Origin of the sequence: Mesobacillus thioparans (assembly GCF_965138835.1) — a bacterium.
GTDB lineage: Bacteria > Bacillota > Bacilli > Bacillales > Cytobacillaceae > Mesobacillus > Mesobacillus thioparans.
Map to the genome: position 1 here is coordinate 56,567 of NZ_CBCSFH010000012.1, position 57,671 is coordinate 114,237.

At 41.2% G+C, this 57,671-nt stretch carries 57 protein-coding genes and 1 tRNA gene (2 of these 58 running past the window's edge); 14 read left to right on the top strand and 44 right to left on the bottom strand.

Annotation, left to right across the window (positions count from 1 at the left end; translation table 11 throughout):
• The 5 genes from ACNAZ4_RS17890 to ACNAZ4_RS17910 form a co-directional block, all read right to left on the bottom strand.
• Positions 1-6,508 carry the 5' portion of a carboxypeptidase regulatory-like domain-containing protein gene (locus ACNAZ4_RS17890; RefSeq protein WP_415816606.1) on the bottom strand. 2,597 nt of this gene lie to the left of the window's left edge, so 6,508 of the gene's 9,105 nt are visible here — the first part of the coding sequence; the start codon lies at positions 6,506-6,508; its stop codon lies beyond the left edge, outside the window.
• 183 nt (positions 6,509-6,691) lie between these two features.
• Positions 6,692-7,546 carry a GNAT family N-acetyltransferase gene (locus ACNAZ4_RS17895; protein ID WP_415816608.1) on the bottom strand — a complete coding sequence of 285 codons (855 nt, stop codon included), beginning with the start codon at positions 7,544-7,546 and terminating at the stop codon, positions 6,692-6,694.
• A 59-nt stretch (positions 7,547-7,605) separates the two neighbouring features.
• The gene (locus ACNAZ4_RS17900) at positions 7,606-8,571 is read right to left on the bottom strand and encodes a DMT family transporter (protein ID WP_415816610.1); all 966 of its coding nucleotides are present in this window, start codon (positions 8,569-8,571) and stop codon (positions 7,606-7,608) included.
• A gap of 128 nt (positions 8,572-8,699) precedes the next feature.
• The gene (locus ACNAZ4_RS17905; RefSeq protein ID WP_415816612.1) at positions 8,700-9,113 is read right to left on the bottom strand and encodes an RDD family protein; all 414 of its coding nucleotides are present in this window, start codon (positions 9,111-9,113) and stop codon (positions 8,700-8,702) included.
• A gap of 286 nt (positions 9,114-9,399) precedes the next feature.
• Positions 9,400-10,422, bottom strand: coding sequence for an FUSC family protein (locus ACNAZ4_RS17910; RefSeq protein WP_415816614.1), 1,023 nt, complete (start codon positions 10,420-10,422; stop codon positions 9,400-9,402).
• A gap of 181 nt (positions 10,423-10,603) precedes the next feature.
• Here ACNAZ4_RS17910 and ACNAZ4_RS17915 point away from each other — a divergent pair, with 181 nt between their 5' ends.
• Positions 10,604-12,283, top strand: coding sequence for a glycosyl hydrolase family 28-related protein (locus tag ACNAZ4_RS17915; protein WP_415816616.1), 1,680 nt, complete (start codon positions 10,604-10,606; stop codon positions 12,281-12,283).
• Positions 12,284-12,332: 49 nt separating this feature from the next.
• Here the strand turns inward: ACNAZ4_RS17915 and ACNAZ4_RS17920 are convergent, their stop codons facing one another.
• The 3 genes from ACNAZ4_RS17920 to ACNAZ4_RS17930 all read right to left on the bottom strand — a co-directional run bounded on the left by ACNAZ4_RS17920 (position 12,333) and on the right by ACNAZ4_RS17930 (position 14,816).
• Entirely contained in the window at positions 12,333-13,082 is a 750-nt protein-coding gene (locus tag ACNAZ4_RS17920) for a Cof-type HAD-IIB family hydrolase (RefSeq protein ID WP_415816618.1), read from the bottom strand.
• A gap of 15 nt (positions 13,083-13,097) precedes the next feature.
• Positions 13,098-13,946, bottom strand: a complete 849-nt coding sequence (locus tag ACNAZ4_RS17925) for an STAS domain-containing protein (protein WP_415816620.1) — start codon at positions 13,944-13,946, stop codon at positions 13,098-13,100.
• 153 nt (positions 13,947-14,099) lie between these two features.
• Positions 14,100-14,816, bottom strand: coding sequence for a hypothetical protein (locus ACNAZ4_RS17930; RefSeq protein ID WP_415816622.1), 717 nt, complete (start codon positions 14,814-14,816; stop codon positions 14,100-14,102).
• Positions 14,817-14,911: 95 nt separating this feature from the next.
• Between ACNAZ4_RS17930 and ACNAZ4_RS17935 the strand changes: the two genes are divergently transcribed.
• Positions 14,912-15,118 carry a YwbE family protein gene (locus tag ACNAZ4_RS17935; protein WP_415816624.1) on the top strand — a complete coding sequence of 69 codons (207 nt, stop codon included), beginning with the start codon at positions 14,912-14,914 and terminating at the stop codon, positions 15,116-15,118.
• Positions 15,119-15,186: 68 nt separating this feature from the next.
• Here ACNAZ4_RS17935 and ACNAZ4_RS17940 read toward each other — a convergent pair whose 3' ends face one another.
• Positions 15,187-16,332 (bottom strand): cation:proton antiporter, encoded by a 1,146-nt coding sequence (locus ACNAZ4_RS17940; protein ID WP_415816626.1) that lies wholly within the window; start codon positions 16,330-16,332, stop codon positions 15,187-15,189.
• Between the two features lie 222 nt (positions 16,333-16,554).
• On the opposite strand from ACNAZ4_RS17940, the gene ACNAZ4_RS17945 reads away from it, so the two are divergent.
• On the top strand, positions 16,555-17,448 hold the full coding sequence (locus ACNAZ4_RS17945; RefSeq protein ID WP_415816628.1) for a YitT family protein: 894 nt from the start codon (positions 16,555-16,557) through the stop codon (positions 17,446-17,448).
• A gap of 83 nt (positions 17,449-17,531) precedes the next feature.
• On the opposite strand, the gene ACNAZ4_RS17950 is transcribed toward ACNAZ4_RS17945, so the two are convergent.
• Complete coding sequence (locus ACNAZ4_RS17950; RefSeq protein ID WP_415816630.1) at positions 17,532-17,789, bottom strand: DUF1292 domain-containing protein; 258 nt, start codon at positions 17,787-17,789, stop codon at positions 17,532-17,534.
• Positions 17,790-17,987: 198 nt separating this feature from the next.
• Between ACNAZ4_RS17950 and ACNAZ4_RS17955 the strand changes: the two genes are divergently transcribed.
• The 3 genes from ACNAZ4_RS17955 (at position 17,988) to ACNAZ4_RS17965 (ending at position 20,266) form a co-directional block, all read left to right on the top strand.
• Positions 17,988-18,800 carry a YitT family protein gene (locus ACNAZ4_RS17955; RefSeq protein WP_415816632.1) on the top strand — a complete coding sequence of 271 codons (813 nt, stop codon included), beginning with the start codon at positions 17,988-17,990 and terminating at the stop codon, positions 18,798-18,800.
• A gap of 130 nt (positions 18,801-18,930) precedes the next feature.
• Positions 18,931-19,004, top strand: a tRNA-Arg gene (locus tag ACNAZ4_RS17960).
• A gap of 617 nt (positions 19,005-19,621) precedes the next feature.
• Positions 19,622-20,266, top strand: coding sequence for a phosphatase PAP2 family protein (locus ACNAZ4_RS17965; RefSeq protein ID WP_415816634.1), 645 nt, complete (start codon positions 19,622-19,624; stop codon positions 20,264-20,266).
• 49 nt (positions 20,267-20,315) lie between these two features.
• On the opposite strand, the gene ACNAZ4_RS17970 is transcribed toward ACNAZ4_RS17965, so the two are convergent.
• The 9 genes from ACNAZ4_RS17970 to ACNAZ4_RS18010 all read right to left on the bottom strand — a co-directional run bounded on the left by ACNAZ4_RS17970 (position 20,316) and on the right by ACNAZ4_RS18010 (position 28,735).
• Complete coding sequence (locus ACNAZ4_RS17970; protein ID WP_415816636.1) at positions 20,316-20,768, bottom strand: YndM family protein; 453 nt, start codon at positions 20,766-20,768, stop codon at positions 20,316-20,318.
• 38 nt (positions 20,769-20,806) lie between these two features.
• Complete coding sequence (locus ACNAZ4_RS17975) at positions 20,807-22,165, bottom strand: amino acid permease (protein ID WP_415816638.1); 1,359 nt, start codon at positions 22,163-22,165, stop codon at positions 20,807-20,809.
• Between the two features lie 112 nt (positions 22,166-22,277).
• Complete coding sequence (locus ACNAZ4_RS17980) at positions 22,278-22,625, bottom strand: hypothetical protein (protein ID WP_415816640.1); 348 nt, start codon at positions 22,623-22,625, stop codon at positions 22,278-22,280.
• Positions 22,626-22,732: 107 nt separating this feature from the next.
• The gene (locus ACNAZ4_RS17985; RefSeq protein WP_415816643.1) at positions 22,733-24,076 is read right to left on the bottom strand and encodes an ABC transporter permease; all 1,344 of its coding nucleotides are present in this window, start codon (positions 24,074-24,076) and stop codon (positions 22,733-22,735) included.
• Complete coding sequence (locus tag ACNAZ4_RS17990) at positions 24,066-24,764, bottom strand: ABC transporter ATP-binding protein (protein ID WP_415816645.1); 699 nt, start codon at positions 24,762-24,764, stop codon at positions 24,066-24,068. Before ACNAZ4_RS17990 ends, ACNAZ4_RS17985 begins: the two co-directional genes overlap by 11 nt.
• Before the next feature lie 96 nt (positions 24,765-24,860).
• A complete protein-coding gene (locus tag ACNAZ4_RS17995) occupies positions 24,861-25,382 on the bottom strand; it encodes an RNA polymerase sigma factor (RefSeq protein ID WP_415816647.1) in 522 nt (173 codons plus the stop codon).
• 144 nt (positions 25,383-25,526) lie between these two features.
• Entirely contained in the window at positions 25,527-27,479 is a 1,953-nt protein-coding gene (locus tag ACNAZ4_RS18000) for a DUF6449 domain-containing protein (protein ID WP_415816649.1), read from the bottom strand.
• Positions 27,454-28,353 (bottom strand): ABC transporter ATP-binding protein, encoded by a 900-nt coding sequence (locus ACNAZ4_RS18005; protein WP_415816651.1) that lies wholly within the window; start codon positions 28,351-28,353, stop codon positions 27,454-27,456. The genes ACNAZ4_RS18000 and ACNAZ4_RS18005 overlap by 26 nt, the downstream gene beginning before the upstream one ends.
• The gene (locus ACNAZ4_RS18010) at positions 28,328-28,735 is read right to left on the bottom strand and encodes a GntR family transcriptional regulator (protein ID WP_415816653.1); all 408 of its coding nucleotides are present in this window, start codon (positions 28,733-28,735) and stop codon (positions 28,328-28,330) included. Before ACNAZ4_RS18010 ends, ACNAZ4_RS18005 begins: the two co-directional genes overlap by 26 nt.
• A gap of 488 nt (positions 28,736-29,223) precedes the next feature.
• On the opposite strand from ACNAZ4_RS18010, the gene ACNAZ4_RS18015 reads away from it, so the two are divergent.
• A complete protein-coding gene (locus ACNAZ4_RS18015) occupies positions 29,224-30,132 on the top strand; it encodes a VanW family protein (protein ID WP_415816655.1) in 909 nt (302 codons plus the stop codon).
• A 249-nt stretch (positions 30,133-30,381) separates the two neighbouring features.
• A complete protein-coding gene (locus ACNAZ4_RS18020; RefSeq protein ID WP_415816657.1) occupies positions 30,382-32,457 on the top strand; it encodes a peptidoglycan D,D-transpeptidase FtsI family protein in 2,076 nt (691 codons plus the stop codon).
• A gap of 312 nt (positions 32,458-32,769) precedes the next feature.
• Here ACNAZ4_RS18020 and ACNAZ4_RS18025 read toward each other — a convergent pair whose 3' ends face one another.
• Complete coding sequence (locus ACNAZ4_RS18025; protein WP_415816659.1) at positions 32,770-33,279, bottom strand: hypothetical protein; 510 nt, start codon at positions 33,277-33,279, stop codon at positions 32,770-32,772.
• Between the two features lie 158 nt (positions 33,280-33,437).
• Positions 33,438-33,899: a GNAT family N-acetyltransferase gene (locus ACNAZ4_RS18030; RefSeq protein ID WP_415816797.1), complete on the bottom strand. Its 462-nt coding sequence runs from the start codon at positions 33,897-33,899 to the stop codon at positions 33,438-33,440.
• A gap of 441 nt (positions 33,900-34,340) precedes the next feature.
• Here ACNAZ4_RS18030 and ACNAZ4_RS18035 point away from each other — a divergent pair, with 441 nt between their 5' ends.
• Positions 34,341-34,901 (top strand): GNAT family N-acetyltransferase, encoded by a 561-nt coding sequence (locus ACNAZ4_RS18035; RefSeq protein WP_415816661.1) that lies wholly within the window; start codon positions 34,341-34,343, stop codon positions 34,899-34,901.
• A gap of 153 nt (positions 34,902-35,054) precedes the next feature.
• On the opposite strand, the gene ACNAZ4_RS18040 is transcribed toward ACNAZ4_RS18035, so the two are convergent.
• From ACNAZ4_RS18040 to ACNAZ4_RS18060, 5 genes are all read right to left on the bottom strand, one after another.
• Entirely contained in the window at positions 35,055-35,552 is a 498-nt protein-coding gene (locus ACNAZ4_RS18040; protein WP_415816663.1) for a GNAT family N-acetyltransferase, read from the bottom strand.
• Positions 35,553-35,677: 125 nt separating this feature from the next.
• A complete protein-coding gene (locus tag ACNAZ4_RS18045) occupies positions 35,678-36,598 on the bottom strand; it encodes a DUF1002 domain-containing protein (protein WP_415816799.1) in 921 nt (306 codons plus the stop codon).
• A 181-nt stretch (positions 36,599-36,779) separates the two neighbouring features.
• The gene (locus tag ACNAZ4_RS18050) at positions 36,780-37,529 is read right to left on the bottom strand and encodes a hypothetical protein (RefSeq protein WP_415816665.1); all 750 of its coding nucleotides are present in this window, start codon (positions 37,527-37,529) and stop codon (positions 36,780-36,782) included.
• Position 37,530: 1 nt separating this feature from the next.
• Entirely contained in the window at positions 37,531-38,235 is a 705-nt protein-coding gene (locus ACNAZ4_RS18055) for a hypothetical protein (RefSeq protein ID WP_415816667.1), read from the bottom strand.
• Positions 38,236-38,264: 29 nt separating this feature from the next.
• On the bottom strand, positions 38,265-38,864 hold the full coding sequence (locus ACNAZ4_RS18060; RefSeq protein WP_415816669.1) for a YdcF family protein: 600 nt from the start codon (positions 38,862-38,864) through the stop codon (positions 38,265-38,267).
• A 243-nt stretch (positions 38,865-39,107) separates the two neighbouring features.
• Here ACNAZ4_RS18060 and ACNAZ4_RS18065 point away from each other — a divergent pair, with 243 nt between their 5' ends.
• Positions 39,108-39,629, top strand: coding sequence for a MerR family transcriptional regulator (locus ACNAZ4_RS18065; RefSeq protein ID WP_415816671.1), 522 nt, complete (start codon positions 39,108-39,110; stop codon positions 39,627-39,629).
• A gap of 83 nt (positions 39,630-39,712) precedes the next feature.
• Here the strand turns inward: ACNAZ4_RS18065 and ACNAZ4_RS18070 are convergent, their stop codons facing one another.
• From ACNAZ4_RS18070 to ACNAZ4_RS18105, 8 genes are all read right to left on the bottom strand, one after another.
• Positions 39,713-39,913: a cold-shock protein gene (locus tag ACNAZ4_RS18070; RefSeq protein ID WP_079509214.1), complete on the bottom strand. Its 201-nt coding sequence runs from the start codon at positions 39,911-39,913 to the stop codon at positions 39,713-39,715.
• A gap of 139 nt (positions 39,914-40,052) precedes the next feature.
• Positions 40,053-41,081 carry an ion channel gene (locus ACNAZ4_RS18075; RefSeq protein WP_415816673.1) on the bottom strand — a complete coding sequence of 343 codons (1,029 nt, stop codon included), beginning with the start codon at positions 41,079-41,081 and terminating at the stop codon, positions 40,053-40,055.
• A gap of 16 nt (positions 41,082-41,097) precedes the next feature.
• Positions 41,098-42,330, bottom strand: a complete 1,233-nt coding sequence (locus ACNAZ4_RS18080) for a glutathionylspermidine synthase family protein (protein ID WP_415816675.1) — start codon at positions 42,328-42,330, stop codon at positions 41,098-41,100.
• Positions 42,331-42,340: 10 nt separating this feature from the next.
• The gene (locus tag ACNAZ4_RS18085; protein ID WP_415816677.1) at positions 42,341-42,805 is read right to left on the bottom strand and encodes an RNA helicase; all 465 of its coding nucleotides are present in this window, start codon (positions 42,803-42,805) and stop codon (positions 42,341-42,343) included.
• Between the two features lie 15 nt (positions 42,806-42,820).
• Positions 42,821-43,219, bottom strand: coding sequence for a DUF350 domain-containing protein (locus ACNAZ4_RS18090; RefSeq protein ID WP_415816679.1), 399 nt, complete (start codon positions 43,217-43,219; stop codon positions 42,821-42,823).
• 15 nt (positions 43,220-43,234) lie between these two features.
• The gene (locus tag ACNAZ4_RS18095) at positions 43,235-43,678 is read right to left on the bottom strand and encodes an aminotransferase yhxA (protein ID WP_415816681.1); all 444 of its coding nucleotides are present in this window, start codon (positions 43,676-43,678) and stop codon (positions 43,235-43,237) included.
• Positions 43,679-43,756: 78 nt separating this feature from the next.
• Positions 43,757-43,891, bottom strand: a complete 135-nt coding sequence (locus ACNAZ4_RS18100; protein WP_415816683.1) for a hypothetical protein — start codon at positions 43,889-43,891, stop codon at positions 43,757-43,759.
• Entirely contained in the window at positions 43,878-44,003 is a 126-nt protein-coding gene (locus ACNAZ4_RS18105; protein ID WP_415816685.1) for a hypothetical protein, read from the bottom strand. The genes ACNAZ4_RS18100 and ACNAZ4_RS18105 overlap by 14 nt, the downstream gene beginning before the upstream one ends.
• Positions 44,004-44,089: 86 nt before the next feature.
• On the opposite strand from ACNAZ4_RS18105, the gene ACNAZ4_RS18110 reads away from it, so the two are divergent.
• Positions 44,090-45,064: a LacI family DNA-binding transcriptional regulator gene (locus ACNAZ4_RS18110; RefSeq protein WP_415816687.1), complete on the top strand. Its 975-nt coding sequence runs from the start codon at positions 44,090-44,092 to the stop codon at positions 45,062-45,064.
• 55 nt (positions 45,065-45,119) lie between these two features.
• Here ACNAZ4_RS18110 and ACNAZ4_RS18115 read toward each other — a convergent pair whose 3' ends face one another.
• The 6 genes from ACNAZ4_RS18115 to ACNAZ4_RS18140 form a co-directional block, all read right to left on the bottom strand.
• Complete coding sequence (locus ACNAZ4_RS18115; protein ID WP_415816689.1) at positions 45,120-45,689, bottom strand: MEDS domain-containing protein; 570 nt, start codon at positions 45,687-45,689, stop codon at positions 45,120-45,122.
• Between the two features lie 211 nt (positions 45,690-45,900).
• Complete coding sequence (locus ACNAZ4_RS18120; protein WP_415816691.1) at positions 45,901-46,899, bottom strand: NAD(P)H-dependent flavin oxidoreductase; 999 nt, start codon at positions 46,897-46,899, stop codon at positions 45,901-45,903.
• Between the two features lie 404 nt (positions 46,900-47,303).
• On the bottom strand, positions 47,304-47,864 hold the full coding sequence (locus ACNAZ4_RS18125) for a glycerol-3-phosphate acyltransferase (RefSeq protein WP_415816693.1): 561 nt from the start codon (positions 47,862-47,864) through the stop codon (positions 47,304-47,306).
• Positions 47,865-47,961: 97 nt separating this feature from the next.
• Positions 47,962-49,212 (bottom strand): MFS transporter, encoded by a 1,251-nt coding sequence (locus ACNAZ4_RS18130; RefSeq protein ID WP_415816695.1) that lies wholly within the window; start codon positions 49,210-49,212, stop codon positions 47,962-47,964.
• Positions 49,213-49,388: 176 nt separating this feature from the next.
• Positions 49,389-49,622, bottom strand: coding sequence for a hypothetical protein (locus ACNAZ4_RS18135; protein WP_415816697.1), 234 nt, complete (start codon positions 49,620-49,622; stop codon positions 49,389-49,391).
• Between the two features lie 197 nt (positions 49,623-49,819).
• The gene (locus tag ACNAZ4_RS18140) at positions 49,820-50,203 is read right to left on the bottom strand and encodes a VOC family protein (RefSeq protein ID WP_415816699.1); all 384 of its coding nucleotides are present in this window, start codon (positions 50,201-50,203) and stop codon (positions 49,820-49,822) included.
• 88 nt (positions 50,204-50,291) lie between these two features.
• On the opposite strand from ACNAZ4_RS18140, the gene ACNAZ4_RS18145 reads away from it, so the two are divergent.
• The gene (locus tag ACNAZ4_RS18145; protein ID WP_415816701.1) at positions 50,292-50,804 is read left to right on the top strand and encodes a CBO0543 family protein; all 513 of its coding nucleotides are present in this window, start codon (positions 50,292-50,294) and stop codon (positions 50,802-50,804) included.
• Positions 50,805-50,907: 103 nt separating this feature from the next.
• Positions 50,908-51,858, top strand: a complete 951-nt coding sequence (gene corA / locus ACNAZ4_RS18150; RefSeq protein ID WP_415816703.1) for a magnesium/cobalt transporter CorA — start codon at positions 50,908-50,910, stop codon at positions 51,856-51,858.
• Positions 51,859-51,915: 57 nt separating this feature from the next.
• Here the strand turns inward: corA and ACNAZ4_RS18155 are convergent, their stop codons facing one another.
• The 4 genes from ACNAZ4_RS18155 to ACNAZ4_RS18170 form a co-directional block, all read right to left on the bottom strand.
• On the bottom strand, positions 51,916-52,089 hold the full coding sequence (locus tag ACNAZ4_RS18155) for a hypothetical protein (RefSeq protein ID WP_415816705.1): 174 nt from the start codon (positions 52,087-52,089) through the stop codon (positions 51,916-51,918).
• Complete coding sequence (gene spoIIP, locus ACNAZ4_RS18160) at positions 52,082-53,203, bottom strand: stage II sporulation protein P (protein WP_415816707.1); 1,122 nt, start codon at positions 53,201-53,203, stop codon at positions 52,082-52,084. The genes ACNAZ4_RS18155 and spoIIP overlap by 8 nt, the downstream gene beginning before the upstream one ends.
• A gap of 172 nt (positions 53,204-53,375) precedes the next feature.
• Positions 53,376-54,314 (bottom strand): magnesium transporter CorA family protein, encoded by a 939-nt coding sequence (locus tag ACNAZ4_RS18165; protein WP_415816709.1) that lies wholly within the window; start codon positions 54,312-54,314, stop codon positions 53,376-53,378.
• A 488-nt stretch (positions 54,315-54,802) separates the two neighbouring features.
• Positions 54,803-55,525 (bottom strand): DUF421 domain-containing protein, encoded by a 723-nt coding sequence (locus tag ACNAZ4_RS18170; protein WP_415816711.1) that lies wholly within the window; start codon positions 55,523-55,525, stop codon positions 54,803-54,805.
• Between the two features lie 1,016 nt (positions 55,526-56,541).
• On the opposite strand from ACNAZ4_RS18170, the gene ACNAZ4_RS18175 reads away from it, so the two are divergent.
• Positions 56,542-57,671: the 5' portion of a transglycosylase domain-containing protein gene (locus ACNAZ4_RS18175; protein ID WP_415816713.1), read on the top strand. The gene runs 985 nt beyond the window's last position; only the first 1,130 of its 2,115 coding nucleotides appear in the window; it begins with the start codon at positions 56,542-56,544; its stop codon lies beyond the right edge, outside the window.

The following is a 57,671-nucleotide window of genomic DNA, read 5'->3' on the forward strand; positions in this document are numbered from 1 at the left end:
TTGCAGGGTCAAAGGAATCATTCGGTTTGAAAACATGGCTGATTGTCATATTGGCGAGCAGGATTTCGACTGAATCGATTGTTCTGCCCTTGTATGCGACCATGCTGCCCTTCTCCCCGGTTGCTGTATGCGAGAAATCCACGGCAGTTTTGCCTGTATAACCGTCAAACCCATAATAGTAACCTGACTTTGCCGGAATCCAGATGCTATCCCCGGCATTGAATCCAGCTGTCAATGGATGTTCTTCTTTTACTGTTCCTTGTGCTCCAGCTTTGTTATTATGTTCAAAAATTATTTTTGGATCTTGGTTGAATTCCTGCAAATATCGAATGGAACCTCGACCGCCCGCCTGCCCTGTCCAGATGACCGATTTTCGTTTCTCATCCAGGGCTTTTTGGAATGCAAGGAAAACCTCCTTCGAAGGGACCAGGCTTGGTGCATAATCCGAATTGGCGAAAACAATATCCACCTCATCCAATTTATCTATATCCTGATAATTGAGGTACACCACCTTGTAACCTCTCTCTTCAAGATATTGCTTATACGATGTTCCCGAAGCAGTCAGGTCTACGATCACCCCGATTGTTGGAGAAGGTCGTAATTTTACATTCAGGGAGACTTTTTGTTTGTCTGTTACCTTCAGGCTAACATCCTGTCGTACATATCCATCTTTTTCGATCCTTACATTGTAATCTCCCGGCTCAACATTTGGAATCGAATATTGTCCCTGCAAATTTGACACTACTTCTCTTGGTTTTCCCAGGATCGTTATCGTTGCACCCTCTAACGCATTTCCATCCCTGGAATCTTCGACTGTTCCGGAAATCACTCCAACATTCTCAGCCGGAGGAAGCATCATTTCCTTTGGTTCACTATCCTTTTCAGCTTTAGCCTTCAATGTTCTTGAAGCATATCCGTAAGCACTGATTTCAATCTCGTATTCACCTGGCAGGATAGCGATTGTGAAACCTCCATCCTCGTTGCTTGATTTAGTCTGGTAAGGCTGTCCCTTTACCTTGATATCCGCCTTCAATGGATTGCCTTGATCATCGACAACCTTGCCGCTGATTACAGGATACTCGACATTGGCAGCCCATATTACAGAGTCGATCAGTAGCTGTTTTCCTTCCACGGTGTAGTCTTTCGCTCCATGATAATAAGCAAAACCGTGACCGCTCATCATCAATTCTGCACTTCCGGCTGACCTTGGCTTATAAGCGATGCCAAGACCATGGGAGGCATCAGAACCTTCATGCTTGATTTCAGCCAGAGGATAACCGCTGTAGTCCTTGAAATATCCAATATAGCTGGCAGCCGGAGACAGGATTTCAACCAATTCTCCATCCTTTGCTCCATTGAAGATTGGATGCTCTTCGAGAACTTTATATTGAGCTGCTTCTGTCGTTTTCCTTATCGTTTTCAGTTCTTTTGGATCATTCCTGTAACTCACAAGCTGTTTGATTCCCCCACCCCAAACTGCATCACCAAAAATCAGGCTCGTCTGGGCTTTGTCAGCAGCAGCAAACATCTCGTCGGTTATGGCTGATGAATTCGGGTCATTGAAGAAAATAACATCAAACTCATTCATTTTTCCAATTAAGTCTGCAGGCTGCACATCCCTGACTTCTACCCCGATGTCTTTAAATACAGCCTTGAAGTTATCTCCTGATGAATAGTAGTCACCCACGACACCCACAGAAGGCATTGGATTCATTTGGAGATCCAGGTCTCCAGTATGACGTGCTACATCAATGCTTTGCTTATGGGTAATGTATCCTTCCTTGATGAAGGTGATGACAAAAACATCTTCATCTAATCCAGATACTCTATAACGTCCATTCCCTGATGTCTGAACTTCTGCTACAGTATCACCCGCCTGGTTTTTGACTGTAACCTGGACGCCGGAAAGCTCAATACCAGAAACCGAATCCTTGACACTGCCTTCAAGGCTGCCCTTCTCTGAATCTCCTAGAGAAATCTGCACCAATTGCGGGGAACCATTAGCAACTGTAATTGTCTCTGACTTGGAGCCCAAGCCCTTCGACCGCACCTCCAGCTTGAATGTTCCTTCATCATGGAAAATAGTAAAGTTCCCGTTTGAATCAGTTTCAGCTTTTACTCCTGTCTCCAATACCTCGATTGTTGCCTCAATTGACTCTCCTGTTGGACCGGTTATTTTTCCCGTGACCTTTCCATATTTCGCTTTATACAGGTAGTCAATGCTATTGAACAAAATCTGCTGCTGTCCTCGCAGCCAGGCTTTCGACGATTCCCATGGAACTGTAGAGTGACTTGACAACAATAAATGGGCACTGTCTTCAGAGACAGCATTATAAGCAATTCCCGCGCCAACAAAACCAAGATCGGTGCTGCCGATTTTCCCGATTGTCCTTCCGGAATACTGATTGAACCAGGCAAAATCTGCGTTTCTCTCCAACACATTGATTCTGTCACCCGCTTTGTAGCCTTTGAAGATTGGATGTTCAGCTTCAACCTGGATTCTTACTTCCCCCACATCATAATCATGGCCAAGCTCTTTAGGATTATTATAGTAATCTTTCAAATGATGAATGGATCCATAGTTTGAGCCCCACTGGTCGGTGAAAATGATGCTGACATGATTCGCTTCTGCCTTTTCGACCAATTCCTTGAACTGTGCCTCTGTTGGCTTGATTCCATCTGAACCATAGCCTCCGTTCAAGTAAATCACTTTATAACGTCCGATTTCCTCAATCACGTCCCATTCCCGCTCTTCAGCTGTATACCCATTAACGTTCAGCAAGGTCGTGATTTCGCTCTTGTAATCATTCAATACCGCAATATCAATTGGCTGCAACTCGAACGTAATATCCGTATTTTGACCGGCGTTTACCACGATTTCCTTGCTGCCAGATTTAAATCCATTCATAGAGATCGACGCCATGAACGTTCCTTCAAACACTTCTTCTTGTGAAAATACTCCTTTGCTGTCTGTTTTCCCCTTCACTGGCGACTCGTTTAATTCAACCGTTGCTCCCTCTACAGGTTTGTCGGTTCGTTGGTCTTTTACCTGGATGGAAAATGAGCCTTTAGCAGCATCTTTAAGTTCATAGCTCTTTGTTAAAACATAACCGGAAGATAACTTAACTTGTTCGGTTATTTGTTTTTTGCCGTAGGATGAGATCCGGACTGTATAATCTCCTGGAGTCTGTTCTAATAGAAATGCTCCATTTTGGTCTGTTTCAATAGCATTTCCTGTTTCGGTAACAGTGACAGTACCCTGAATGGCATTTCCACTGGTATCTTTCAATGTTCCTTTTACAGATGCTGGTGAAATGTAACTTTGAACACCATTCTGGTAAGGCACGAATACTTGTCCTGGAAGAACCGGTATCCCAGAAGTACTGTAAGCAGGAAGTCTGAAATCCTTCAATCTTTCTCCGGTATACACATCAAGGACAGACAGGTTTCCGCTTGTGCCTGCGAAGAATAGAAGCCCGTTAGCGGATACAGAACCAGTGTTCAGCGTCGTTCCGACAGCACGGTTATTCCAGATCTCCTCACCAGTTTTCGCGTCATAAGCTCGCAATGCTGGCTGTACGGCAGAACCGATCACAACCATATTTTCATAGACGATTGGAGAACCAGCCTGAGTATCTCCAATTCCGGCTGCTTTCCACTTTTCTTCCCCAGTTTTCGCATCCAGGGCATACAGCGTGCCACCTTCTGTATTGAAATTGGTACCTGCAACGTAAAGTGTTCCTTTATCGTATACCGGCTTGGATGCAATTCCTTCATTGACAAGAGTTTTACTCCATACTTCGCTTCCGTCCTCTACATTTAGCCCTCTTAATTTTTGATTATCATAGCTGCCGATAAATAGCATTCCACCGCCTGCGCTTGGGCCGAAATAGGCAGGGCCGCCAAGTTCGACGTTCCATTTCTTTTCACCTGTCTCAGCATTCAACGCGAACAGTTTTGCCTTTTCTCCAAGATCGGATGCAACAAACAGTGTCCCGTCAATATATAAAGGAGATTCATAGACTCCTTTTGCACCTGTGTTTGCTGTCCAAACAATGCTGCCTGACTTTAAATCGAGGGCATAAATCTTTCCATCCTGCCCGCCAGAAAGGTAGACTTTGTCTCCTTCTATTGTTGGTGAAGACCTATTCGAGCTTCCAATTTTCACTGTCCATAGCTCTTTTCCCGTTACAGTATCCACGGCAATAACTGAACCGCTGTCAGTAACCAGAATCAATTTACCTTTGGCTGTTGCAGGAGTGGAAAATAAAATTTTTCCTTTACCTGCTGTATCGTAGTTCCATCCTTCAACAAGCGTATCCACGTCTATTGCATTTCCAGAGACAGCATTTCGGTGTATATTCCCATTCGCCATACTCCATTCCTTACTGGTCTGTGATGCACTTTCTTTGACCTGAAGTTCAAGCGAGATATCCTTTGTGACATCAATCTCCTTTGCATGTCCCGTCATTCCCTCTCCAGAAATCTGGAGAACATACTTCCCGGCTGGAAGATTCTTAATCTCAAATTTGCCGTCAGCATCTGTTCGATAGGAGGATAGAGGTGTCCCTTTTATACTTAGAAAGGCATAAGGGATCGTTTTTCCTTCCTCACTCAATATGCTACCTTTTACACTAAAAGTATCGGCATTCTCTAATACCCAGTTCACAGATTCTGTTTTTCCCTTCTTCAGCTGGATTGCGGTCTCCAAATTCTTATAGCCAAAAGAAGTGACCTTCACCTTATGAATGCCTTCCCTGATCTTTAACTTAATAGTCCCGTCTTTGCCAATGTCATAGGACAGACCTTCTTCTGCTACCACAAGTTTCCCTCGTATCGGCTTTCCTTCCTTGTCAGTCAGCTTTCCGACGAGTTCACCAGCGAAAGCTGTTTCAGTGACAGCCTGGTAAATATTTAGGATTCCACTTCCATATGAATCATTGGGCAATGTGCCCATATGCGGTTCAACTCTAACAGTCTGTTTGAGTGTTTCCTTTATCTGGTCGACTGTCAAATTGGGATTTGCCTGCAATAACAGAGCGACTGCCCCGGTAACATGCGGAGTGGCCATCGAAGTACCGCTGATTGTATTGTATTTTCCTTCATTTCGTTTGGATGGCCAGGCTGAATAGATCTTGTGGCCAGGCGCAGAGATATCCGGTTTGATAAGTCTTTGCTCATTTCCATTCTCATCCTTCCAAAAAACCGGACCCCGACTCGAAAAATAAGCAGTTTGATCATAAATATCCGTTGCCCCTACAGCGAATGTTTCCGGGAAACTTCCCGGTGAACCAATAGTTTGCGAGCCAGGGCCATCGTTTCCAGCTGCGAAAGCTGGGAAAATCCCTGCTGATACCCACGCTTTGACATCTTCATAAAATTCGAGATTGTAAGTATTAGCATTTCCCCATGAATTGTTGACCACATCCGGAGCCTTTGAAGTGTCCCCGCCTGGAGCCATGAACCATTGGAATGCCTGATGGATGGCAGATAGGGTTGTCGAACCGCCGTCGTTGAAGATTTTGGCGGCAATCCACTCAGCCTCAGGAGCTACCCCAATCGGCTCTCCGTCCCCTCCGCCAACGGCAGTACCCGCTACGTGGGTTCCATGGCCAAATCCGTCATTTGGCGTTTTATACCCCTGTCCTGACAGGTCAATCCATGAATACTGATGGTTTCCATCCCGACCACGGTAATTTTTCTTCAGAGCTTCGTGGTTTCCATCGACCCCGGAGTCCATTATACCGACAACAATCCCTTCGCCTTTCAACCCATATTGTCCCCACACGTTTGTGGCATGAATCTTTTCAAGTCCCCATTCTGGCAGTCGCGGGGGAGACTCTTCCACAGTCACCTCCGGCAGGCTGAGAGTTTCGTCGAGAGAAATTTCCGCAATATCATCACGTTTCTTCAGTTCATCCAGAGCTTCCTTTGTGACCGAAGCAGTTATTCCATTGATGATCCAGAGTGTCTCTTTCTCTTTGGCTTTTCCTTTTGTCTCCAAAGCCGATAGAGCCTGCTTTACTCCCTTTTGCGAATTGTCCGCTTTTTCCTTGAGATGGTCTTGAATCGAGGTTATTTTTTCTGCCCGGCTTTTCTTTTCTTTCACCTGTGGATAGATCTTATTGAGATCAGGTTGTTCCTTCATCCTGATGATCACATCAATTTCTTGCTTCTTTTCAAACGCTTTAAGGAGAACAGCTTCCTTTTCCTTTTCAGGCGCAGTTTGTTTATCCCCTTTCAATGGTGGCGGGTCTATGCCCAGTCCATCTAAAAGGTTTGTCAGCTCTTTATGATCTGCTGACGCAGTTTCATTCCCTGCTGTTTTGCTTGGTTCATATTTTTTTCCCCGTTCTTTCTCCAATACAAGTTCTTCTTTTGAAAAACTCGCTGGTTTCTGTGTCGCAGCAATGGCTAGCTGTGAAGAATATGTCGAAAACACCATAATAAAGGCCAGTATTACCGCCGAAAGCTTTCTTGCAGTCTTCTTCTTCGTTAATCTTCCCAAGTTTCTTGCACCCCCTGAAAATTTGATTAACGAAGAAATACTGCAAAAATATGTAAAAACCTTTATAAATTTTGAATATTTGCACTTTTCTGTTAAAAATGATTATTTAGCATTAGACATTTTCTGGAATATATAGTAAATAAGTAACACCTGACTAAAAAAAATAAGAGACCAACAATGGTCTCATCTGTAGCCTAAGTCGGTCGCAGGAATGACTTTAGCGTTACAGGTCCTTTCATAAAATTCAATTGGGCCGGCATGATCAATAACGATTTTTTTGTATCCTCTTCTTTTCATTGCTTCCAGGCAAAAATGAAGCAGGGATTCCCCTATTCCCTCCGCTCTTTTGTGCTTCGCAACACCCATAGGCCCAAAAAAGCCTGGTTTTCGAATATCAAAGGCTGCAAATCCTACAATTTCTTCCCAATCATGATCCAAGGCAACAAATATAGATGATTTCTGCTGTGCTATGGCTTGCTGGATTGACTCCGTCCAGCGAGAGCCAAATTCCATATGGATGAAACGCATCAGCTTTTCCTCATCCCGATTACTTAGCATCCTGATATGTTTGTATTTTCCCACCATCGAAGTGTACCCTTCCAAAGATAAAATCATATCCCTTGAAATAGTTGCTATATTCAAAAGAGCATTTTCCTGAACCACTGTTAATAAACCTTTCGTTTGCCCGGTCTTAATCAATGCTTTCAGGACGTGTCCTTCATTGAGAAAAATTTGGTTATAATTTTTCATATAGTTTACTGCTTGCTCAATTACTAGTTTTGTTGATGGACAAACTTGCAGTTTTAATGGCTGGTATAGTTCATATGACAAGCTGTCTACATAAGGGGTTATAAAATTCCTTAACAAGGAAATGTCGATCCCGCTTTTTTGCTTTGCTTCCCAGACTGGGAACGGACCATCACTCAGGCAGCCGAGCAAGAGATGACCGGGCAAAATGCAGGGACTTCCTGAATTCTTCCGTTCTTTTTCCGCGATTTCCAATGCTTTAACCATTTGTTCAGTTAGCTGGAACTGCATCAGCCATCCACCCTCTTCATTTTAATAGAGTACAAAATTAGTAATAGGATGTTTTCAGATTAAGCATTTATTTTCATGCTCTCATCTTCCCTTCTAAGCGTATAGTAGCTGTGGAATGCCATCCCGAGCATCACAAACACGATACCTGCCCAGGATAAAGGAGATGGCAGCGGCATAGAAAGGATTAAATATTCACCGGCTAACGCAAAGAGGACCTCCATTGACTGGGTTGCTTCGACACCAGCAAGTTGGGCCATATTTCCTCTCACTAAATCTGTTGCCTTGAAGAACAATACGGTTGCGATCACCCCTGAGGTAATGGCAACCAATAGTGATTGCAGGCTCTGGCTCATTGAGGGAGCCCCCTCCGTAACAAAACCAAAACCAGCAAGTATGAGCCAGAATGGCAGGCTTGCCAGGGTCATGCCGAGCACGCGCTGATAGGCGTCAAGACTTCCATTGGCAACCTCCATCATCTTTCGATTGCCAAGTGGATAGGCAAATGATGCAATCAATACAGGAATGACCCCGAGCAATACCAATCGGAGAGGAATCTGCTTTGCATGCTCGATCTGCATAAGCATGATGCCCAATAAGATGACTATGGACATCCAAAGTCCTTTAAAAGGAATTTTCGCTCTGACAGCTGCTAAACCATCGTTTGTCTGTTTTGTTTCATAGAAAAAGGGGCTGAGAAAAGCGCCTGAAATTATCGTGATTTGCCAAGTGCCTGCAATCAGCCATCCAGGGGAGTAGGCAGCTGCATATGTCAGTGGTGCATAAAATAGGACAAATCCAATAAAACTCCATAAAAACCATGAGTATGGATTTTCTTTTATATGCTGAAGCAGTGGCCTTAAATTCTTCCTTGCCATTACTATTGCCAGCAGGAAGGGGACCATGAATATATATCTTAATGAAGCACTCCATATCCAGCTTCCACCTGATAATTCCATTGACTGATTAAGCACAAAGGTAAAAGCAAAAAAGAAGGCAGCTAAAATACCTAACAAAATTGGACCCATTTGATCACTTCCCATTCTTGATTCAGATATTATTTCAATCTATCATACTATCATGACCCAAGTTTTTCCACATAAAGACAGACACCTGGTTTCCCAGGTGCCTATAGCTGCAATCAGTATTATTGTCCCTAGTTTATTTCATCCGGTTTGTCGTAGGTTACATATGTTCCGGCAATAAAATCATGAATGGCTCTTTTATCTTGTCGCAATCCTACCATGAAGGCACTGACAATCACACCAATACCTAATGTCAAAAGATAAACAAGGCCTGCTACAATTGTACGCATAAGCATCGTACCAAAACCAAGCTTTTCGCCATTGACCTTCGCGATCCTGACTCCTACAATTTTCTTTCCCACTGTATAACCTGACCATACTACCGGCACAAGAACAGTGTATAGCAAGTTCAATGTGGAAGTAAATGCGTTATCTTCCATGTTGCCTGTTATCAGGTAGCTAATGATCGAAAGTGGTACCCCGATGATCAATCCATCCAAAATTGCTGCTCCAAGCCTTACCCAGAACCCTGCTGGTCTGCCCATAACTTTCCCTCCTAGAAGTAAATGAATCCGCTGTATTTTACACACAAGAACGCACGGAGCGCTCCCGTGACCATACATACTAATACTTAATGCAAATATGGATTATTTATTCTCATTAGTTTTTACCACTGCCGGTCTTAATGGCAAATGATTTCAATTCACTTCTATTAGAGTATAGGAAAAGTTAATTAAATGGAATAGTTTATTGCTAAATTTCTCCTTTTTTCTTGATAGGCAACAATACATATTAATTGTTTCAATTAATGAATAACGCATTTTTTATAGATTATATTTTTCTTTTTTGATACTGATCGATCAAATCATGGAGTCTGTCAAGTTGGAAGGCATAGTCATAAATCGCTGCTCCTATTATTGTAAGCCGCAGTCTTTCACTTCGTCCCATCGCCCTATCTTCCATAATCGTTTCCAGGAAATATCCACTCTCCTGGACCATTTGTTCCACTTCAAATTCCTTGATTTTTCCTGAGTATTTCAAGAGGATCATTTCATGGTAATGAATCAGTTCTTCCAGATGGCCATCAAACTCGTTTGTCTCCATTTTATGTGGCCTGCTTTGAAAGAAATGGTCTTCGACAATATCAAGAAGTCTCATTCCATGGTGAAGGCAGGCAAGCATTTGCTTAAACACTACAAGCTCCCTTACATCAAGAGATTTGACTTTGGAAATTTTCTCTCTTTCCTCATCGAGTAATTTATATAGTTCTTCCAACTTGGCAATATCTTTTCGCAGCTCTCTCCACTGTTTCTGAAAAGTCTTTTCCGTAAGTTCATTGGAAATCGCAGTCCTGATCAACAAAGACAAGGTTTTAAAGCTGCTTTCCATTTTGTCTGTGAAATGTTTATTGAAATTTGGCGGGTAAACAGTAAGGTTCACAAGGAATGCTGATCCCATTCCAACAAGGACGATCAGGAACTTATTGGCTGCTGTAATGATTCCCTCAAACTCCTGCGAACTCATCATGATCAAAACAGTAATAACCGTTAACGATATTGAACTTTCCATTTTAAGCTTCAGGCTAATGACAATCACAATCATCGTTACTAGGCCGATGACAATAGGGTTGTTTCCGAATAAATATATAGAGGCAACAGCGATAATCGCTCCAAGCAAATTTGCCTGGAATTGCTCTAATACTTGTTTCCAGGAGCGATAAATCGAGGGCTGGACGGTAAAAGTAGCTGCAATTGCCGCAAAGACTGGCGGGCTTAATCCGAGCCATTTTGTTATATATAATGCCAGGGCCACTGCGATCCCTGTTTTTAGCACTCTTGGACCTAGAGTAATCATGTACAACCCACTTTCTCTTAAAAGAAAATCCATCTATTCTATCTTTACCTTGATAAGCAGAACAAAAACTCTTTTGGGTCTTTACACTCTCTTAAAAATCATGTTTTTACCATACAAAGAGGTTATCCTTCCCTTTAGCGGGAATAATATTCTAGCAGCTTTTTTAAAAGGTGGGAACAAGATGCTGAAATTAGATCGAAATCATGACCCCAGGAAAAATGCTGAATTAATCTCACGTATCACTGGGAAAAACTTATCGATGGATCAATTAGTCAGTGAAACAAATCAATTATTCAGGGAAGCAAGTGCAGATTACAAACCGCTAATTACGAATTCAAATAAAAAACTATTTTCTTTATTCACTAATTTCCGCACTAACTTAAGGCGGGTTTTGCAAACGAAATCCGCATTTGATGATACTGTGTATTATGACACGATCGTTGACGCAAATGGCAATGTCTTTCCTGATTGGATGGGAAAATTGAATGAAGAGTACAAACATCTGGTAAAAGAACTCAATCGGGAGGTTCATATCGAAGACTTCGGAGCGGTCGGAGATGGTATCACAGATAATACAGAAGCCTTCAGGATGGCTCTTGGCCATGGGCATGTGAAAGTATATGTACCAGAAGGTATTTTCGCCGTGAAAGAAATAAAACTGCCTTCCTATTCCAGTCTTGTCGGCGCCGGAAAAGGTAAAACAGTCATCAAGCTTCATGACTCTGCCCCTAAAGGAAAGAGACTAGTCACGAATAAACATCACCGAACGGGCAATCGCAACATTTATGTCAGCGGAATGACACTGGACTGGAATGTTGAACGTCTCGGAGATGTCGAAAAAACAAGTACCTGGGGAAATCACTCCAGCTGTCTGCTGTATGCCAATGTAAAATACGGCTGGGTGAAAGATGTTGAAGGAATCAACCCAGGGCTTCACTGCTTCGATATTTCTTCGACTCTCTACAATTACTACGGGGATGGATACAGAGCCCGCGGCGGAAGCGAGTATATCTGGCTGGACAATCTGACTGGCTATGGTTTTGGCGATGATGGGATAACAACTCATCATAGCGATAACATCTTCATTTCAAATTGCCACATGAGTGATCCAAGTGGAAAAGCACATAAAAAGGGGTTTTCGAACTCCAACGGAATCGAAATCGATGATGGTTCCAGGAATGTTTGGCTGTTGAACAACTCATCCGCTAGATGTTTTGGCGGTATTGAAATCAAAGCACATCATACCTCTTCAGCCGCTAATAATGTGGTCATCATTGGCCACCTATCCGTGAACGATAATCGTTCTTATAATTTTAGGCATATCGGTCATCACAAAGAGACCGATCCTGAATCCAAAACAGCCATCAATATTATGGCAGCAAATATCGTCTCGATTTATCCGATTCTAACAGAACTTTATGCAAACTCTTCACCCAGGGCGATGGTTGTTTCTGCCTATAAAAACGTAGCCGTGAACCATTTTACGGCAATCGGTGACCCATCCTACGAATACAATGGCGATCCTGCCATAGCCATCCAGTACCGGGCAAGGAATGTCATATTAAAAAATATAGAATTAAGCGGTTTTACAAAAGCTGGAACAGACATAAAGGTTTTTGGCGGCAGCAATCATGCTGACAATGTCAAAATCCGCAATGTGGTCACAACCCATTCTGCACCTAAAGCAATTGAAATCGGGAAGGGTGTAGAAACATTCTCAGTGGAAAAAGTTTACGCCGAGGCGGTCAATGGCCGGACAGTTGTACAAATCGCTGGAGATGAGTCCGTGTTAAAGGATATTCAGTCAAAAGGCTTCAAGCAAAATATATCGATAAACTCCGGTAATGAGATTTCAGTTTGATAATTTGAAACAGAGAGAGGAAGCAGTGCACCACTGCTTCCTCCATTCATTAAAGGACCCATTTACGAATTGACTGAGCGACACCGCTTTCCCGGTTCGATGCTGTAATATCATCAGCCGCTTCCTTGACAATTTCCTGGGCATTTCCCATCGCAATTCCCAATCCAGCCTCAGTGATCATCGCAATGTCGTTAAGACTGTCTCCAACTGCCATCACGTTTTCCATTGAAATCCCCAATAATTCGCTAACCTTTTGCAAGCCCTTCGCCTTATTGATTCCTAATGCATTTACTTCAATGTTTTTCAGACTGGAATTGCTTATTTCAAATAAACCTTTATCCTTTAACTCTTTTAATACACTTTCCCTGATCTCATCCTCTTCGATATGGAAACCGAATTTGAGCCATTTTTGTGAAAACAAGTCTTCTGGCATATCATTTCTCCACACGTCTTCACTGCTTGTAGCCCAAAATCCAGTCCTGTGCTTCCTGGACAGCTCATACATCCATTGGATATGTTCTGTATCAACCGGATTCACTTCAATGAGTTCACCATCCGGTCCCCATATTTCCCCGCCATTAACTGTCACAAGATAGGATGATAATTCGAGCGATAATACATAATCCCTTGCTGTTTTAAGACTTCGTCCCGTACTGAGGACTACTTTTATCCCTTTTTTTTCAGTTTCCTTGATCGCCTGTCTATTTTCATCGGTCACCTCATGATGTTCATTGAGAAGAGTCCCGTCCATATCGAGGGCGATTAATTTGATATCTAGTTCTTTTCTGTTCAAGTCCATCCTCCTAACAGCGCATCAATTGTCGTTATTAATCATATCAATTGCTTGTTTGACAGTTGCGAATGTATTGATCCTTGAGAAGTCCACACCACCTTCTACGGCAGCCTGTGCAAGTTCAGGCCGCATTCCAGTCGCGAACGAGTCCACTCCCAGCAAGCGCAATATATTATGGATATCAAAAATATGCTTCGCAATCGCGGCATCTATCGTTACGATCCCTGAAAAGTCTATGATTAATGACTGGACCTTCTCCTGTGCAACCTGTGGGATTGCCCGTTCCATGATCAATCTTGCCCGATCATGATCCATTTTTCCAACTAAAGGAAGGACCGCTACATTTTCCTGTACCGGTACAACTGGAGCAGACAAAATATCCACTTCGTCCTGGACTTCTTTCATTAGTTTGGAGGTTTGCCTTTCAAATGCAAATACTGTTTCATTGATACTGATATCCAGCATATTGTTGACTCTTTTATTGATCCAGATAAAATCTTCAATTTCCACTTCATGCTTTAGGCATATTTCTGCCATCTTATCGATGAACACCAATCTTGTAGGAGGATATCTAAGAAGGATATCTGATATCCGGCCATCTCTGGCAGCCTCCCTCTCTCCATTTGCCTTGCTCCATTCCAGTAATCCAACCGAGGTTAACTCGTCGGCATTCCTAATAGAGTCACCAAGAAACCCAAGGTATTCAGTATAAACAACAATTGCCTGATCAATTTCCTGCTTTGGAATTTCGACACCAATCATTTCAATAATTGAATCCACCATTTCCTTTGCGATTGTTTCGGCATTTTGTTGTAATTCATTTGCTACCGCAGCTGTAGGATTCACAAAGGTCACTTCCCTTTTCTTCATGATAATTATAGCCAAATACTTATTATCATTAGAATACACCTTAAGTAAAAAATAATCTCTCTTGAACCCCATGAATCTTGAAGATACTTGAAAATAATCAAGTCGGCCTAGTCAAATAGTACCGAGCAGGATACGGGGTTTCTTTTCGTCTAATTAATATTCTTTTGAAATTCGCGTCAACTCAAAGAACTCTCTCTCAGGCTTCATCCATTTAGTTCCTTTATCAGAGACAAAGTATATCCCTTTTTCTAGATCATAATAGACCATGATCTTCAAATCACCAAACTCAATTGTGCTTTTATTTTTATAAAAAAGTTGATGGCCGCCCGCTTCAGGTGCTTGATTGATCATTTCTCCAATGCGATCGATTGTTTTCCTGTCAGTCATCTTGAAGCAGTCTTCACTTCGCTCTGGCTGTTCATTGATACATACCTCAGGCACATCAGAATTGATCCATTTGGCAGCTTTTAAAGGTTCGGTTTTATCAAATGTGACTTCCGTTTGGTCCGTATTTCTAAAATAGGATGCGCTGATTGACAACACCCATTTTCTCCCTTCCTTTTCCCAGTTTGAAATGAAGCCGGCTCCATCTTCAGCTGGATCACTTGAGGCCTGCTTCATGATAAGATTCCAACCATTTTGCGGAAGCGCATGCTCATAAAAATTCAAAATCTCATCCCAATGATCACCCTTTATTTTATAGACTGGGCTGTCTGCCTCCAGGCCGCTATACAGGGGGATATCCTCTGTGCGTTCCGGAATCAGGTCAAGCCCTTCGTATTTTTCTGTTCGCATATGCTGAAAATAAACAAAAATGGCGGCAAACAATAAAATAAATAATATCAACCCTGGTATTCTCAAGAACTTCAAGTCCATCCCTCTTTGCTTTTTTCTTTATAATAATGTAAATAATGGTAGAATAGAATACTCTAAATTCTTTGAGATAAAATCAGGAGGAAAAAATCATGGTAAACAGCAAAGACGGAAAAAACAGGGTTGATATAAAGCCTGGTGTAAAAGTAAATATAGTACTGAAGGCAGACCAAAGGTCCGGGAAACTCACTAATGGTGTGGTAAAGGATATCCTGACCAATTCCAGCACTCATCCACACGGAATAAAAGTGCGGCTGGCGGACGGCCAGGTCGGACGTGTTAAAGAAATCCTCGAATAAAAGGATCTCTTCCTCCTCCTATCAGGCCGCAAAAAAAAAAGCATTAAAGGGAGTTGCCCCTTTAATGCTTAACTTTTTTTCTCTCTGACTTTATCAACAATCAATGTATTCAATCGCGGAGCCAGCTGGAATAAGATTGTTCCGATAAAAGCAATCACCAAGATGTAAATACTCGCGAAAACTTTTAACTCACCAGTCGCGAGTGCAGCAATAATGACAGAAAACTCCCCACGCTGAGTCAGAGATAGCCCTGCTTTTAGCGAATCGCTTCTAGAAAGGCCATACCATTGTCCTCCTATGAAGCCAACAATCAATTTATACAGCAACGACCACAATACGAGCACCACTAGCAGCCCTAAATAAGGAATGTCGCTGGTCAGTTCAATGTGAAGACCAAAGTTCAGGAAAAAGAATGGCAGAAAAATATTCCTTACCGGCAGTGCTAATTTTTCAACCTTATCCTTGATGGACAACTCAGAAAGCATTATGCCAGCAAGAAAGGCACCGATCACCTCAGACAGACCCAGCATAATGGCAACTCCCCCGTAGGTGAGGGCTATGCCTGTAATCAAAACGATGAAGATATCATCCTGGTTGATTTCTTTTAATAATGATTCTGCCTTTTTAAAGACAACCTTCGCAAAAAAGACGGCAATACCAGCGAGAAGTCCGATTTTCAATAGAATCAGTAAAAAATCAGCAACTGTCATTCCTTTTCCCGAAAGCCCAATAAGAACTGTTACAAGGATTGGAGCAATCAAATCCTCGAAAATCAGGATCAGGAGCATGAACTCGGATTCTTTATTCTCAGTCCTGTTCTTGTCCTCGAGCAGTTTCGCGGTGATCGAAGAACTGGTGGCATAGACAATCCCTCCTACTATCAAGGATGATACCCAATCCAGTCCGAATATGAAGCTGATCACCGCCGTGACAATAACCCCAAGCACCGCATCCAGCAGTCCAGCTTTCCATACCCTGGCACTGTTCGATATCAGCCGGTTAAGCGGGAATTTCATTCCAAGAATAAAAAACAACAGGACCAATCCGATCTCCCCTGCTGCTTCGATTACTTTGGATTCCTTTATAACCAAGGATAAAACCAGACCAAGTAAAATATATAATAATATATCAGGAATTTTGATGATCTTGATGCCAATCATGCCAATCAGGAACAGCACCAATAAAAATAATCCAATGCCCAGAGTCAAATTCAATACCAAACATCACCTTTTCGTATATTTAAAAGCATTTATCATCCTATTTTCTACCCAATTCTCTGCAATTCAACACTGGAAAATTGAACTACTCACTGACTGGATGTGTATGCTTGAATATTCACCCATTTAATGAAACGATACTTTCAAACAGTCCATTTAAATCCTTTATGATAAAATAAACTATATATTCTAAACGGTAGAAAGACTTAGGGGGAAGAAATGAACAGCAGTCAAGAAGCAGCTTTTACCCGGCAGCAGCACAAGGGTATAACAAAAACAAAACTAGCCAAAAGAATCTTTTTCATCATTTTGGGAGCCGTCATGATGGGTGTAGGAATCGAGGAATTCCTCGTACCCAACAGAATATTGGACGGCGGAATCGTTGGTATTTCAATCATCCTCTCACATTTAACTGGCTGGCGCCTCGGCCTCTTTATTTTTGTATTGAACATTCCTTTCTTTTTCATAGGATATAAACAAATCGGAAAGACATTCGCATTATCCACTCTTCTTGGAATCACCGTTTTATCTTTGACAACCAGTTTTCTCCATGATTGGCCCGTTTTCACGAAAGATTTGCTGCTTGCCACCGTTTTCGGCGGGATTGTTCTCGGTGCTGGTGTAGGAATAGTCATCCGTTACGGCGGATCTCTTGATGGTACTGAGATCCTGGCAATCCTGGCAAATAGAAGGCTGCCATTTTCAGTCGGTGAAGTCATCATGTTTTTTAATATCTTCATTTTTGGGACCGCAGGATTTGTGTTTGGCTGGGATCGTGCAATGTATTCGATTCTCGCTTACTTCATCGCCTTTAAAACTATCGATATCGTGATTGCTGGACTGGACGAATCGAAAGCAGCCTGGATCATCAGTGATCAGCATAAGGAAATCGGTGAAGCTATCCTTGCCCGCCTCGGCCGTGGCGTGACGTATTTGTCCGGTGAGGGGGCATATACAGGAGATGACAAAAAGGTGATCTTCTGTGTCATTACCCGTCTCGAAGAAGCAAAACTAAAATCAATTGTCGAGGAGCTCGATGAAACTGCGTTCCTTGCCGTAGGAAACATTGCGGAAGTCCGCGGAGGAAGATTTAAAAAACGAAATATCCATTAACGATTATTTATTCAGCATAAATAAGAGAAGCCCAGAGCATATCTGGGCTTTTGGTTTAACCATCAAGGATTTTGACAGCCTCATCATTCTTCTGCTGGAGCTGCATCAACAGCAATTTGATAGGCATCCAGTAAATTAGACTTTTCTCCCTCACTTTCCAATCCTACGAGAAATTGGTCTTCACCATGGTCCTCAACTTTCATCACCACAGTTTCGTCTCCCTCTCTCAACATTGCATAAGATTGTCCTTTCATTTCGAATAATGCTTCTACTTCGAACTGCCTCTCATTTCCGCTATCATCCCTTACAGTTACCAGGTCCCTGACTGAATCATGGTCCATAACTGATCACCTCCAACATTAAATCATCTTATTTTCCCCTTCTCTGGCCGGAGATATAAATTTTCAGCATCGATTTTGGGTTGAAAATAACACTTCTAAATCAAAATAATGAATGAATTTAAAATAAACTTTTAAATCCCATTCTTTATTTTCACCTATATAATATGTCTCACACACTGTAATTTGGAGGCGTCCTTCTTGAAGACAGCTGGAATTATTCTTGGCTCAATCATCGTTGCATTTGCATTCAACCTATTCCTGATTCCCCATGGTATCATGAGCAGCGGAATCAGTGGTCTTTCCATCATCTTGTCGATGCTAACTTCCGTCAACACAGGGATTTACAATTTTTTATTGAACTTCCCGCTCCTGATTATTGGTTATTTGAAATTGGGAAGAAAATTCATCTTATACACTATCCTTTCCGTCATTACAATCTCCATCACGCTTTTTGTTATTCCAGTATTCAAACTAGCGGAAGATCCGATTCTTTCATCCATTTTCGGAGGGGCAATTGTCGGTTTGGGAATTGGTATAATCTTTCGCTCATCAGGTTCATCAGGAGGATTCGATATCATCGGAATGCTTCTGGCAAGACGTAAAGACTTCCCGATGGGAACGCTATTGTTTGCGATGAATTCTATTGTCATTTTGTTATCAGGCTTTTTATTCAGCTGGGATGCTGCATTGAATACGCTTGTTTCCATTTTCGTACTGGGAAAAGTGATTGATAAAGTGCATACTCATCATGTGAAGCTAACCTTGATGATCATTACCAGAAAAGGCGAGGAAGTGAAGCAGCATCTGCTAAAAAATGTCTATAGGGGTGTAACGGTAATAGACTCTCTTGGCGGATATTCCAATGAGAAAAGCAACGTCATCATTACGGTCATATCCAGGTATGAACTAACAGAAGTAAAAACATTGATAGAAGAAATCGACCCAGAAGCATTTGTAAATATAACCGAAACCCTGGAAGTAATGGGTCTTTTCCATCGAAAACAACATTAAATACCAATCAAGAAGCTGAACGATCAGCTTCTTGATTCCTAAAAAAAAAATTACAGGAAAATTTATCTTGAAATTTCATTGAATTCATCATATAATAATTAAGTCGCTGAAATGCACAAACCAAAATCTTGTCCCAGTAGCTCAGTAGGATAGAGCAACAGTTTCCTAAACTGTAGGTCGGGAGTTCGAATCTCTTCTGGGACGCTTAAAAAACCTTGATATTAATCAAGGTTTTTTATTTGTATCAGATACTTCAATTATTTAAACTCACAGGCTAAGCCAATTGGTTCGTTCCGAGCTTTTTGGATAGGCCGACTTGACTCCGATTATAAAAACATACCTTCTTACCTTCCTTATTAAGCAATAGAAATAGAATAAGATATTTAATAAAACTTCTTTCTAAAATACCCCTTCTTAAAAAATAGGTTCTGTTAAAGCCCAATGTTGGTTTTAACTCCTGTTGATTGTAGTGGAAGGCGCGCAGACTCCTGCGGGCGCAGCTGGTCAGATGAGACCCCGCAGGAGCAAAGCGACGAGGAGGCCCAGCGCCAGCCCCGAGGAAGAATTGTTTATGAAAAAGACGGCAGTTGGTCTTTTTCATATTCTTCCCGCGGAAAGCGAAGCGCCTGGAACGAAAATCAACAGCCTTGATTAACAGAGCTTAAAAATAAATAACATATTTGTTCAAGAACTTTGGAACTAAGACTTATTTAATCGCGTCTATATAATTGGTTGGAGCAAAGGAAACTTTTAACCGGGGATTAAAATGGATTGTTTGTGGTATTTATACACCATGAGCAACTCAGCAAAGGGGAAACGATATGAAAAATAAAAAGAAAGATCTGCCTTATCTTTTATTTTTACTGGTCATGCCAGTATTGGGCATGATTTACAAACTTATAAATAACAATCCCAGGGAGGCAGTGATCCTTTCAACTGATTTGGATAAAGTGATTCCCTTCCTTCCGATATTTATCGTACCCTATATCATCTGGTACGCTTTTATATTCGGATATCTCCTTTATTTTTGGTATAAGGACACGAAGATTTACATGAGGACTTTAACATTGATCGCCATAGGAGAATTAATTTGTTTCCTGATTTATTTCTTCTTCCAGACGACGGTTCCGAGGCCACATTTGGCAGGGGATGGCATTTTTACAGACCTCGTGGGAATGATCTATAGCCATGACCAACCATATAACGCGTTCCCTAGTATACATGTGTTGACCACCTTCGCAATCATTCTAGGCAGTCTGCACATCCAAAACAAGCATATGATCCACAAGATTTTCATTCCGCTAATGGGATCCCTGATCATAATTTCCACGCTATTTGTAAAACAACATTATATCCTTGATATGTTCGGATCCATGTTCTTGACATCTTTCATATATGGCATAGTGTTTGATGTATTGGAATATAAGATTTCAAAAAGGACAGAAACTGTTTACGTTAAAGATTAAAAATAGCAAGCGACAAAAAGCTGCAATTAATAGCTTTTTGTCGCTTGCTTTATTTATCTGCATCTTCTTCACTCCTGACATCCGGTCTGACAGGAGATAATTCTTCAGCTGCTTCAATTTGGAATCGATAATTTGCAGCCCTGAATTCCTCATGTCCTTCTTCCAAAGTCCTGCCTGAAACATATTTATGGAAGAAATATTCAAATATGGCGATTCCTGCTGCCGATATCAGTGATGGAAGCAACAAGCTTTCTCCATAGGTCAAGCTTTCCCCCACAACCCAAATGATCATGAAGGCAAGTGCGAAATCTGCTAAAGTTGCAATCGTATTATTGGTCTTTTGCAGAAGGAATAAATCGCCTATAACATACGAAACAACACTGAGCAATAAGGAAATCAATAGTACATTGGTAAATGACATATCATACATTGCACCAAGGATCACGTAAAGAAGTGCAAAGCTTGCGATGAATTTTACAGCAATGGCTCTTAGGTGTTTCACTTTCATTTCCTCCAATTTAAAGTTTGGACTTATTTGGCTCAATTAGCATTATTCCATACCTTTCTCTGTAAGATAACTGAGATCATCCCTATAACTACCACAACGATTAGGCTGATAAAAAAGCCCATCCGAATGCTTTTTTCAGCAAGGGTTCCTGAAACGGCAGCGAGAATAAGGAGTATCCCAAAAAATGAGAGTATCTTACCCCAGACCTTCAATTCAACTAATTTAAGTCCTGACAGGATAATGAAAGCCCAGTTGAATAAAATCAGGATTCCTGCGGCGGTAGTTATATACTCGTAAATTTTTCCTGGAAGCAGCAGTGCGGTAACAATGGAAGCAACCAGTCCCACCACTGCAAGACCTAGCGACGGAAGCGGCAATTGTTTCCACTTCTTGATTTTCTTGGCGAAAACCTTCGGAGCATCACCATCTTCTGCCAGTGTGACGAGCAAGGTTGTCACTCCAAATAATGAAGCCGTCATGGTCGAAAAGCCTGCAAGGATAATTGCTGCATTGAAGACATGCGGAAAGAAATCCAGCTTGAATTGACCAAGAGCAGTCACAAACGGACTTTCCTTATCGTTAAATGCCCCGTGTGCGGCCAGTATGACAGCAAGGCCCAGAGAAAGTACATAGACAACCACCAGTAAAATCAGCATTATTACCCCTGCTTTTGGGGCATCTTCTTTATTCTTCAGCCTTGTCGCCATCAATCCGATTACCTCTATTCCTCCATATGCATAAAAAGCGTAAATCAAAGATGACCAAAAGCCTCTTATGCCTCCAGGAAAGAGTTTTTGAGCTGAGTTTGGCGTATATACTTTATGCGTATCAAGGTTGAACAATCCGAAAAGGGCTGCTGCGGCAATAAGGATGAACATAATGATGGCTGCTGTTTTTATGACCGCCAGCAAATCTTCCACCTTATCAAAACCTTTATTGCCAGTCAGGACCACACCGATGGAGAGCACAGCATAACCTGTTGCGAAAATCCATAAAGGGATGTCAGGAAACCAGAATTGGGATAAAATCGATAGAGCAGTTAACTGGCTTCCCATGATCAGGATATTGGAACTCCAATAATTCCAGCCGCAGCTAAAACCAGCCCATTTTCCATAAGCCTTATTGGCATAATAACAAAAAGAACCAGCCTGAGGATCTTCAGCTGTCATTTTGGCCAATAAGTTGTAGACCAGGTACGTACCAATTGCCGCCAGGATAAAGGAAATAACGATGGACGGTCCGGTAATGTTGATTCCAATTGCAGAACCAAGGAAAAAACCTGTGCCTATTGTACATCCCACACCGATAAGGGATAATTGCCACCATTTTAGATCTCCTTCATTCGAGTTACACCCGCCTTTTGCTTTAACAGACGGCAGAAAAAAATCCATTCCTTTCGCCCCTTTCTCGATAAGATTATCATTCGAGTATCGCCTCTTTTTTATGTAAGGACTTTCATGGGCAGAAAAAAAGCCGAATCCCGAAGGATCGACTTTTCCCTTACTATTTTTTTCCTTTATCTTTTTCCGATTCCTTGCTTAATCCGGTCATCGTGCGATACAACTGTGTATACATGCTTCCTTGCACGATATTCTCGAGAAAGAATTCGCCTACAAGCTCTTTATACTCCTCATCTTCAAACATTTTCTTATTTTGAAGCTCCATCTCCGCCAATCCTTCATAGGTGGAAACCAATGCATAGGTATGGTCTTCGCCTGAGATCGGGGACAATAGCTCCACCCTATGGTCATAATGTTCATTCCGGAAATTTTGAATCAGGCGCAGATTCTTAATCCCATCCGGAAACTTATCTTGTTTCAATTCAAATGTTTGAATGACAATGACTGACATATCCTTATCCCCCTGTAAAATGGTCGATAGGATTAGATTTTTCCAAACATAGAAAATCTATTCATTACATATCCTATCAGCGAATTTTAAGGATGCAGGTTGACTTTTTATACCTCTCTTCTCAAAGCCTGGAGCACATCTACCTTTGTGGCTCTCTGTGCCGGACGCAAACCTGAAAGGATTGTGACAAGGTAGCAAATTATGAAGCTGATTATTGGCAATGTATAGGGAATATGACTAAATATCAAGCCCTCTGGCGGCTCTTCACCAAATGCCTGCTTTATGATGATCGGCAAGCCAAAATTAACAATCATACTTATAACATAGGCCACGAGCGTGCCGATCGATGCTCCGATCAAGCCTATATAACTGCTTTCCAGCAGGAAGATCCTTTTGATAGTCTTTGGATTGGCACCAATCGCTTTCATGATCCCGATATCTGGAGCCCTTTCAGTTACGGCCATGGTCATTGTGTTATAAATTCCTATCGAGGCTATGATGATGGCAATCGTTCCGATGAAAATAAGTCCAGCCTTCACGATCGTGAACATTACATTCACATCCTTCAATTCATTAATCACAGAATGGGATGGATAATTGTTCTCTTCTAGCTTAACGGTAATATCTTTGACTGCTTCCATATCTTTAGCGTATATTTTAACCTCGTCAAAATGGTCTGCTGCTATGGCTGGGAGCTCCATGTCTGGATTGTTCGGGTCCTTCATCATTCCCCGTGGCGTTCCTGTAAACTCCTCTACTTGCTTAAGAACCCCATCGGAAACAAATACCACATTGTCATAGACCCATTCCTTCGTGGGCTTTTTGCGGATTCCTGCAATGGTAACTTCCAACTTTTCCTTTATTTCTTCGCCCTTTTCAAACTTGATGACATTCATGATGATTTTCTTTCCTATAAGTTCACCTTTGTATTGATATTCTTCTTTTATCTGGCCGTTCTCATTATATATATCTTCTGTTTCAACTTCAGGACGCAAAGCTTCAACAAAATGATACCCAACAAGCACTTCATTAGCTGATTTTGGAAGATGGCCCTCTGATAATTCTAGTCCTGCCTTCGTTTCAGAAGGCATATCGGCAACAACTGCCCGCGCATTGGTCTGGTGTTCACCAATTTCAAATTGATAATCCTGGAGGTTTTTCCTTCTGGTAACAGATTTGACATCCTTAATTGTTTCAAAAAAAGCAACATCCTTTTCATCCAGCTGTTTATAACCATTTTGAGAATCCTCTTTCCCCGGGACTTCGATTTCTGTTACAACTCTTCTTTCCAAAGTTTCTTTGACGATTGATTTGTGAAGTCCAAATCCCACGGAAGCAAGAACGATCAGGAATGCCACACTCATTGCAGTAGCCAGGATGGTCATGAACAGCCTTGTCCTGTTCTTTTTCATGTTTTGCCTGACAAAACGGAATTGGTCTTTAAGCCTCATTTGCAATTACCTCCTCAACAACTCTTCCATCCTTTAATTCAATCGTTCTGTGTCCAATTTTTGCAACCTTTTCATCATGAGTAATGATCAAAAAAGTGATGCCAAGTTCTTTATTCAACTTTTTGATGAACCTGAGCAAATCCTCTTCGGTTTCCGAATCCAGACTGCCAGTCGGTTCATCCGCTAGAATGATCGGAGGATTGACAATCAGTGCGCGGGCAATACTCACTCTTTGCTGTTGACCACCTGATAGTTCTCCGGGGTAATGATCCTGATAGTCTGCCAATCCAACCATATCTAGAATTTCACTTGTCCGAAGTTTTCTTTCTTGCTCTTTCACACCTTTTAAAATCAATGGCAGCTCAATATTTTGATAGGCAGTCATACTTGTAATCAACTGAAAGCTTTGGAAGATGAAACCGAGATGCTGAATCCGGAAATCTGCAAACTTCGCCTCAGACAATGTTGATGTTTTGATTCCATTGATGGCTATATCACCCTGTTTTGGACGGATGAAGCCACTCACAAGATTAAGAAGCGTGGATTTGCCCGAACCACTCCTGCCAACGATCGTGACGATTTCCCCCTTCCTGACTTGCAACGAAACATCCTTCAAAACTGGGATGACTGTCTTTCGCCCTTTTTTACCAATTTCAAATTCATGACTTAAATGGTTAATTGTGATCATGCTTCCACTCCTAATACATTTTTTTGAATATTATTCATTATCTACCAGCTAATGAGACGAAAAAAATAGGCGATACTTTCATCGCCTAGATCCTTATCAGGCAGGGTATTTCTCTGACATGACTTTTTTCAATTGTTTCCTGGCTCTATGCAGCCGCGTTTTTACTGTTCCTGATTTAATATTCAGTTTACTGGCGATCTCATTCTCCTTTAAGCCGTATTGGAGTTTAAGGACAAGAACCTGTTGATATTCCTGTGTCAGAAGATATAAAAGATGCTGGATTTGTTCCTTGAAAAGAAGGATCTCCACTTCTTTCTCAAGCGATTGTTCAACGTCACAATCGCTAAAAATCTGCTCCATGATACTTTGGTCGGAAGGAAGCCACCTTCTCCTCTTCTCTGCTCTCAAATAATCAATTGCTGTCCTGGCTGCTATTGCCGACAGCCAGGAACCGATCTTATGCTCATCAACAATGGTATCTGCTTTTTTATATGCCTTTATAAATGTTTCCTGGACCACGTCTTCTGCTAAATGTCGATCTTTTGTTATCCTGTAAGCGATTTGATGAAGTTTTTTGCCATGTATCCTATAGAGTTCGTCAAAATCAATATAAGCCATATCGATCCCCCCTTGCCCTGGAGTTGAAATCTCATTCAACTCCAACGTTTCCTTTCTCTATTTGTCTTTTATTTAGCCCCTGATAAACAAGGCTGTTGATTTTCGTTCCAGGCGCATCGCTTTCCTCGTGGCTGCGCTGAGTCTCTATTTAAAGTACTGCTCAATGTATGCTGGAACATCTCTATCGCTGAATGTCCTGATTTCCTTTAGGTTTCCTGTCTTGTAGACAAAAACAGCGGTATAAGGTTCCTCATTGTACCAGTCATAACCCGCTTTCTGGATTGCGGCACCCATCTTGTCATCATCTGTTATTTTAAGCGTGTTTTTACCCTTCAAAATTCGATTCATAAATTCTTCGTCTTGATATTCTTTGAATTCATCTGCTTTTATGGATTCATTTGTCACGACAATGTACTCCAAATCCTCGGGAGTCACCATGGCTTCCTCAAGCATGCCGTTTTCCTCCAGCCAATTGATGAAGCTTGAGTAAGACTGTTTAAGTTCCAAGTTTTCATATTGATTGATGCTGGACAGGATTTCAATCGATGACATATTCCCGACCGGATAGTCCAGGGTATATGGTTCCTGCTCAAGTTCTTTCCTCAGGATCGACATGGCCTGTTTGATTTTCTCTTTGTCGGAAATGGTCAACGGGACGTCTGTCATTCTCTTGTTAATCCTGATGGAAGTTATATCTTCAGTTTTTAGGTTGAATACTGGAAGATGCGCATGCTTATACTCCAGTGATTCATGGATTTCCTTTAGTTGTGGTTCATAATCATTCGGGTCAATTTTATATTGGCGGACCAGTCTGTCGCCGTTTTTTAATTGATAGATAATAAGTGCATTCTCTTGAGATTTCATTGTCTGTTCATTTGTTTTTTCATTTTGAATGATTCTCCTATGAAACTCTCTTACAGCGTCGATGTTTTCTCTCTGGAATAGTGGTTTTGGTGCGTAAGGGTCATTTGGATCCGAATAAATTTGGTTCGCGTACGTTACACTTTTGATTTCATCAAGTGCAGGTACCTTTTTTTCATATGGTGTGAATGCCTGTGTGATCATAATCAAGAGTGCCAGTACAACAGCATAGGAAACAAGTCCCTTTCCACTGCGAAATACCCTCCACGTTTTCTGAAGGACCATTTCTGCTGAGAAATAACCGATTATACCCCCTGCTGCATAACCGAATAACAGCCAGGCAAATTCATTCTGCATTGCATCAAAATACATGCCGCCAAGGAGCGTCATGCAAAATGCAACTCCAAACTTAAAGACCTTTTTTAACCCTTTAAAAGCAATGGCTTCGGAAGCTGATTCCACATTCCTCTTCTTATAGATTAATAGTGACAGGATATATGCTGCTGCCACAATGAACAAATAGATGAGTACTGCTTTTGCGGTTATCGAATTACTCTCAAGCAGGGCGAGATGCGAAATAGGTGATAGATATTCGATATTCCGGATTTGAAAATAATCACTAGGGAACCCATATAGCATAAGCCCGAGATTATAGATGATCAGCAGGGTAAAACCTGCCGGAAACAATAGCATGATGAATGTCAAAACTCCCTGAACCACCGAAATCCCAGTAACCATTGCCATCAATACTCCGGAAAGGAAAAAAACAGCATTATACAAAATGACGATTCCTGTCCAGCTGAAAATGTCCTCAAGCTGAAAATATAAATTCAAGTCCAATGCACTGTGAATCATGACCGTAATCAAAGCAATCAAGATTACGGGGATTACCAGGAATACAAACCCCGTCAGTGTATAGAAATGGAATAATTGTTCACGTCTTAAAGGCAGACTGTGCATCAGATCAGCTGCCTGCTTAACATGCAGGAAACGGTACAGAAAGATTGCCATCACCACAGGTACTGTGATGATCATGATTAACTGTATCGCGAACTCGAAGTCAAATAATCCTTCTGCAGGCATAAAATAACGGTAGTCATCACCTGAGTAAAGCATCATGATCCGCAATGGAATGGCGAAAAATAATGCAAGAAAATAGATGACTGAAATCCAGCCAATGTTCCTTCCAACCTGGAGGATCATTTCCTTGTTACACAACGATATTTTTGATGGCATAGCCGATATCTCCCATCTCATATATGAAAATTTCTTCTAAAGTCAATGGCAGAAGATCGAAAATTACAGGTTGGGTTTGATGGAAGACCTTTACGATTTCGTCCTCTTTCCCCCGGATAATACATACCATTACGCTTCCTCTTTTTTCGCAATGGAGCATTGTAAGGCGTTGTTCTAGATATCCTGGCGCTGTCCCTTTATAGGCAACCTGTACTTTATGAATATCAGACTTAAGGTCATCAAGGTCTTTTTCCAAAAGAAGTGAGCCTTGATGCAAAATTCCGATATGGTCACAGATGTCCTCGATTTCCCGCAAATTATGAGAAGAAATCAAAATGGTCATTTCACGATCCGCCACATCCTGAATCAGTAGGTTTTTAACTTTTTTCCTTGCCACCGGGTCCAGCCCATCCATTGGTTCATCAAGAATCAGGACTTCTGGCATCGTGGATAACGCAAGCCAGAAAGCTGCCTGCCTTTGTATTCCTTTAGAAAAAGTTTGCAATTTCTTCTTCATGCTGAAATCAAAGACTTCCGCTAATTTTACAAATCTTTCTTCATTCCATGTTGGATAGATGCTTTTATAAAAATTAGCCATTTGCCTGACGGTGTATTGAGGAAAAAAGTAAGGCTGATCTGATATGTAATAAAGTTTTTGCTTTAAAGCCTGGTTTTCATAAATGGCACTTCCTTCAAGCTTCACTTCTCCTGAATCCTGCCTGTATATGCCAGCAAGCAATTTTATGATGGTAGTCTTTCCTGCCCCATTCGAACCGATTAGCCCATAAATTGAGCCTTTATTTATCGTCATATTGACGTCTTTTACGGCTTCTTGTTTCTCAAATGATTTATTTATTTTGATCATTTGAATCATCCTGCCCGCTTCCCCCTTTCACTGCCTCCATGGTGTCAACCATTTCATGGAGCTCTTCTGCAGAAACACCAAGGTATAGTGCCTCTTGCAGAAGTTTTTCCAAATCCTGCCTCACCTGCAGGATTTTTTCGATATCTTTTCCGGTGTCCATCGGATTGACAAAACTACCTTTGCCTTTTAACGAATAAATGAACCCCTGTGTTTCAAGTTCTCTGTATGCCTTCTGAATTGTATTTGGATTTATTGTCAACTGCTGTGCCATCTGTCGTACGGAAGGCAATTGTTCATCAGGTTTGAGCACTTCATGGATGATCAGCTCTTTCATCTTATCAACCAGTTGTTCGTAAATCGGTTTTCGGCTCCTAAGATCAAGCTCAAACATAATGACCCCCTATCTGTACTAAGTGTACTATTATTATTAATACAGTTAAATTATATGCCAACCTCTTCCAAAAAGATAGGGGGAATATTCTTAATAAATTCTTAAGAAAAATTAAGAATTTAAAACACTACAGAATGATTTTCTTCATTAGTGTAATTTTACACAATTATTAACATTAAATTCAATACTTTTTTGGATGATTTTGGATTATCTTTTGAAAATACAAATAAACGCCCTAGTATAAACTAGAGCGATGAAATTAAATTTATTAAATCCATCATCATCTATGTGTTCCTTTATAAGCAAAACACTTTTTAACCTATTTTTCCTGGACATTCTATACATCCACAATGATACGCCAAAACATAGCAAGGTTACATTTTATTTCAACAAAATACCTTAACTCCTCCCTTCCATTAAACACCATCAATCCCAAAATACATGAAACCTGATGTGTTTATCCATAATATTATGGGAGGTGAAATTAAATGAAATGGTTGCTGGCATTGGGACTTATATTATCTAGCGGTATCTCAGACAGTCAGGATGATATATCAATGATATGGGAAGATGAGGCGGTTGCGGAAGTCCATCGTTCGGATTTTTCAATCCCCTGGTTTGGTTACCCGATCCTTAACCATATGATGCTTGACACGTTGAATAAGCAGCTTTCCATCCAAATCAAAAAGGAACCAAAGAATGCAGGACTGGATGATCACGGGAATATCATACCGGAGGATGTTGGATACATTCTTGACGGAAAAAAATTCAATGAAAAATTCACCGAGAGCTTTTTTGATTCCGGCCATTCACGATTCTATGTGCCGTCGCTTCCGGTGTATCCCAAAGTTGACAGTGAAATAATCTCCAATATCCGGACAAAACTGATTGGCCATTACATAACCTATTTCAATAGTGCCAATAAAGAAAGAACCCATAATATCTCTCTTGCTGCAGAAGCAATCAATAACCATGTTGTTTTTCCAGGTGAAATCTTCTCCTTTAATAAAGTTGTCGGAAAAAGAACTGCGTCACGAGGTTATCAGCCGGCTCCAATCATCGTGCGAGGAGAATTATCGGAAGGAATCGGCGGAGGGATCTGCCAGGTATCTTCTACTCTTTTCAATGCAGCAGATCGCTCAGGTTTAAAAATTCTCGAACGATACTCTCACAGCAAGCAGGTGCCCTATGTCCCTCCTGGGAGAGACGCGACTGTCAGTTGGTATGGACCGGACTTTACGTTTAAAAACAAACATAACCAGCCGATTTTGATCAGGGCAAAAACCTATCCTGGAAAAATGGTCGTCTTGATATACTCATCCGAAGAGATCAATGCAGAAAAACACAAAGTACCCAGTACAGACAGCAACACGTTCATTCCTGAAGAACCAATATAAATGCTAAAGGGGTCCTAAATTAATGAGGATTCCTTTTATTTTACAGGAAAACCTTTACATTAGAGTTAATAATTCCGTAAACTATTGGTAATAGATGGTTTTAATATAGCTCTTTCTTAGTAGGTACCGGTCCTTTCTCCTTACCCATCCTCGGAAGCTTTGAGGTAATACAGACAAATTCTGTTTATAGAGCTGCCATATTCAAGGAACTAATTTTATAGAAATATAATGTCATAGGATGTGAGATATTTGCCGAAAAAAAAGAATTCAACACCCATTCGAGTCAATATTTTATTTTTTTCTGTTTTCATCCTTTTTTCATTGCTGGTGCTGCGTCTCGGAATCGTTCAGATCGTTCACGGTGAGGATTATAAACGGGAAATCAACCGGAAAGAAGATGTTACAGTCAACAACCCGGTTCCACGGGGAAGAGTGCTGGACAGAAATTTGCAACTCATTGTGGACAATAAACCTTTGAAAGCAATTACATATACAAATGAGGGTGCTTCCCAGCAGGAAATGCTCGATGTAGCAGCAAAGCTGGCTGTTATCATCGAAAAAGATACAGATAAAGTCCGGGAAAGAGATATGAAGGACTTCTGGATCATCAAACACCCCGAGGAAGCAGAAGACCTGATTACTGAAAAAGAAATGGAGCTGTTCAGAAATAAAAAGCTGAAAGATAAGGATTTATATAAACTTCAGATTGAGAGGATTACAGAAAAGCATCTTAAGCAGCTGACTAAACAGGAAATTGAAGAGCTGGCCATTTTCAGGATCATGAACAGCGGTTATAAGTTCGTTCCGCAAATCATTAAAAACAATGATGTCTCACAAAAAGAATTTGCCGTAGTGAACGAAAACCTGGCTCTCCTTCCCGGGGTCAACGCCACGACAGACTGGGACCGGGAGTATAAATATGATGAAACTTTCAAACCTGTCTTAGGGAAGGTCACAACAAGCAATGAAGGGCTTCCGGCAGACAGGATCGATTATTACATTTCACGTGGTTATACCCGAAATGACAGGGTCGGTAAAAGCTATCTCGAGCAACAATATGAAGATGTCCTTCAAGGAAAAAAAGAAAGGATCATGAATATTACCGATAAATCAGGCGGGTTGCTAGAGAAGGAACTAATAAACGAAGGCCAGCGGGGTAAAGACTTAATTCTCAGTATCGACATGGACCTGCAGGTCGCTGTTGAAGAAATCATTGAAAAGGAATTATGGGCTGCCAAAAGGTCTCCAGGAACCGGACTGCTGGACAGTGCATATGTCGTTCTAATGAACCCCAATACTGGTGAAGTATTGACCATGGCCGGTAAAAAGCTCGTAAAAGACAAAAAAACGAAAGAATTATCCATGCAAGATGATGCCCTGGGTAACATTCTCAACACATACAACGTAGGGTCTGTCGTCAAAGGGGCGACCATTCTGACTGGTTATAAAGCTGGTGCTATCAATTCTACGACCAGGTTCGATGATCGCGCACTTGATATTCAAGGTACACCGATTAAGAAATCCTACAGTTATTTAGGAGTCCTGAATGATATCGATGCTTTGAAAAGGTCCTCCAATGTATATATGTTCCATACTGCCATCCGGATTGGAAAAGGGGTTTACCGCTATCAAAAGCCATTGAATCTAGATCCTCAGGTTTGGGATACTATTCGTAATTCATTTGCATCCTTCGGTTTGGGGATCAGGACAGGTATTGACTTGCCAAGTGAACAAACCGGTGCCAAAGGAGCAAACTCTCCAGTCGGTAAGGTGCTCGATTTGGTAATTGGTCAGTATGATACCTATTCAAATATGCAGTTAGCTCAGTATATCTCTACGATTGCCAATGGCGGTCATCGGATGCAGCCAAGGATAGTACAGGAAATCCGTGAACCAGCCATGAATGGCGATCCGATTGGGCCCGTCTATAAAGCCTTCTCGCCAAAAGTTCTCAATGATATTGGCATGGAGGATCAATGGCTTGCACGCGTCCACACGGGCTTTAAAAAAGTCATGCAGGAACCAGGCGGTACTGCTTACGGATATTTTGGCAACGCCACCTATTCCCCGGCGGGAAAAACCGGTACAGCAGAAGCATTTTATGATGGCCAGTACAGAGTAAAAGGTGACCCCCTGATTGAAACAATGAATATTAGCCTCGTTGGCTATGCGCCTTCAGATAATCCTGAAATCGCGATGGCGGTCATCGTTCCGTGGGCATACCAGGGAAGTGTGGACCACGGAGCGAATAAAAAAATCGGCCGTGCGGTAATGGATGCTTATTTCAACATGAAAAACCCATCAGACCAGCCGAAAGATGAATAAGAATAAAAAGCGCAAGCGCCTTGTTCAGCCCCGACAAGCGCTGGAGGGCCTGACAGAGAAGTCGTTCTTTGACTTCATTGGCAGGACCGAAACGTCTCGAGGAGTTAGGAGCCGCAGCTAGCCAAGCGTCTCGAGCTGCTCAAAGCTAACGCTTATCGCAAGATACTCGAGGAAGTTTATTCAGGGGAGAAAACTGGCTATGCGCTGGAGCTGGATTAAGACTCCCATATGTTGTTACCCACACAAAAATAATTTTATAATTTCCTAACAATAAGAAAAGCTGTGCCGGCTGGCACAGCTTTTCTTATGTTTTTACAATTCTTTTGCCAGAGAAGGTTTTTTCATGTCAACACTTTCAAATGCTGCACCAATCTTTTCTTCAGCTTGTGTGAATTTCTCATCGGCTGCTTCAAAAGCAGGTGCATCCTTCTTCAGTTCTTCTGCTTTCATATTATATGATTCTGCAAGATCTTTAAGAGCAGCGTCAAGGTCTGCTTTTTGATCCTTCAATTCTGCTGGGACTTCAAGGCCTTCAACTTTACTTGCAACTGCTGCTGCAGATTCACTTGCCGCCGTCTTATCTTCAGGTGTCGGTTCCTCTGCTCCTTCGTATGCATTCAAGTCAGCATCTGCCTCATTGATTGTATTTACAATGCTCATGTAGAATTTGTACATGGCGCTCTTAGGGTTTACCGCAGGCTGCTCAGCTTTTTCTGTTTCAGCTTTTTCAGTTTTTTCAGGTTCTGCTTTATCGTCCGCCGAACACGCAGTCAACCCAAGTGCAAAAGTAATTGCAGTAAGTAAAATCCAAATCTTTTTCATTCTTATACTCCCCTTTAATCTATATATGCTTGTTGTGAAAACCAAATTCCACACACAGCTTTTTCATTATAAAGGGATTATTTAAAATAAATCAAATTTTTTATCACCGTTTTATAAAAAAGTCCCTACTTTCTATAAAGCAACTATGTATTAACTTTTCAGCGCTTTACCATGGTAATAAATTCATTGGTTTCTGAACTAAACCGCCTTTCTATGCTGAACCCCATCTTTTCATATAATTTAATAGCTCTTTTGTTAAAGGCTGCTACTGTCAGCCTAAACATATGGATTTGCTCCCTGCCTTCCAATTCCTTCAGCACAAAAGTAAAGAATGTATACCCATAGCCATTTCCTGTGATTTCAGGTTTCATGCCTAACCCTATATCGATTGCCTGTCCTGGATACATTCCGGCTCCTCTACCTGCCGGAACTTGCGCAGAAGGACCTGTGCAATAAAAACCGATTAATGCATCTTCTCGATCCACGACAGCCCGGTAACCTCCATACATGAGTTCATTGATTGATTCATCACAGACCTCATTATTATACAAGTCATATGGTGAGTCATATTTCCAGTTCAGGATTGTCACAGCAAAGTCCCTAGTCATCTTTTTGCTCATGAGTTCCAACTCTACTCCCCCTTAATAAGTTTCTTCAACAAACTTATTAATTCAGGATGTAAGAAGGAATTCCTCCATTCAGAAAAAATTTTTGTTATTTTGTCATTCTTTTGTAATATGAGGTTTAATAGTTTTATATCTGGGAATATTATAAGTAATAAAACAATGACAGGAGCGATTACATAATGATTACTACATTTGTATTACTTGGTGGAGCTTTCGCAATCGCCGCTGGATTAAATTTCTTTGCAGTTAATGATGAAAATGCATTTATAGATGACGAAGCTATTAACTAAGAGACGCTGCAACAGCGTCTCTTTTTTCTGTGTCAATTTTGAAACTTTTATTGTATTTTTAAGCTGTCGCAGGAAATAATAGAATAAAAGAGAAATACTAAAGCATAAACTGCTAGCCTCATTTCAATGAAGGAGGTACGGATTCATGCAAACCCCAGATATTTTGCCAGGAAAACAGGTCGTCCTATGCAAGGTGAAAAAAGAAGATATAGAAAACTGGTGGAGTCTTATCCATAACGATGAACACCCGGAGTGGAAAAAATGGGATGCTCCTTATTATCCGTTAAGGCATATTGAATATGAAAAATTCAGGGAACAGATGAGCAACCTGATACAACAGGGCTATGATCGTAAATATCTAATAAAAGTCGATGATGAAATCATTGGCATGGTCACTTATTATTGGGAACATGAATCCTCTCAGTGGCTTGAATTCGGGATCGTCATCTATCTCCCTGAATTCTGGAATGGAGGATACGGTACTGATGCTCTAGAAGTCTGGATCCAGCATCTATTCGATACCTTCCCCATTCCCCGTATTGGCTTCACAACCTGGTCTGGAAACGCCAGGATGCTGACTGTCGGAAAAAAACTTGGAATGGTCGAGGAAGCAAGAATCAGAAAATGCAGGCTATATAACGGAAAATTCTACGATTCAATCAAGATGGGGTTATTGCGTGAAGAGTGGGAAGCCAGGCTTCAGTGATCATCACATATTCGTTTTATAGTAGTGACCTTATTTTGGGAATCTCATTTAAAATGGTCACCAATGACGCTTATTGGTGACCAAAATTTGCGATTTTCCATAAAGGTGGTCACCAATGATCAAGCAAGTGTTAAACTGAAAGAATTTCACAAGCTATAGGATTCTCGACATATAATACTCATCATAAAATTGACCTTCCATGAACATTGAATCCTTCTTCGTTCCTTCAATTTCAAATCCCATTTTCTTGTATAAGGCGACTGCTCCCTGATTCTTCGTGAGTACGGTTAGTTCCAGTCTGCGCAGCCCTATGATGCTCGCCCACTCCAGTAATTCAGTGAATAGACTTGACCCTACCCCTTTTCCTCGGTAAAGATCTTTTATTCCGATTACCAGATAAGCTGAATGCTTTGTTCTTGGCGCACTTCCGCCTTTTGCAATTAAATATCCGGTTAATTCACCATCAGTCTCAGCCAGGAAGATATTTGAGTTGGGCTCTGATGTAAGTACATGAATCATTTTCTTTTGGGCATCCGGGTTGAACTTCCTTTCACCTGGCCCAAAAAGCATAAAATCAGATGAATTTTCCACTTCTTGCATTAGTCTTGCAAACTTATCTGCGTCACGTTCCTCAGCTTGTCTGATTTCCATACAAACACCTCTATATAATAGTTTTAAAAAAGGCTGGTTTCGTATTGATTGTTACTATTGTTGTGAAAGCAACAAGGCTTACGAAAACAGCATTAATAAAAGAAAACAGAGGAAAATTCCTCTGTTTATGAAAATATGCTTTTGATGCTTTCGATTAGTTCCTTGAAGAAATTGGAGACCGATTCCAGAAACCCTTTATCGCCCACTGCTTCCTCGATTCTTTTCTGGATATCACCTGAAAGTGTTTCTAATTGGGTTTTTACATTGTCAAAGTTTATGTTCAAGTCCCGCATCTTATTGAACAGATCGATCAGCAGCTGCCTGTCTTCAGGGCTGAGCTGGATCTCAAGGGTCTTTAATTTTTCATCAATGATTTTTTCAATATCTTCTTTTGTTGCTGGATTTTGATCCGCTATTTCCTTCTTGATTTCAGTCAGGAGTTCACTGACTTTATCCTGGTCAAGGCCTTCTTTTTTAGCCAGCTTAGTTGCCAGGTTCAATTCCTGATTCGCTACTTCTGTGCGGTCCTTATTGAGTGAGGTTCCATCACCTTCATCATATGCCTTGTAAATTCCAACGAGTGCTGAGTGTCCAGTAACCTTTACCGGGGAAACTACGTCCACGACTGCATCTTCTATTCCTGCAGTCAGCAGGGCGTTGGCATACATTTCATCGGTTACTTCTGTGATATTTTCCGGAGTAACCTGGTTGATCACGAGTCCTTCTCCAGCATCTTTCCTGGTGATCTTCGCAGATGAGTACATGTTTGAATGTTCATCACCGTCAATATAGTTTACCAGGTCTTTCCCTGTTACAATGATTTCCTTAACTTTTGAGGGATCCTTTATGCCGAGCAGCTCCCTGACTTCTGCCTTTTGTTTTTCAGACAGAGCTTCACCGTATACAACAATCGGAAGACCATATTTTTCATTTATTGCATCCTCATCATCATCACTGGAAGCAAGTGCTGGAACAGCGATCATCCCAAGAGCAAAAATGAGCAGACTGAATAATGCTGCGACTTTAAAAAAATGTTTCGATTTCATCATATGTTTCTCCTTTTACACAATTAGTAAATAACAAACTAGTTTGCCTTCAGATTCTACCTTTCCGGCCACTTGCCTGTTTTGTACATATATATGTACGAAAATTATGTTATAAAAGTTTCACGCTAGTTTATTTTCAGCTCTTTCATAACGATGACGCTTCGTTTTGGATTATAGAGTATCATTTGTAAATTTCCATTTTATCCATGTACATGAGAGGTTCAATTTGGTTGTCTCCGCTCCCAAAACCATCTGAGTTTTGAGGAAAAGCAGGATACTCATCACTTCCATCCTTATTCATGGAGCGCCACCCTATGTAGTACTGATCAGGCGGGAAAAAGTCCGAAAAAATCGAATTCGGCATACTGGATTTGATTAACTGATTTTCTGTTAGGATGAATTCTATCCATTCATCGGGAAGTTTAGTAAAACCGTAACTAGACTTCTCGTCTATATCTACTTTCAATTCCATTTGCACCTTTGGAAAATAACGGTGCTTGCCATCAGAAATACTGAAGTTACCATCTTTCTTCAAGTAAAAGTTCAAGGAATCAAGTCGATTATCTGGATGGAAATTCCAGATAATATAGTAACTCCCCGGTTCTTTAGGATTTGTTTTCCATAGTTGAGGTGTCGCACCTGTGTCAATACGGACAAATTCCCAATTATGTTTTCTCCACTCCCAAAAACTCAGTCCGTACCCATCATCTTTAGTTACAAAAGGGGCCAATACATGTTCTGAATCAATGAAAATGATATCTTGGACCAACTCTATGTCTGCGTTGGGAAAATCCTTCATCATTTCTTTAATGGCCTGTTGTTTGCCCGGAAATTCGCCAGGGGGAGCAAAGTAGAACCAGTAGCCAGCAAAGATCAATATGAGGGTCGTGGCCGCACCTCCAAGGAGCAGTCTTCTTTTTTTATTTACCATCCTACTCTCCCTCCTTTAAAAAGGGTTTTTGCGAGCGAAAATAAAATTGTTCCTGTGCTGTTGAAATCAAGATCCCTCTTCCATCCTTTTCCACATAGATCACCGGGTGAATCCCGCTTCCCATTATCGGTTTTACACCGGACATTTGATAGGGGAATTTCTCGGGAGCCTGTGCTGGATGTTCAACGTTCTCAATTGATTCATAGTACCAGGTATCAATTGAGATTTGCTGTCTTTCCATATTTGGGATTTCAGATCGAAGCACCTCTGTGTCCAGCACTTTATTGGCTCCTGAAGGATGAGTTTTAAAGATATAAGCTTCACTTGTATCCGAAAGGTATGTAGACAGCTTACCATCAGGATAAATGCTGGATTGAACCAGAGGACTCAATAACGCTGCTACAAGGAACAAATAATTAGCCAGGAATCCTAACCAAGCATATTTCCGGTATCTTGCCCAGTCAGTTCCCCCGTTTCTTTTATGATAAAGAGCATACAAGATCCAGAGCCCAAGCGGAAGGACAGCAACTTTTAACTGCTGATCGAAATATGGCAAATTAATAGAAAACGAGAATAATCCTATTAAAATAACGGCTGCCGCTTTCCATATCTGCGGTTTGATTTCCTGTTTCCGATATATCCAGACCGCTGTAAATAAAATCAGTACCCAGGAGACAATATTCATAACAAAAATAGTGACGTTCATAAATACACCTCTAATCCCATTGCATCATTTCATCTGAAAGCTCTGACCAGGAAATATTTAGTCAAGGCCAGGTATTCTCTTACATATGACTTGAATACTGCTTGCACGGGGGTCTCAGCCGGCAGTCCTTTCAAGGCCAGCCCCTCTTTTTCAGCGATCATGCCAGCGCGGTAAATATGGAAATCGTTCGTTACAATCAGTCCTGATTCCGCGCCGTTCGGTATCAGTTTTTTCGAGAACCCAATGTTTTCATATGTATCTGTCGATTGATCCTCTAGGAGTATCCTTGATTCTTCAATCCCGTATTCAAGCAACTCTCGTTTAATCGCTTCTGCTTCAGAAATATCCTCACCAGGACCTTTGCCTCCGGAGGCTATGGCGATTGTGCCCGGATTTGCTTTTAAATAGTCTGCCGCACAGTCAATCCTGAATTGAAGTGCCAGTGATGGCGTTGTCCCTTTTACCCGCGCCCCCAGAATGATCAGGTAGTCTGCCTCTTGCGGTACTTCTCCATCGGCATGGCTAATGATCTGGTAATGGAGGAACCCACCGTATAAAAGCGAAATAATCACACCAGAAGTGACCCATCTTTTAAGAACCTTATGATCTTTAAGTTTATTTATCCTCATATCATTTACCTGTCTTTCGATTGATTACTTCCATATTACCATCCTATTAATTCGATTGTTCGAAATTCTGTAAAAATAATCCTGAAAATTTGTCTGTAATTCAATTGCCAACTGTACATTATTTTAAACTCCACATCAGATTCTGTTGCTTCTTCACTATCTTTGACGAAAGACAACTAGTTTTGTCAGGCATAAAGGAATCGTCTATTGTAACGGCGAAATTTTTTCATGGGAGGGATGGATATGAACACAAGTGCGGTAGCAAAGTTGCTTGGAGTGTCACCAAGTACGATCCAGCGATGGGTGAAACAGGCAAACCTTCAAATGGAACGAACCGAGTTGGGGCATTATCAATTTTCAGATGAGAGCATCGAAATCTTGAAGGATATCAAAGAACAGCTCAATAGCGGTGTCCTGCTTCAGGATTTGAAAATCAAAGGGAGACAGCAAAGGAGAGCGACCATTAAGAGCGGTACAAGTGAGGCTGGTCTGGGGACGCTGGTGAAGCGGATGGATGAATTTGAACACAAGCTTGAGAGAAAAGCCGATGAGGTGGTTGCCTATCAACTTCTCCAGCACAGAAGGGAAATAGATGAGCTTCAGAGTGAGATAGCCGGTCTCAAGAATTTTATCGCCAGCATGCAGGAAGCTGCCTCTGAAAGGGAAATGAAAACAGCAGAGGAACAGACAGAATTACCGACGCCAATTTCTACTCTAAGGAAATTTAAAAAGAAAAACTTCATTAGTTCATTTTTTGGATTTTAAGCCCCGCACACCAAGAATGTGTTTTTTTTTTGAATACAAAAAAAACAGACCCAAATAATTGAGTCTGTTCTGGATATCCTTAGTTAGAGCTTCTGTACGTTTGTTGCCTGCGGACCACGCTGGCCCTGTTCAACATCAAACGATACTTCTTGTCCTTCATCTAAAGATTTGTAACCTTCACCCTGGATTGCTGAGAAGTGTACGAACACATCTTCTCCACCTTCACGCTCAATGAATCCAAAGCCTTTTTCACTGTTAAACCATTTTACCTTACCACGTTCCACTATTGTTGCCTCCTAGCGATTAAAAAAATTGCAATTTAACCTTGCGTGATTATTATATCCATTTATGTTTATTTTAAACTATAAAATCAAATTTTTTTTGAGGAAGGACAATAAACTAACAACGGATTTCTATTCATTTTCAGCTGCTGATTTTCTTAAAAGTTTCTTCATCACAGATGACAAACATCTTTGCTCCATCTGGAATAGGTTCATTATGCTTTCTGGCAATATCGAGCGCATGGCCATCTGAGATAAGTGTCGCTCCTAAATCGAATAGCTCCATCGCAGCCTGCTTGTATGTATCCCAATGCGGTTTCTTTTTGACCTCATACAGATTTTCACCTTCCATGTTGCTGAGCAATTGTTTGAAAAGCTTGCTCGACCCAGGAAAGATTGCCGCCTGAGCCATCAGTTTGGAAACAGATTCATTCGATAAAATGAACTCATCAATATTTGCATGTTCAAACAGTGCAATATGCTTTTCCTTCATGATCTCGGCAATTGTGTAAATATTTTTTCCATACTGTTTTGATATATGCTCCACTCTTGAAGCAATAAGCAATGTTTTTCCATCGGCATATTCCGGCAGCTCGATTCGGTCATCTGTAAATACTGCCACTGACTTTGACTCCAGGATATTCGCCTGGACCAGCACCTCTTCCTCAGCAGGGTTGCCACTGACAAAATGCACCCGGTCATGCTTCACAGGAGACTCATTGCTATGGTCGACAATTACGATATCACAATTCTTATTGGAGTTCAGGATTTCTTCAACAACATTATTCAGCTTATCTTTGGATGAACCAATTAAAATATAATGGGCCTTTCCTTTGTATGCCAATTTCCCTTCCTCCTTCATTTTTTTATATAGTGCCAGGCTGTCAAAAATTTTGCCGATGATAATGCCCATTGCCCCGATACCAACTGTATAGAGCAGTACCATTGTGAAAATCCTTCCCAAGTCGCTGCTTGGCGAGTAATCACCGTAACCGACTGTGACGACGGTCGTCATCGTCCACCATACGGCATCTAGATATCTTGGGAAAGTTTCGGGTTCCAATGTTTTAATGATCAGACTGCTCAGTAGAATCACCGACATAACAATCAAAGTGATTTTCCACAGACTGATTTTCATCATCCTTGTGAATAATCGTTGTATAATCCACATATATGTACCTCCTATCCTAAACGGTCAATCCTGCCGGTAAAAAGTATGATAGGTTGTTTGTGATCTCACCGCCGGCTCTGTAACCAAAAGCCGATGGCTCCCCATAGATAAGAAAGCTCCCGGTCAATATATAACCGCTTCGTGTCCCGTTTTCCGAAAGGTACTTGGCAAAAGGCAATTTGATATACTGCTGAAAAATTGATGGTACTTGATCGTAATTCTTCTGTTGCTCTTCAAGGACCAATTCACCGTTACAATCGAAAATCTGGACGGTATCTCCTTCCCTGCCAAAAATCGGTTTTTTGACAAACGAGATTTCTTTTTCGAGGAAATGGTCTGCTTCCAAGTACGTCGGCAGAAAGTATTGTTCAATCCATTGGTGCTCTTCTTTGGTGAAGAAAGGATCTTTATTTTCATGCATCCCCCAAATTACCGCCTGAACTGCTTTGTTTTGCAATAAGAACGCGGATGGAGGGTTAATTACGGCCAGTTTCTTTGTTTTAATTAAATCCATCAGCCAGAGCCCGATTTTATTCCCTGACTGGTCTTCATCCAGGATCAGGCTCTCGATTGGGAAGGTTTGCCTGTACAGAATGTCGATTTTGCGTCCATCTTCATCAAAAAGGCCCTCTCCTGGCTGGATTCTCAATTTATCCAATGAAATAAACACTGAAGGCAATCCGTACAATTCTTGTAAATAAAGAACAGTATTCTTGTCCTCAATATTGTCTTCATGCGCTGTGAAAACCACGTAAGGTTCTACTTCTGCCATCCATTTGGCAGATTCCTGAATGGCTTTCCTTACAGCTGCGGCTAGCTGTTGTTCTTTCGATTCATTTGGATCTGAATAGCCAAAATCTTGTGCCACAAGCCCATTCACGTGGAACAATTCTTTGATGAAAGTGGGAGTATCAGCATTGATTTCAATGCATTTGTATGTATCATGTGTTTTTATGAGATCAAGTCTGGCAATGACACTCTCTGGAGCAAGAGTTTTTAGCTGGATAAACTCTAAGGTTTCCTCTGGAAATCCTAGCTCGCGTAAGGTATCTTTATCCACCTTTCTCAGCAGTTCACAGACTTTGAAAAACACTTTCCCAATCCTGGAAGTACAAAGCCTGATTTCATCCGCTTCCTTTTGGGGAACAGCGGCAATATCATATAAAGCGTACTCTTCCCCGTATAAATCAGGCCAGAAATTCCTGACCTCTCTATAGAAATTCTTTCTTCTGATTCGATGGTCTTCCATGGAATGCCTCCTATTCCATGTGATGTTCTTGCAGGTCCTTCACGTATAAAACATATACCCCTCGGTCTTCATCAATTTCCGTTGAAGTGACCTCCATTTGCCCGATTTCCGGGATATCCGTGACATCTTTCAAAAGATAGCGGATGACATCGAGATGGGTTTGGCAAGGAACAGTGGAGAGCAATTTGTAATTCTCACTTTCAAGGTGCATCCGGAATTCCACGTGGATGCCCAGACCCCTATAGTTTTTCTCGTCAATGACTGAGTTGTTCCTTCCCCGATCCTCAAGAACAAGGATTTCATCTTCCCCATTCATTTCATTGGAAACTAATTCATATTGACTTCCTTTGATCACGAAATAAGTGCATAATTGTCGGGCATAAAATTCATCGATGCCAACAGACGAAGACATATATTCATATAAGGGTTCGTAGCCGTCTTTTCCATCATGGATAAAATAAGTCAGTTTTTTCATGGCTGCTTTTCTTCCTTAATACGAAAGACTCTTGGCCACAATCCAGCCAACAGAGAGGGAAAGTGAAAAGAGAATGACGCCGACAGAACGATTGTCTTCCTCAATTGCATTTTGCAGGCTGTACCTGATCGTTACAACCTCTGCGACAAAAAATACCAGGATTTGAGTGAAGATCCCGATAGAACCCCAAATTGCCATATCAAGCAGGGATATCGAATATTCCGCTGCAGCCCCAAGGACAATGGCGAGTCCCAGCATTTTCCCGCCAAGCGAAAGAGCAGCAGTAACATTTCTCTTGCCAATCAGTTCGAATTCCTTGATTTTAGGAGTCGCCAGGACGAATAAACCTACCCCTGCTGTCAGCAAAAGCAATCCAAGTCCTAAATATGAGGCAAAATTCACATATAAATTCATTATTCATTCTCTCCCTTAACCGCCAGTCGTGCTTCTTGAACCGCTTCCGAATCCTGAGCTGCCCTTTGGCGTCCTGTTTTTATAGTTGCTGTCCAGCCTGGCTCCCTTAAATGACGAGCTGTTCTTATATTTCATATAATCATTGCTCTTATAAAGCATCGATCGATTTGCAAAGAACATTCCTGCAAAAAAGTAATGCCCAAAGTATGGTGACCTGTTATCGTCACATTCCCATACCCCATCCTCATCATCCCATTGCCAATCACTGCAATCCGTCCCTTCCGGCTCCGGAGGGATATCCTGATCCTGCGAGGCACTCCAATCCTGTCCATCGGCACCTCCAGATGTGCCATCATCCCAATCTCTGTCTGGAAGCGACTGTGGATTATTGCATGCTGTCGCCCCCATTAAAAGGGCTGCAGCTGAAATCCCAGCCATGACCTTCTTGGTCTTGTTCATATTTTTCACCTCTTTCGTTTCAACACATATTTACGGCAACCTAAGAAAAAAGTTTCAAAATTAAAATACATCTTTGATTCATTCTAACATTTCGGTGAAGAAGATTGCTGCTTTTAAGGGATTTTGAACAACACTCACCTCTACAATTCCGACGCGATCGGTCATCTTATAGAAGCTGAAACGCAAATCCCTTCTGCAATTAAGATTCCCCATTAAAGAACTCCTCAAAATTAAAATCCTTTATTTCTGACTTTCCCAGTGCAATTTTTGCTAAAATAACTTCAAATAGGCATAATCCTGCTAACGTAACAATTCCTGTAACCATCACGACATCTCCTTGAACTCTATTTGCTTATACCATAATTTATGGAACGCGTTTCAGGTCAAGAATATTTTTGCGAGGTTTTTAAAATGGCTAATATAAGAGAAATTGCCCGACTGGCTGGTGTCTCTGTTTCAACCGTATCCCGGGTGCTGAATAACCATCCATATGTAAGCTCGAAGAAACGGGAAGCAGTATTGCAAACGATGAAGAAGCTGGATTACAGTCCTAATATTAATGCTGTCCACTTGTCGCGCGGCAGGACGAATATGGTTGGAGTCGTGCTGCCAACCATCAACCATCCATATTTTTCGGAGCTGCTCGAAGGTATTGCCGAAGAAGCGATGCATCATAATATCCAGCTGGTTATATTCCAGACAGGCTATCATGAGGCAAAAGAGTTCGAAGCATTGGAACAATTAAGAGGCCAGCTTATTGATGGAGTCATTTTTGCATCACGCGCACTTTCATTTGACACATTGTTGAGCTATAAAGCTGCTGGGCCAATCGTGTTGTGTGAAGACTCTGATCAAAACGAATTTCCTTCAATATCGATAAAACATGTTGATGCCTTCAATCTCGGACTCGGCTATTTAATCTCAAAAGGTCATGAAAAAATTTCAATTTGCCTTGGAAGACTCGAGGGGACAAATAGCCGGAAACGTAAGGATGCATATGAGAAGAAGATGCAGATGATCGGCAGGGATGTGCGTTCAGAGTGGGTCATTGGGCAATGCTTAAAGATAGAAGATGGAAAAAAAGTGATTGATCAATATTTTAAAATGGAGGATAGGCCGACTGCTTTCATCGTTGGTAATGACCAGGTCGCAGCAGGAATGATGACCGCTGCAAAAATAAATGGTCTCGATGTCCCTGAAGATTTGGCCATTCTCAGCTTTGACAACCATCCAATTTCAGGAATCCTTCATATCACGACAATACACATACCCACTAAACAATTAGGTATTGCCGCCTTGCAAGCCTTGATCAGGCGATCAGCGGAGAAGGAATTTGCGAAAAAGATCACTCTTCCATTTAAATTAATTGAAAGAGGTTCCGTTTAAGAGAGGACATCTTTTTTGGACAAAAGAAAAACCTGCCTTTTAGGCAGGTAATTCATTAGGTTATTCTGCTCTTATGTTCGATCAGTTCAATGGTGTCATCTGACATATGATAATCATGGCAATCCCTCAATACCTTTTCAAGGGATTCAGGCACCCTTTCAAAATCATACGCGCAAATCGTTATCAGCTTGGTAGCCTGAAGCATCAGATCGGCTTCCCTTTCATATTCGCCAAGGTTCTGGAAGATCTCTTCCTGATCTCTCCATTCAACATGGGCCCAGGTCTGGATTGGGATGTTTTTTTCCAGGAAGGGTTCAATCATGTTTTCCAGGTAACTTAAAATTGTATCTTTATGGAAATTGCCTCGATAGCAATAAAAATCATAATTATTAAGTGTATGGATCATTTCTTGCTGCTTCTCATCAAACTCTTTTTTGATCCTATTCTGGATTTCAGGCATGAACCGGTCATTATCTATAATCATGACATGGTTGCCAAGTCCGATTGCTGCATTTACATAGACTAAAAGATTGCTAATATATTTTTGCTCATCCTTGAATGAGTAAAAGATGTGGGCACCAGACTGTTCAACAGCTGTAATCAGGTCCTGGATTTTATTTTGCATTGTTATCAGTCTCCTCCTGAATTCAAGGGAAACAAACAATGAATTCGCTTATTCAAGATATAACCTTAATTTTATCATACTTCCTTCCATTAATCGATTAAACTTATTTTTCATTTTAATGACAGTTCTGCATTCTACTCCAAGCTCCGGCTAATTAGTCTTTTAGTAAGAAACCCTCACCAAATAAAAGATTCAGTGAGGGCCGGATTCATTATTTTATGGCATTCGCAGCCAATTTGCCCGCTTTCCCGTTCAAAACCGATAAAGCCTTATGATATTCATCTTCTAATTGTCTGATAATCTCAGAAGCAGGCTGAATTTCATTGATTGCCCCAACACCCTGGCCAGCTGACCAGATGTCTTTCCACGCTTTTGCATTCGTCTCCCTCTGCATTGAATCAAAATTGACACTGTTCTTTTTCTTAAGTGTCTCAGGATCCAATCCAGCTTTTACGATGCTCGGCTTTAGCATATTAGCCTTTACACCTGAAAAAGCATCCGTGAGAATCAGGTCATCTTGTGTTGCGTCTACTACCATCTTCCTATATTCATCATTTGCCATGCTTTCCTCTGCCACAATGAATCTAGTACCCATATAGGCAAGATCCGCGCCTGCAGCCTGGGCAGCAAGGATCGATTTTCCGGTAGTAATCGAACCTGCAAGTACTATGATTCCATCCCAGAAGGTCCTGACAGAATCCACAAAAGCAAAGCCGTTCAATTCCCCTGCATGTCCCCCAGCTCCATTAGCAACCAAAATAAGGCCGTCTACTCCAGTTTCTGCGGCTTTCCTGGCAAATTTCACATCGCTCACATCAGAAAACACCAGTCCGCCATATTCATGGACAATTTCAACCACTTTTCTTGGGCTTCCAAGGGAGGTGATGACGAGCTGCGGCTTATGCTTTTTCAATAACTCCAGCTCTTCATCAAGACGGCTGTATGTACTGTGCACGACCATATTCATAGCCCACGGTGCGATTTTCCTTTCAGGTTCACGATTCCTCGCTTCTGCCAAATCCTCATTCAGCCTGCCCATCCACTCATCAAGCGCCTCAATCGGCCTGGCATTCGGTGCCGGGAAAGATCCAATCACTCCGTTTTTGCAGCATGCGCCCACCAGATCCGGGCCGGAAACAAGGAACATCGGCGCTGCTATTGCGGGTACTGTCAATTGATCCCACCAGCTTTCAGGAACCACTTTACTCATAGTATCATCCCTTCTATACATGTCAAAATTTTCTGAATATCTATATCATAATTTAATACACTGAATAATTCAACAAAGACCATCCAATATTATATTAAAAAAGAATCCGTCACTCTAATGTGAAGGATCCTTTCGATATTTTTTCAGAGTTGTTTTCATGTTGTTGCGAATTCGGGAAAAAAGTGAGTCATGCTCTTCTTCCGGATCTTTTAAATATCGGCGCCAAATGAACTGGCTTACCTCTTCTATTAATAGCAACAGTACAACTGGCAGAACCAAATACCAAACCCAGTTCCACATAATACAGGCTCCTTTCGAACGGATATATTATCCTATTCAACTCTTTACCTCAACATGTGCAAAAGCTAAACATTGGTATTGATAGCAATTTTGTATGCGATAAATTATCTTAATCTTTCCATGATATCTTCGCGGTGGATATAAATGATGGCCATGACGAGTATTATGGTGATCACGATTGTTGAAGTGGAGGTCTTCAGGAAATAAAAGCTGATCGGGATCAGTAGAAAAGAACCAAGGCCTGCAAATGTAAAGCTTTTCAAAAATGGATAGAGAAAGAGGAAGCCAGTGATGATGACCAGTGCACTTAATGGTTCAAAAGCGAGCATCCCGCCAATAAATGTGGAGATCCCCATCCCGCCTTTGAATTTCAAGGTAATGGGCTTAACATGACCCAGGATTGCAAATCCCAATCCACACAGGGTTAACTCTGATGAAAAACCAAAATAATGGCCTGCGATGATGACACTCGCTCCTTTAAGGGCATCGCCAAGAAATGTCAGGATGAACGAAATCTTTCCATTTACCCGGCCGGCATTTCGTGCCCCTACATTTCCGCTGCCCTCCGCTCTTATATCCTTATTCCCTAGCAGCTTCACTACCAGGAACCCTGCCATCAAGCTGCCAAGCAAGTATGAACATAAGAAAAAAATAATTATAGCCATATAGACACAACCTGTCTTCAATTATTTATAAAGCATATTCGGTAAAAAATCAGAAATTCCTTCAAATGACAAAAAGGAGCCTTTGACTGGCTCCTTTCTAGGATCTCGGGACAGAAGCAACAGTGCTCCTGAAATATTGCTTTCTCATATAATAATAAAATACCAAAAATACAGCACCGCTGACTAAACGCAAGCCGGCTGCAAGATTCATAGCTGTATTGATGGAACTCATTTGTAGTAAGAACACACCCACTTGCGGAGCGATAAAACCGATTATAGCCAAATTGATATTATATTGCGCAATGAAGCTGCTGCGGTTTTCCTCCAAGGTCACTTCGAGCAGCTGATTGAATAATAAAAGCACCGTTCCTGAGACAAACAAGCCTGAAGTGAAATTCACAAATGTTAAATAATACATATTCGTCGAAAGGATCGTTAAAAATGGTGCCGTCGCCATCCCTATAGCCGTAATTGCCAGCATTTTTGCATTGCTGTGCTTATCAGACATCATTCCCCACCATTTGAAGCTGATGATTTGTCCTACCTGGTTTGCCACGGTAATGATGCTGATCCAAAACCCGGTCATATGGGCAATTTTAATATTATAAATATTGAACAACGGCCAGGCCAGCTGCCAGGCAAAGTTAAAGAATAAGCCGCAGATCAGAAAATAGATGAATGGTTTATGTTTATAGGCATCCCAGCCGAATTTGACCCGTTTCAGTACTTTGTTCGATTGTTTTTTTTGTTCTATATGTTTATTCAAATAAAAGACTTCTACTATGCCAAAAAGGAATGCCAGAATGAACAGGATCTGATATGGCAATGGATTGGCTTTATCAAACCACTGAAGTCCTATACCAATCACCAATGTGGTGAACATGCCAGCGATTGTCAGTATTCTGTTCCTTTCACTGAAAAAACCGCTCCTCCTGCTATCAGAAATAAGGTCTCCAATGAACGATTGCCAGCTTAGCATCGCGAATGAGCCTGGAAGATTCATAAGACCGATCAAAATAACAAACGTCCATGCCCTGTACTCCTGAGGCAGGTAAATGACTAGGAACATCGAAAGCAAAAAGAAGCGGGTAAATAAAATCGACAGCCCTGTGAACCTCTTCTTTTCCTGAAGTCTGCTCATGATGACAGTCCCAAGGATCATTGCGAACATGCCCACTATTTGCGGCAGGGAACTGATTAAACCTACTTGGTAATTCGTCGCACCAAGGACACCGATTGCGAAAAGGGCAAAATAATTGTTGCTCATGCTCATGACGATCGTCGAAGCAACACCATTGAAGATACTATTCTTTTCATTCTGCAGTGCCTGTTCAGCTGGACTTTGCATATGCATTCTTCCTTCTTCAAATGATTCAAATTATTTTGTATATCGAAATATCCACCTAATTTTACTCTTTCTGTTTTTTACTGGCAATAAGAAATTCACACATTAATTAAACAAAGATTATTCTGTTAATTTCTATATTTAGACATAAAAAAAAGGAGCACTGAGCTCCTTTCCCATTAGAGGTTTTTTAGGATCAAATTCAATCTGTTGTTACGTTCATTTCTTTCGTCTTCGTTCGCAAGGTCGTACTTTTTAAGCAGATGAAAAACTTCATTCAGGATATCCTGAGTATGTTCTTCCATCAGAAAATTGCTAAATGAACCTTGTATATCCTGGGGCAGATATTCCTGTTGTGATTCAAACTTTTTTTGGACATCTTCCTTGCTGTGATCAATCTTGCATTCTCCCACAGAAATCCCTCCTTATTATGTATACCGTTAGCATAACAGACACCCGCTCATATCTTCAATTTACATCCTTTACGTTTCCATGACTAAATATCGACTGATTAGCTTTCTGGCAAGTTATGGACTGTTTTCGCCGTAACAAATCCAATGTTTTAAGATCAACACTCTACATAATTACGTCAAAGTGGCAGTTTGCACAATCACGGAGCAACCAATTCTACTTTTATACGATCAGGATCTTCGAAGAATACCGCATAATGACCATTCCCTCCTGCAAAAGGATGCCGGTCTTGGTACAGAATAGGGATATTTTTTTCCTTTAGTTTCTCAGTGAACCTATCAACTTGTTCCCTTGACATTGCATGGAATGCAAGATGGTTCAGTCCGACCCTCGAACGATGATATCCTGCCTCTATATACTTTTTATCCGTCTGTACGAAAACAAGATAAGTCGACTGATATTTCCAGCTGATGCCCATATCCCATTTTTGGTGAACCTCATATCCTAATTCTTTCAAAAACCAATTCCAGAATTTAATTGTCCTTTTTAGGTCAGTTACATTGATTTCAACATGATGCAGCAACTAATCCCTCCTCCCTTTCCCTTAATCCAGTGAATCGGAAACCTTATTTTTGGAAACAATATCATAAAATCTTAAAGGAAGTCATGTTATGAATCTGATTGGGACCGTGTCTGTATATCTCATTCTCGGCTATTTTCTCGTAGACTGGAAACGTTGGCGGGATTTTTATCCTACGATCCAATTCTATATAATATGCAATTTAATGTATAACTTTATTTTCTTCAACCATACCTTATGGGCTTATAAACCCAGGACCCCTTGGTTGAATCACACTTATATCGATCTGGTTTTCAGCTTGATCATCATCCCAATCATCATCATGATCTATCTTGACCATATCCCCGCAATTTTCCCCAGAAAAATCCTATATGGTGCAGGTTGGGTTATATTATTCACTAGCATCGAGTATTTTTTTCAAAAAAAGGACTTGTTTATATATCAAAATGGCTGGGGAATCATTACTTCAGCAATCTTCAATATGATTATGTTCACTGTACTGGGTGTACACTATAAACGTCCATTGGCAGGGCTGTTGCTTGCAATCCCGATTATCATCATTTTGCTTTATTTCCACCATCCATCATTTCAGGATTTAAAATAAATGAGTAGTCCCTTAGTTCCTCAAAACCTTAAGCTTTGCTTCCTGTACACCTTTGTTTATATAATAACTAAAAGGAAATGATTAAGACATTCAGGGAGAATTTATGATACGTACAATTTCTGTAAGTCATTCGGGCCAGATCCAGACTGGACAAACTATAGAAACTTTAATTTCAGGAAGAGATAAATGGTTTTGGATTGATTTCAATCAACCGACTGATGAAGAAATCGAATTTCTAAAGGAGCCGCTCGGGTTCCATCCATTATCAATTGAAGATTGCATCCATACTCTGCAAAGACCTAAGCTGGATTATTATGATGATTATCATTTTTTTGTTTTTCAGGCATTGAATTCTGAATCCATGCAGAAAGAAGAAGTTGACCTGTTCCTGGGTTCCAACTATATTATTACTTTCCATAGTGACAATACACGTGAGGTGGAGGATGTCTGGAAAAGATTTGAGCTTTCCAAAACACCTGAAGAGTGGAATCCCTCGATTGTCCTTTATCATGTTTTGGATAAAATAGTCGATAATTATTTCCCGCATGTCTATCGTATTGAGGATTTATTGAACGAAATAGACGAAAATTCAGCGGACCGCTCAATGGAAGAATTGCTTGAAGACCTTTTCGACACAAGACATGAACTCCTTTCACTCCGCCATACCATCACACCAATGAGGGATTTGGCATACAGGATGATTAACTCACACCGTCTTTCTGGTGTTCTTGAACAAAAAGAATATTTTGCGGACATCCATGACCATTTATTAAGATTGGCTGAAAAGGTTGAAGCAAGCCGTGAGTTGACAACGGATATCCGTGATAGCTATCTATCGATGAATGCACACGAAACGAACCGGGTGATGAAGGTACTTACTGTAATCACCACCATTTTCATGCCTCTGACTTTCATTGCCGGTATTTACGGAATGAATTTTGAGAATATGCCTGAACTATCCTGGGAATTTGGCTATTTTGGAGCTCTGTTAGCTATGTTCATCATCGGACTGGCCATGTTTCTCTGGTTCAGAAAGAAGGGCTGGTTTAAGTAAGGTGCTTATTCAAGTCAAAAACCATTTAAGCCGATTCTTAAATGGTTTTTCTTTTTGCTATTCTTCATCTTCATGGAAGTGGATAAAATCCTCCACGAGACATTTACTGCTGACAATGAGGCCGGACAGGAAACACGCAATTGTGGTCTCATAGGTTAGAAAATGAAAAGACAAAAGAGTAAGGACAACGGTCAGCAACAGCCAAAGATATTTTTCCAGATGGTCAGCCATTAACCTCCTCCGCCTTCCAATAAATCTGGCTGATGGCTTCCGCTAATGCTTCGACAGTGTTTTTTAGTTCTTTCATATTATTATCGACACCGCCGACCTCCACTACCAAAGAATTGGCACTCAAATCCTGATTATAAATCCCATCGACACCAATTCCCTTTTTTGGGAGAACTCCCTTGCTTATCCCTGGATATTGCTTATTCAAAATTTTATGAAGCTCATTGGCGAACTTGAGGTTTTTTTGGAAATTCTTGTTTTCCTCCCCAATGACAAAAACAATTCTAGCATATGGTTGATTATTTATCATTGCTGTGGTTGAATCCTTCCTGACTGAGTCTCTGTGCAGATCGATGAAATACTCTAATTTATCATTGCCCGCCATCGCGTTTTGGACAAGTGAACGTGAAATCTCATAAGACTTATAACTCAGCCAGCCCTTTTTATCCAACTCCTGCCCAATATTGGTCTTATCCACGCTAGCCCCAACACCGCGTTTTTCCAACTCCTGTCCAAGCAGTTCACCTACAATCGTTATATTGGTCTTTCCATCAACAGCTTCATTTTCATTCTTCGCCCCCTCCAAGCCTAGCAAAGGCAAGTAGGATTCCCAACTATGAGTATGATAAATGAAAACAGATTTCTCAGATGGCGAGTCACCAGAAGACACTTTACCGCTATTGAGTTCCTTCAGCTCATTCGCCGCTATATTTCTTTCCTGTAAAAGCACATCTATAGGCGGAGCTGATTCGATCGGGATATCTGTAAAATCCACACCTTCTTCCGCGATAAGGAAATTCGAATCAAAGGCACTGAATCCCGGAATCTCACTCCTGATCAGACTCCTGATATCATTCATTTCAACATTTGTAAGCAATCGAAATCCTGTTGAAAAAATCGGGTAGTCAGTATTTGCACCTGTTAAAGCATGTCCGATCAGCGGATTCTCATAACCGATTATCCGCAGGAACACCTCCGCTCCAATATCACCGTTCACTTTAAACTTAAAAAAGCTGATATTCGATGTAGATAGAAGACCTGCAATCAGGAACAAAACCGTTGTACTGATCACAATGAAAACAACCATCATGATTTTTCTGTATATGTTTAAAAACAAACCGGTCATCCAATCACCTTTTCCATGTGATACAAGATCTTTTATTCCATGAATATGAAAAAAACAAGAATTTAGACTAAAAAACGCCTGGACATATGGCCAGACGCTGTTTTTTATGTGTATAGAAATCATATAAATCATTAGAAAGCGAATTAAGAACTTCCCTATCACATTAAAAATATTTTTTTTTCCAGAAGATGAAGGCAGTGATTCCTGCCAAGAGCACAGCCATGCTGATGGCCAGAATGAACGCATAATGATTATGCTGGAAAGGCAGGTCCACATTCATCCCATAAAAGCTTGCAACCATGGTCGGGAATGACAGGATGATGGTGATCGATGTCAAAAACTTCATCACCATATTAAGATTATTGGAAATGATAGAAGCAAAAGCATCCATCATTCCGCTCAAGATCGAGCTGTAAGTCTCAGCCATTTCAATCGCCTGAGTATTTTCAATGATGACATCCTCGAGTAAATCCTTGTCTTCTTCGTACATTTTCAAATAATTAAAGCGCATGATTTTAGCGAGCACTACTTTGTTGGATTTTAAAGAAGTAGTGAAGTATACCAGACTTTTCTCAAGAGCAAGGAAGGCGTACAATTCCTTGTTTTTCATGGACTGGTGCAGCTCACGCTCTATTTCATTCGTCTTTTTGTTAATTTGTTTCAGGTAACGCAAATAATAAATTGAAATAACGTAAAGGATTTGCAGAGCAAACCTCGTTTTTTTGAAAGTATAGAACTCCTTTATCCTGTTATTGCGGAATTCCTCCAGGACCGGAGTTTCTTTTAATGAAACCGTAATGATGCAGCTCGATGTCTGGATAATCCCTACTGGAATCGTTTCATAGATGGGAAATCCCGATTCATCGTGGGTGATATATGGATAGTCGACAATAATATAAACGTTGCCATCTTCCTTATCAATACGAGGGCGTTCTTCATCATCAAGGGCGTCCCTGATAAAATCAACCGCTATACCCGTTTCACCGGCTACTCTGGCAATTTCATCCTCTGAAGGATGCACCATATTGATCCAGCAGCCTTTGGATATTTCTTCAATATGTGCTAATTGTCTGGCTTCATTGCTTTTGAAGATTTCTAACATTCTTCGCCACCTCCTCGAGTTTAAATGAGGAAGTCAATTACCGTTTATCAGAGTTGATAGTCTTCCAGCTTTCAATTGTATCAAATCTACTAGATTATCGACTTCCCCGGGCCTTTCGGGATCAGGTTCTATTGAATAACCCAAAGATACCAACTCCTCTCTTTTTTCACCTCTTACATCTTACTCCTGACTGAGTTAAAGTACAATGATATTTTCAATGAACTACTATAAAAAATCGCTTTGTTCATTTATGAGCTTAACCTGAGGCTCTTCTATCAAACATTGTTGCTTTTGGCTGAAAAAATTGGATTGAATTTTTCATCACAACATTAAAGTTATTGATGAGTAAAGATCCTGCACACTTACTTCCGAACTACAAAACGGCTTTTTATACCGTTATAATCTGCTTTAGGATTTTAAATGCGAAAACAGCCTAACCCAAAAATGTGCCGGCAGGGGGACAATTCGACTCGAAAAGGGAAGCCGATTCAATGATAAATCGCAGGTATGGTAATTGATGTTTGTTTTTTCAAGGTAATTTGCAAGGCTTTATCAGCTGTGATGGACGCGAAAAATACATCCTTCAGCTCATGTACCGCCTCCTGGGCTAATTGGTCCTTCAGCCATTTTTCGTTCAAACCAAGCTGTTCGAGCACCTTTTCATATAACTTTCCATCAACAATCAACGGCAGAGCCAGATCATCTCTGTCTGCTTCGATATCCATATCCTCCAAAGTGACTGCTGATTTGGCTGCTTTCTTCATCACCGTTAAGTTTCCACTCGCTTCAAGAACTCCTATCCTTACATCCTCAATATTGAATACATCTTTTTCCCGAAGCATTAACAGGATATTATCGATGGAGTACTGTGTTTTAAGCAGATTTTCTACAATTAACTTTCCTTCATAAATCACTGTGATCGGTTCAAATGTAAGCAAACGTCCCAATCTCCTGTTTTTTAATTTCAGATAGGCTACCAGCTTCTGAAGTATTGCGATTAAAATGATTGCCACTGCCGTATGTATATGAGGAATTTTCGGGTCCGCAATATCAGCGCCAACCACAGCACCGAGGGACAACAGAATCAGAAAGTCAAAAATCGGCAATTCTCCAATCGAACGCCTTCCCATGAACAAAGTCGCGAATAACATCAAAGGAAGTATGGTAACCACCCTGCCCAGCAAAATTAGCATTTCTTCTATCATTTTCATACCTTCACTCCTTGCTGAAACCTTCTTTCTATAGTTTTCTTATCACAAACACTTTTTATGAATGTTTCCTCTGTAAAAATACAGTGAAATAATCCCTGCCATCATTAGTAGCCTCAAGTTCGGACAGGTTTAGAGAGGAAAAGCGAAAAGCTGTCCGAAGTAGCCTCAAGTTCCGACAGGTTTAGGGGGAAGAAGGGGAAAAGCTGTCCGAAGTAGCATCAAGTTCGGACAGGTTTAGGGGTAAAAGGAGAAAAGCTGTCCGAAGTAGCCCCAAGTTCGGACAGGTTCAGGGGTAAAAGGAGAAAACCTGTCCGAAGTAGCCTCAATTTCAGACAGGTTTAGGGGTAAATGGATAAAACCTGTCCGAAGTAGTCTCAAGTTCGGACAGGTTTGGAGAGAAAAGGAGAAAAGCTATCCGAGGTAGTCTCAAGTACGGACAGGTTTAGGGGTAAAAGGAGAAAACCTGTCCGAAGTAGCCCCAAGTTCNGACAGGTTTAGGGGTAAAAGGAGAAAACCTGTCCGAAGTAGCCCCAAGTTCGGACAGGTTTAAGGTAAAAAAGGAAAAAAGCTATCCCAAGTAGCCTCAAGTTCGGACAGGTTTAGGGGTAAAAGGAGAAAACCTGTCCGAAGCCTAAAAATCAGATTGTGACTGGATTTTACAAGTATTTTCATTTTTTTGTCATACTAACAATACACGGCAAAACGGCTCCAGCTTTTCCGTTCCTGAAAAAAATTATATAATGAAAGATAAATTAGGTTGCCGGCCTAATTTTTATTTTTACAGGATTCAAGGAAAAGTAACAAAAGCTGCCCAGGAAACGTCTTTATTTTGACAGGTTTTTAAGATCAGAAGCCGAGTCGTCGAGAATACATCGTTATTTTGACAGCTTTTCTTGATCAGAAGTCTAAGATGTCAATATTACATCGTTTTTTTGACAGCTTTTCAGGTACAGAAGTAAAAGCTGTCAAAGATCCACCTGATTTCATAAAGTTTCATTTTAAAAAGGAGAAATTATATGCAATTGTTGCACCGTTTATGGGAGGCTATTGTCCGATTCTGGAAAAGACGCCACCTCACACAAATTTTGTTATTGATCTTATTGGTTTTTATATTGCTTTCAATACTTTGGTTTGCTTTTATTGCCAGCAGGGCCAATGTCCAGACTTTAAAGGATGGCTTAAGCCAGGCAACCACTATCTATGACCAAAATGGAGAGGAAGCCAGCAAGCTTGCGACTAACCGGACTGGCGGGGTGCCGATTGAGGATATGCCAGAGTATGTGCCTAATGCGGTCGTCTCCATTGAAGATGAGCGTTTCTACGAACATAATGGCTTTGATGTCAAGGGCATCGCACGTGCGTTCTTCGGAAACCTGTTTGCAGGACAGATTACCGGAGGCGGGAGTACGTTGACTCAGCAGCTTACGAAGAATGCCTTGCTTTCTTCTGAACGGACTTACAAGCGTAAAGTGGAAGAACTTTTTCTCGCCGTAAAACTTGAAAAGGTATACGAAAAAGATGAAATTATCGAAATGTACCTGAACCAGGTTTATTTCGGCAGTGGCGCATTTGGGATCAATAATGCCAGCAAGAAATACTTTGCCAAGGATATTCAGGATGTGACGATCAGCGAAGCTGCTCTGCTCGCGGGCTTGCTTAAGGCTCCATCTGCTCTTGATCCATATAATAATTATGAGGCTTCCATCAAGCGCCGAAATGTCGTTCTTGCAAAGATGAACGAATTAGGAAAAATTTCCGATTCGGAGTACAAGGAAGCAAAGGCTGAGCAGATACAATTAAAAGACGGCGGCGGTTCACTTGCAGATCGTAAATATCCTTCCTATGTAGATGCTGTATTGGATGAAGCTACGAGCAAATACGGTCTCACACAGGATGAAATCATGACAAGAGGCTATCGAATTTACACAGAACTTGACCAGAATATTCAATCGGGTCTGGAGAAGGTGTACAGTCAAAACTACCATTTCCCCGATCGGGCAAGTGATGTATTGGTACAAAGCGGATCGGTGCTGTTGGACCCTAAAAGCGGAGGAGTCCGGGCGCTGGTCGGCGGTCGAGGCGATAAGGTTTTCCGCGGCTTCAACCGGGCAACGCATTTAAGGGCCCAGCCAGGCTCGACCATGAA

Coding starts and splice junctions, on each gene's coding strand:
- ACNAZ4_RS17895 (WP_415816608.1), bottom strand. CDS start 7,546: ATGCAGTTCCAGCTAACTGAACAAATGGTTAAAGCATTGGAAATCGCG.
- ACNAZ4_RS17900 (WP_415816610.1), bottom strand. CDS start 8,571: ATGGGTCCAATTTTGTTAGGTATTTTAGCTGCCTTCTTTTTTGCTTTT.
- ACNAZ4_RS17905 (WP_415816612.1), bottom strand. CDS start 9,113: ATGGGCAGACCAGCAGGGTTCTGGGTAAGGCTTGGAGCAGCAATTTTG.
- ACNAZ4_RS17910 (WP_415816614.1), bottom strand. CDS start 10,422: ATGATTACTCTAGGTCCAAGAGTGCTAAAAACAGGGATCGCAGTGGCC.
- ACNAZ4_RS17915 (WP_415816616.1), top strand. CDS start 10,604: ATGCTGAAATTAGATCGAAATCATGACCCCAGGAAAAATGCTGAATTA.
- ACNAZ4_RS17920 (WP_415816618.1), bottom strand. CDS start 13,082: ATGGACTTGAACAGAAAAGAACTAGATATCAAATTAATCGCCCTCGAT.
- ACNAZ4_RS17925 (WP_415816620.1), bottom strand. CDS start 13,946: ATGAAGAAAAGGGAAGTGACCTTTGTGAATCCTACAGCTGCGGTAGCA.
- ACNAZ4_RS17935 (WP_415816624.1), top strand. CDS start 14,912: ATGGTAAACAGCAAAGACGGAAAAAACAGGGTTGATATAAAGCCTGGT.
- ACNAZ4_RS17945 (WP_415816628.1), top strand. CDS start 16,555: ATGAACAGCAGTCAAGAAGCAGCTTTTACCCGGCAGCAGCACAAGGGT.
- ACNAZ4_RS17950 (WP_415816630.1), bottom strand. CDS start 17,789: ATGGACCATGATTCAGTCAGGGACCTGGTAACTGTAAGGGATGATAGC.
- ACNAZ4_RS17965 (WP_415816634.1), top strand. CDS start 19,622: ATGAAAAATAAAAAGAAAGATCTGCCTTATCTTTTATTTTTACTGGTC.
- ACNAZ4_RS17975 (WP_415816638.1), bottom strand. CDS start 22,165: ATGGATTTTTTTCTGCCGTCTGTTAAAGCAAAAGGCGGGTGTAACTCG.
- ACNAZ4_RS17980 (WP_415816640.1), bottom strand. CDS start 22,625: ATGTCAGTCATTGTCATTCAAACATTTGAATTGAAACAAGATAAGTTT.
- ACNAZ4_RS17985 (WP_415816643.1), bottom strand. CDS start 24,076: ATGAGGCTTAAAGACCAATTCCGTTTTGTCAGGCAAAACATGAAAAAG.
- ACNAZ4_RS17990 (WP_415816645.1), bottom strand. CDS start 24,764: ATGATCACAATTAACCATTTAAGTCATGAATTTGAAATTGGTAAAAAA.
- ACNAZ4_RS17995 (WP_415816647.1), bottom strand. CDS start 25,382: ATGGCTTATATTGATTTTGACGAACTCTATAGGATACATGGCAAAAAA.
- ACNAZ4_RS18000 (WP_415816649.1), bottom strand. CDS start 27,479: ATGCCATCAAAAATATCGTTGTGTAACAAGGAAATGATCCTCCAGGTT.
- ACNAZ4_RS18005 (WP_415816651.1), bottom strand. CDS start 28,353: ATGATTCAAATGATCAAAATAAATAAATCATTTGAGAAACAAGAAGCC.
- ACNAZ4_RS18010 (WP_415816653.1), bottom strand. CDS start 28,735: ATGTTTGAGCTTGATCTTAGGAGCCGAAAACCGATTTACGAACAACTG.
- ACNAZ4_RS18015 (WP_415816655.1), top strand. CDS start 29,224: ATGAAATGGTTGCTGGCATTGGGACTTATATTATCTAGCGGTATCTCA.
- ACNAZ4_RS18025 (WP_415816659.1), bottom strand. CDS start 33,279: ATGAAAAAGATTTGGATTTTACTTACTGCAATTACTTTTGCACTTGGG.
- ACNAZ4_RS18030 (WP_415816797.1), bottom strand. CDS start 33,899: ATGAGCAAAAAGATGACTAGGGACTTTGCTGTGACAATCCTGAACTGG.
- ACNAZ4_RS18035 (WP_415816661.1), top strand. CDS start 34,341: ATGCAAACCCCAGATATTTTGCCAGGAAAACAGGTCGTCCTATGCAAG.
- ACNAZ4_RS18040 (WP_415816663.1), bottom strand. CDS start 35,552: ATGGAAATCAGACAAGCTGAGGAACGTGACGCAGATAAGTTTGCAAGA.
- ACNAZ4_RS18045 (WP_415816799.1), bottom strand. CDS start 36,598: ATGAAATCGAAACATTTTTTTAAAGTCGCAGCATTATTCAGTCTGCTC.
- ACNAZ4_RS18050 (WP_415816665.1), bottom strand. CDS start 37,529: ATGGTAAATAAAAAAAGAAGACTGCTCCTTGGAGGTGCGGCCACGACC.
- ACNAZ4_RS18055 (WP_415816667.1), bottom strand. CDS start 38,235: ATGAACGTCACTATTTTTGTTATGAATATTGTCTCCTGGGTACTGATT.
- ACNAZ4_RS18060 (WP_415816669.1), bottom strand. CDS start 38,864: ATGAGGATAAATAAACTTAAAGATCATAAGGTTCTTAAAAGATGGGTC.
- ACNAZ4_RS18065 (WP_415816671.1), top strand. CDS start 39,108: ATGAACACAAGTGCGGTAGCAAAGTTGCTTGGAGTGTCACCAAGTACG.
- ACNAZ4_RS18075 (WP_415816673.1), bottom strand. CDS start 41,081: ATGTGGATTATACAACGATTATTCACAAGGATGATGAAAATCAGTCTG.
- ACNAZ4_RS18080 (WP_415816675.1), bottom strand. CDS start 42,330: ATGGAAGACCATCGAATCAGAAGAAAGAATTTCTATAGAGAGGTCAGG.
- ACNAZ4_RS18085 (WP_415816677.1), bottom strand. CDS start 42,805: ATGAAAAAACTGACTTATTTTATCCATGATGGAAAAGACGGCTACGAA.
- ACNAZ4_RS18090 (WP_415816679.1), bottom strand. CDS start 43,219: ATGAATTTATATGTGAATTTTGCCTCATATTTAGGACTTGGATTGCTT.
- ACNAZ4_RS18095 (WP_415816681.1), bottom strand. CDS start 43,678: ATGAACAAGACCAAGAAGGTCATGGCTGGGATTTCAGCTGCAGCCCTT.
- ACNAZ4_RS18100 (WP_415816683.1), bottom strand. CDS start 43,891: ATGGGGAATCTTAATTGCAGAAGGGATTTGCGTTTCAGCTTCTATAAG.
- ACNAZ4_RS18105 (WP_415816685.1), bottom strand. CDS start 44,003: ATGGTTACAGGAATTGTTACGTTAGCAGGATTATGCCTATTTGAAGTT.
- ACNAZ4_RS18110 (WP_415816687.1), top strand. CDS start 44,090: ATGGCTAATATAAGAGAAATTGCCCGACTGGCTGGTGTCTCTGTTTCA.
- ACNAZ4_RS18115 (WP_415816689.1), bottom strand. CDS start 45,689: ATGCAAAATAAAATCCAGGACCTGATTACAGCTGTTGAACAGTCTGGT.
- ACNAZ4_RS18120 (WP_415816691.1), bottom strand. CDS start 46,899: ATGAGTAAAGTGGTTCCTGAAAGCTGGTGGGATCAATTGACAGTACCC.
- ACNAZ4_RS18125 (WP_415816693.1), bottom strand. CDS start 47,864: ATGGCTATAATTATTTTTTTCTTATGTTCATACTTGCTTGGCAGCTTG.
- ACNAZ4_RS18130 (WP_415816695.1), bottom strand. CDS start 49,212: ATGCAAAGTCCAGCTGAACAGGCACTGCAGAATGAAAAGAATAGTATC.
- ACNAZ4_RS18145 (WP_415816701.1), top strand. CDS start 50,292: ATGAATCTGATTGGGACCGTGTCTGTATATCTCATTCTCGGCTATTTT.
- corA (WP_415816703.1), top strand. CDS start 50,908: ATGATACGTACAATTTCTGTAAGTCATTCGGGCCAGATCCAGACTGGA.
- ACNAZ4_RS18155 (WP_415816705.1), bottom strand. CDS start 52,089: ATGGCTGACCATCTGGAAAAATATCTTTGGCTGTTGCTGACCGTTGTC.
- ACNAZ4_RS18165 (WP_415816709.1), bottom strand. CDS start 54,314: ATGTTAGAAATCTTCAAAAGCAATGAAGCCAGACAATTAGCACATATT.
- ACNAZ4_RS18170 (WP_415816711.1), bottom strand. CDS start 55,525: ATGAAAATGATAGAAGAAATGCTAATTTTGCTGGGCAGGGTGGTTACC.